Source organism: Cupriavidus sp. WKF15 (assembly GCF_029278605.1).
Classification (GTDB): domain Bacteria; phylum Pseudomonadota; class Gammaproteobacteria; order Burkholderiales; family Burkholderiaceae; genus Cupriavidus.
This window is the reverse complement of sequence record NZ_CP119572.1, coordinates 332,982-386,900: the sequence shown is the minus strand read 5'-3', so window position 1 is coordinate 386,900 and position 53,919 is coordinate 332,982. Positions and strand designations below refer to the sequence as shown.

At 66.7% G+C, this 53,919-nt stretch carries 59 protein-coding genes (2 of these 59 running past the window's edge); 19 read left to right on the top strand and 40 right to left on the bottom strand.

The features are described from left to right. Positions 1-826: the 3' portion of a signal recognition particle-docking protein FtsY gene (gene ftsY, locus CupriaWKF_RS01855; RefSeq protein ID WP_276099354.1), read on the top strand. It extends 293 nt beyond the left edge of the window; the window shows 826 of its 1,119 coding nt (coding positions 294-1,119); its start codon lies beyond the left edge, outside the window; it ends in the stop codon at positions 824-826. A gap of 67 nt (positions 827-893) precedes the next feature. Here ftsY and maiA read toward each other — a convergent pair whose 3' ends face one another. Both maiA and CupriaWKF_RS01845 read right to left on the bottom strand, forming a co-directional pair. After that, positions 894-1,541, bottom strand: a complete 648-nt coding sequence (gene maiA / locus CupriaWKF_RS01850; protein ID WP_276099353.1) for a maleylacetoacetate isomerase — start codon at positions 1,539-1,541, stop codon at positions 894-896. Positions 1,542-1,545: 4 nt separating this feature from the next. Next, positions 1,546-2,247 carry a fumarylacetoacetate hydrolase family protein gene (locus CupriaWKF_RS01845; protein ID WP_276099352.1) on the bottom strand — a complete coding sequence of 234 codons (702 nt, stop codon included), beginning with the start codon at positions 2,245-2,247 and terminating at the stop codon, positions 1,546-1,548. A 216-nt stretch (positions 2,248-2,463) separates the two neighbouring features. Between CupriaWKF_RS01845 and CupriaWKF_RS01840 the strand changes: the two genes are divergently transcribed. From CupriaWKF_RS01840 to ybiB, 5 genes are all read left to right on the top strand, one after another. Continuing rightward, entirely contained in the window at positions 2,464-3,117 is a 654-nt protein-coding gene (locus CupriaWKF_RS01840) for an ANTAR domain-containing protein (protein WP_276099351.1), read from the top strand. A gap of 357 nt (positions 3,118-3,474) precedes the next feature. Beyond that, the gene (locus tag CupriaWKF_RS01835; RefSeq protein WP_276099350.1) at positions 3,475-4,788 is read left to right on the top strand and encodes a CmpA/NrtA family ABC transporter substrate-binding protein; all 1,314 of its coding nucleotides are present in this window, start codon (positions 3,475-3,477) and stop codon (positions 4,786-4,788) included. 61 nt (positions 4,789-4,849) lie between these two features. Continuing rightward, on the top strand, positions 4,850-5,752 hold the full coding sequence (ntrB, locus tag CupriaWKF_RS01830; protein WP_276099349.1) for a nitrate ABC transporter permease: 903 nt from the start codon (positions 4,850-4,852) through the stop codon (positions 5,750-5,752). A 32-nt stretch (positions 5,753-5,784) separates the two neighbouring features. Continuing rightward, positions 5,785-6,588 (top strand): ABC transporter ATP-binding protein, encoded by an 804-nt coding sequence (locus CupriaWKF_RS01825; protein ID WP_276099348.1) that lies wholly within the window; start codon positions 5,785-5,787, stop codon positions 6,586-6,588. A gap of 90 nt (positions 6,589-6,678) precedes the next feature. Continuing rightward, on the top strand, positions 6,679-7,689 hold the full coding sequence (gene ybiB / locus CupriaWKF_RS01820; RefSeq protein ID WP_276099347.1) for a DNA-binding protein YbiB: 1,011 nt from the start codon (positions 6,679-6,681) through the stop codon (positions 7,687-7,689). Between the two features lie 7 nt (positions 7,690-7,696). On the opposite strand, the gene CupriaWKF_RS01815 is transcribed toward ybiB, so the two are convergent. After that, positions 7,697-8,572 (bottom strand): pirin family protein, encoded by an 876-nt coding sequence (locus tag CupriaWKF_RS01815; RefSeq protein WP_276099346.1) that lies wholly within the window; start codon positions 8,570-8,572, stop codon positions 7,697-7,699. Positions 8,573-8,952: 380 nt separating this feature from the next. On the opposite strand from CupriaWKF_RS01815, the gene rpoH reads away from it, so the two are divergent. Beyond that, the gene (gene rpoH / locus CupriaWKF_RS01810) at positions 8,953-9,849 is read left to right on the top strand and encodes an RNA polymerase sigma factor RpoH (protein ID WP_276099345.1); all 897 of its coding nucleotides are present in this window, start codon (positions 8,953-8,955) and stop codon (positions 9,847-9,849) included. 158 nt (positions 9,850-10,007) lie between these two features. On the opposite strand, the gene CupriaWKF_RS01805 is transcribed toward rpoH, so the two are convergent. From CupriaWKF_RS01805 to CupriaWKF_RS01785, 5 genes are all read right to left on the bottom strand, one after another. Next, the gene (locus tag CupriaWKF_RS01805) at positions 10,008-10,628 is read right to left on the bottom strand and encodes an SCO family protein (protein ID WP_276099344.1); all 621 of its coding nucleotides are present in this window, start codon (positions 10,626-10,628) and stop codon (positions 10,008-10,010) included. A 133-nt stretch (positions 10,629-10,761) separates the two neighbouring features. Continuing rightward, positions 10,762-11,697: a heme o synthase gene (gene cyoE / locus CupriaWKF_RS01800; protein WP_276099343.1), complete on the bottom strand. Its 936-nt coding sequence runs from the start codon at positions 11,695-11,697 to the stop codon at positions 10,762-10,764. Continuing rightward, complete coding sequence (locus CupriaWKF_RS01795) at positions 11,694-12,797, bottom strand: COX15/CtaA family protein (protein ID WP_276099342.1); 1,104 nt, start codon at positions 12,795-12,797, stop codon at positions 11,694-11,696. Before CupriaWKF_RS01795 ends, cyoE begins: the two co-directional genes overlap by 4 nt. Before the next feature lie 12 nt (positions 12,798-12,809). Next, positions 12,810-13,466 (bottom strand): cytochrome C oxidase subunit I, encoded by a 657-nt coding sequence (locus CupriaWKF_RS01790; RefSeq protein WP_276099341.1) that lies wholly within the window; start codon positions 13,464-13,466, stop codon positions 12,810-12,812. Positions 13,467-13,539: 73 nt separating this feature from the next. Further along, positions 13,540-14,295, bottom strand: a complete 756-nt coding sequence (locus tag CupriaWKF_RS01785) for an SURF1 family protein (RefSeq protein WP_276099340.1) — start codon at positions 14,293-14,295, stop codon at positions 13,540-13,542. Between the two features lie 99 nt (positions 14,296-14,394). Between CupriaWKF_RS01785 and CupriaWKF_RS01780 the strand changes: the two genes are divergently transcribed. Then, positions 14,395-14,604, top strand: a complete 210-nt coding sequence (locus CupriaWKF_RS01780) for a twin transmembrane helix small protein (protein WP_276099339.1) — start codon at positions 14,395-14,397, stop codon at positions 14,602-14,604. A gap of 127 nt (positions 14,605-14,731) precedes the next feature. Here the strand turns inward: CupriaWKF_RS01780 and CupriaWKF_RS01775 are convergent, their stop codons facing one another. The 8 genes from CupriaWKF_RS01775 to CupriaWKF_RS01740 form a co-directional block, all read right to left on the bottom strand. Further along, on the bottom strand, positions 14,732-15,592 hold the full coding sequence (locus tag CupriaWKF_RS01775) for a cytochrome c oxidase subunit 3 (RefSeq protein WP_276099338.1): 861 nt from the start codon (positions 15,590-15,592) through the stop codon (positions 14,732-14,734). A 109-nt stretch (positions 15,593-15,701) separates the two neighbouring features. Then, positions 15,702-15,926: a DUF2970 domain-containing protein gene (locus tag CupriaWKF_RS01770; RefSeq protein WP_276099337.1), complete on the bottom strand. Its 225-nt coding sequence runs from the start codon at positions 15,924-15,926 to the stop codon at positions 15,702-15,704. A gap of 16 nt (positions 15,927-15,942) precedes the next feature. Beyond that, positions 15,943-16,569, bottom strand: coding sequence for a cytochrome c oxidase assembly protein (locus CupriaWKF_RS01765; protein WP_276099336.1), 627 nt, complete (start codon positions 16,567-16,569; stop codon positions 15,943-15,945). Positions 16,570-16,586: 17 nt separating this feature from the next. Next, positions 16,587-16,754, bottom strand: coding sequence for a cytochrome oxidase small assembly protein (locus CupriaWKF_RS01760; protein WP_276099335.1), 168 nt, complete (start codon positions 16,752-16,754; stop codon positions 16,587-16,589). Positions 16,755-16,816: 62 nt separating this feature from the next. Then, positions 16,817-18,424 carry a cytochrome c oxidase subunit I gene (gene ctaD, locus CupriaWKF_RS01755; protein WP_276099334.1) on the bottom strand — a complete coding sequence of 536 codons (1,608 nt, stop codon included), beginning with the start codon at positions 18,422-18,424 and terminating at the stop codon, positions 16,817-16,819. Positions 18,425-18,462: 38 nt separating this feature from the next. Further along, positions 18,463-19,728 (bottom strand): cytochrome c oxidase subunit II, encoded by a 1,266-nt coding sequence (gene coxB, locus CupriaWKF_RS01750; RefSeq protein WP_276099333.1) that lies wholly within the window; start codon positions 19,726-19,728, stop codon positions 18,463-18,465. Positions 19,729-19,786: 58 nt separating this feature from the next. Further along, positions 19,787-20,296 (bottom strand): DUF2244 domain-containing protein, encoded by a 510-nt coding sequence (locus tag CupriaWKF_RS01745; RefSeq protein WP_276100631.1) that lies wholly within the window; start codon positions 20,294-20,296, stop codon positions 19,787-19,789. Positions 20,297-20,588: 292 nt separating this feature from the next. Beyond that, on the bottom strand, positions 20,589-21,536 hold the full coding sequence (locus CupriaWKF_RS01740; RefSeq protein WP_276099332.1) for a methyltransferase domain-containing protein: 948 nt from the start codon (positions 21,534-21,536) through the stop codon (positions 20,589-20,591). Here CupriaWKF_RS01740 and CupriaWKF_RS01735 point away from each other — a divergent pair. Beyond that, the gene (locus CupriaWKF_RS01735) at positions 21,525-22,352 is read left to right on the top strand and encodes a ComF family protein (protein ID WP_276099331.1); all 828 of its coding nucleotides are present in this window, start codon (positions 21,525-21,527) and stop codon (positions 22,350-22,352) included. The two genes, CupriaWKF_RS01740 and CupriaWKF_RS01735, sit on opposite strands and share 12 nt — an antisense overlap. A 90-nt stretch (positions 22,353-22,442) precedes the next feature. Continuing rightward, on the top strand, positions 22,443-22,913 hold the full coding sequence (gene trmL, locus CupriaWKF_RS01730; RefSeq protein ID WP_276099330.1) for a tRNA (uridine(34)/cytosine(34)/5-carboxymethylaminomethyluridine(34)-2'-O)-methyltransferase TrmL: 471 nt from the start codon (positions 22,443-22,445) through the stop codon (positions 22,911-22,913). A gap of 9 nt (positions 22,914-22,922) precedes the next feature. On the opposite strand, the gene CupriaWKF_RS01725 is transcribed toward trmL, so the two are convergent. The 5 genes from CupriaWKF_RS01725 to CupriaWKF_RS01705 all read right to left on the bottom strand — a co-directional run bounded on the left by CupriaWKF_RS01725 (position 22,923) and on the right by CupriaWKF_RS01705 (position 26,490). Beyond that, the gene (locus CupriaWKF_RS01725; protein WP_276099329.1) at positions 22,923-23,897 is read right to left on the bottom strand and encodes a tripartite tricarboxylate transporter substrate binding protein; all 975 of its coding nucleotides are present in this window, start codon (positions 23,895-23,897) and stop codon (positions 22,923-22,925) included. A gap of 42 nt (positions 23,898-23,939) precedes the next feature. Beyond that, positions 23,940-24,956 (bottom strand): NAD(P)H-dependent glycerol-3-phosphate dehydrogenase, encoded by a 1,017-nt coding sequence (locus CupriaWKF_RS01720; protein WP_276099328.1) that lies wholly within the window; start codon positions 24,954-24,956, stop codon positions 23,940-23,942. A 110-nt stretch (positions 24,957-25,066) separates the two neighbouring features. After that, positions 25,067-25,585 carry a protein-export chaperone SecB gene (secB, locus tag CupriaWKF_RS01715; protein ID WP_224081298.1) on the bottom strand — a complete coding sequence of 173 codons (519 nt, stop codon included), beginning with the start codon at positions 25,583-25,585 and terminating at the stop codon, positions 25,067-25,069. Between the two features lie 141 nt (positions 25,586-25,726). After that, the gene (gene grxC / locus CupriaWKF_RS01710) at positions 25,727-25,984 is read right to left on the bottom strand and encodes a glutaredoxin 3 (RefSeq protein ID WP_276099327.1); all 258 of its coding nucleotides are present in this window, start codon (positions 25,982-25,984) and stop codon (positions 25,727-25,729) included. A 92-nt stretch (positions 25,985-26,076) separates the two neighbouring features. Further along, complete coding sequence (locus CupriaWKF_RS01705) at positions 26,077-26,490, bottom strand: rhodanese-like domain-containing protein (RefSeq protein ID WP_276099326.1); 414 nt, start codon at positions 26,488-26,490, stop codon at positions 26,077-26,079. Positions 26,491-26,667: 177 nt separating this feature from the next. Here CupriaWKF_RS01705 and gpmA point away from each other — a divergent pair, with 177 nt between their 5' ends. The 3 genes from gpmA (at position 26,668) to moeB (ending at position 29,996) form a co-directional block, all read left to right on the top strand. After that, positions 26,668-27,414 carry a 2,3-diphosphoglycerate-dependent phosphoglycerate mutase gene (gene gpmA, locus CupriaWKF_RS01700; RefSeq protein WP_276099325.1) on the top strand — a complete coding sequence of 249 codons (747 nt, stop codon included), beginning with the start codon at positions 26,668-26,670 and terminating at the stop codon, positions 27,412-27,414. A 172-nt stretch (positions 27,415-27,586) separates the two neighbouring features. Next, entirely contained in the window at positions 27,587-29,185 is a 1,599-nt protein-coding gene (locus tag CupriaWKF_RS01695) for a S41 family peptidase (RefSeq protein WP_276099324.1), read from the top strand. A gap of 61 nt (positions 29,186-29,246) precedes the next feature. After that, positions 29,247-29,996: a molybdopterin-synthase adenylyltransferase MoeB gene (moeB, locus tag CupriaWKF_RS01690; RefSeq protein WP_276099323.1), complete on the top strand. Its 750-nt coding sequence runs from the start codon at positions 29,247-29,249 to the stop codon at positions 29,994-29,996. Here the strand turns inward: moeB and mnmH are convergent. From mnmH to CupriaWKF_RS01635, 11 genes are all read right to left on the bottom strand, one after another. Continuing rightward, complete coding sequence (mnmH, locus tag CupriaWKF_RS01685; protein WP_276099322.1) at positions 29,993-31,093, bottom strand: tRNA 2-selenouridine(34) synthase MnmH; 1,101 nt, start codon at positions 31,091-31,093, stop codon at positions 29,993-29,995. The genes moeB and mnmH overlap by 4 nt on opposite strands. Before the next feature lie 236 nt (positions 31,094-31,329). Beyond that, on the bottom strand, positions 31,330-31,809 hold the full coding sequence (bfr, locus tag CupriaWKF_RS01680) for a bacterioferritin (RefSeq protein ID WP_010814835.1): 480 nt from the start codon (positions 31,807-31,809) through the stop codon (positions 31,330-31,332). A 125-nt stretch (positions 31,810-31,934) separates the two neighbouring features. Beyond that, positions 31,935-32,327, bottom strand: coding sequence for a bacterioferritin-associated ferredoxin (locus CupriaWKF_RS01675; RefSeq protein WP_276099321.1), 393 nt, complete (start codon positions 32,325-32,327; stop codon positions 31,935-31,937). Between the two features lie 124 nt (positions 32,328-32,451). Continuing rightward, on the bottom strand, positions 32,452-34,212 hold the full coding sequence (gene ptsP, locus CupriaWKF_RS01670) for a phosphoenolpyruvate--protein phosphotransferase (RefSeq protein WP_276099320.1): 1,761 nt from the start codon (positions 34,210-34,212) through the stop codon (positions 32,452-32,454). A 49-nt stretch (positions 34,213-34,261) separates the two neighbouring features. Continuing rightward, positions 34,262-34,531: an HPr family phosphocarrier protein gene (locus tag CupriaWKF_RS01665; RefSeq protein ID WP_211958745.1), complete on the bottom strand. Its 270-nt coding sequence runs from the start codon at positions 34,529-34,531 to the stop codon at positions 34,262-34,264. After that, positions 34,500-34,955 carry a PTS sugar transporter subunit IIA gene (locus tag CupriaWKF_RS01660; RefSeq protein ID WP_276099319.1) on the bottom strand — a complete coding sequence of 152 codons (456 nt, stop codon included), beginning with the start codon at positions 34,953-34,955 and terminating at the stop codon, positions 34,500-34,502. The genes CupriaWKF_RS01665 and CupriaWKF_RS01660 overlap by 32 nt, the downstream gene beginning before the upstream one ends. 126 nt (positions 34,956-35,081) lie before the next feature. Next, positions 35,082-36,035: a glutathione synthase gene (gene gshB, locus CupriaWKF_RS01655; RefSeq protein ID WP_276099318.1), complete on the bottom strand. Its 954-nt coding sequence runs from the start codon at positions 36,033-36,035 to the stop codon at positions 35,082-35,084. Positions 36,036-36,044: 9 nt separating this feature from the next. Continuing rightward, a complete protein-coding gene (gene gshA / locus CupriaWKF_RS01650; RefSeq protein ID WP_276099317.1) occupies positions 36,045-37,340 on the bottom strand; it encodes a glutamate--cysteine ligase in 1,296 nt (431 codons plus the stop codon). Between the two features lie 484 nt (positions 37,341-37,824). After that, positions 37,825-39,375, bottom strand: a complete 1,551-nt coding sequence (gene amt, locus CupriaWKF_RS01645) for an ammonium transporter (protein WP_276099316.1) — start codon at positions 39,373-39,375, stop codon at positions 37,825-37,827. A 26-nt stretch (positions 39,376-39,401) separates the two neighbouring features. After that, on the bottom strand, positions 39,402-39,740 hold the full coding sequence (locus CupriaWKF_RS01640) for a P-II family nitrogen regulator (protein ID WP_276099315.1): 339 nt from the start codon (positions 39,738-39,740) through the stop codon (positions 39,402-39,404). A 50-nt stretch (positions 39,741-39,790) separates the two neighbouring features. Further along, positions 39,791-40,594 (bottom strand): TorF family putative porin, encoded by an 804-nt coding sequence (locus CupriaWKF_RS01635; RefSeq protein ID WP_276099314.1) that lies wholly within the window; start codon positions 40,592-40,594, stop codon positions 39,791-39,793. A gap of 379 nt (positions 40,595-40,973) precedes the next feature. Between CupriaWKF_RS01635 and CupriaWKF_RS01630 the strand changes: the two genes are divergently transcribed. Further along, positions 40,974-41,252: an accessory factor UbiK family protein gene (locus tag CupriaWKF_RS01630; protein ID WP_276099313.1), complete on the top strand. Its 279-nt coding sequence runs from the start codon at positions 40,974-40,976 to the stop codon at positions 41,250-41,252. A 103-nt stretch (positions 41,253-41,355) separates the two neighbouring features. Beyond that, positions 41,356-42,897, top strand: coding sequence for a YifB family Mg chelatase-like AAA ATPase (locus CupriaWKF_RS01625; RefSeq protein ID WP_276099312.1), 1,542 nt, complete (start codon positions 41,356-41,358; stop codon positions 42,895-42,897). Positions 42,898-42,937: 40 nt separating this feature from the next. On the opposite strand, the gene zwf is transcribed toward CupriaWKF_RS01625, so the two are convergent. The 4 genes from zwf to CupriaWKF_RS01605 form a co-directional block, all read right to left on the bottom strand. Further along, positions 42,938-44,425, bottom strand: coding sequence for a glucose-6-phosphate dehydrogenase (gene zwf / locus CupriaWKF_RS01620; RefSeq protein WP_276099311.1), 1,488 nt, complete (start codon positions 44,423-44,425; stop codon positions 42,938-42,940). 83 nt (positions 44,426-44,508) lie between these two features. Further along, the gene (locus CupriaWKF_RS01615) at positions 44,509-45,528 is read right to left on the bottom strand and encodes an SIS domain-containing protein (protein ID WP_276100628.1); all 1,020 of its coding nucleotides are present in this window, start codon (positions 45,526-45,528) and stop codon (positions 44,509-44,511) included. Beyond that, positions 45,521-46,624 carry an N-acetylglucosamine-6-phosphate deacetylase gene (gene nagA / locus CupriaWKF_RS01610; protein ID WP_276099310.1) on the bottom strand — a complete coding sequence of 368 codons (1,104 nt, stop codon included), beginning with the start codon at positions 46,622-46,624 and terminating at the stop codon, positions 45,521-45,523. Before nagA ends, CupriaWKF_RS01615 begins: the two co-directional genes overlap by 8 nt. A 30-nt stretch (positions 46,625-46,654) precedes the next feature. After that, positions 46,655-47,722, bottom strand: a complete 1,068-nt coding sequence (locus CupriaWKF_RS01605) for a porin (protein ID WP_276099309.1) — start codon at positions 47,720-47,722, stop codon at positions 46,655-46,657. Between CupriaWKF_RS01605 and CupriaWKF_RS01600 the strand changes: the two genes are divergently transcribed. Next, on the top strand, positions 47,712-48,431 hold the full coding sequence (locus tag CupriaWKF_RS01600) for a GntR family transcriptional regulator (protein ID WP_276099308.1): 720 nt from the start codon (positions 47,712-47,714) through the stop codon (positions 48,429-48,431). The two genes, CupriaWKF_RS01605 and CupriaWKF_RS01600, sit on opposite strands and share 11 nt — an antisense overlap. On the opposite strand, the gene CupriaWKF_RS01595 is transcribed toward CupriaWKF_RS01600, so the two are convergent. The 3 genes from CupriaWKF_RS01595 to CupriaWKF_RS01585 all read right to left on the bottom strand — a co-directional run bounded on the left by CupriaWKF_RS01595 (position 48,413) and on the right by CupriaWKF_RS01585 (position 49,947). Further along, the gene (locus tag CupriaWKF_RS01595) at positions 48,413-48,592 is read right to left on the bottom strand and encodes a hypothetical protein (protein WP_276099307.1); all 180 of its coding nucleotides are present in this window, start codon (positions 48,590-48,592) and stop codon (positions 48,413-48,415) included. The two genes, CupriaWKF_RS01600 and CupriaWKF_RS01595, sit on opposite strands and share 19 nt — an antisense overlap. A gap of 70 nt (positions 48,593-48,662) precedes the next feature. After that, positions 48,663-49,304: a LysE family transporter gene (locus CupriaWKF_RS01590; RefSeq protein WP_276100626.1), complete on the bottom strand. Its 642-nt coding sequence runs from the start codon at positions 49,302-49,304 to the stop codon at positions 48,663-48,665. A gap of 46 nt (positions 49,305-49,350) precedes the next feature. Continuing rightward, complete coding sequence (locus tag CupriaWKF_RS01585; RefSeq protein ID WP_276099306.1) at positions 49,351-49,947, bottom strand: hypothetical protein; 597 nt, start codon at positions 49,945-49,947, stop codon at positions 49,351-49,353. A 199-nt stretch (positions 49,948-50,146) separates the two neighbouring features. On the opposite strand from CupriaWKF_RS01585, the gene CupriaWKF_RS01580 reads away from it, so the two are divergent. From CupriaWKF_RS01580 to CupriaWKF_RS01570, 3 genes are all read left to right on the top strand, one after another. Next, entirely contained in the window at positions 50,147-50,572 is a 426-nt protein-coding gene (locus tag CupriaWKF_RS01580; RefSeq protein WP_276099305.1) for a thioredoxin family protein, read from the top strand. A 117-nt stretch (positions 50,573-50,689) separates the two neighbouring features. Then, positions 50,690-51,226 carry a TlpA disulfide reductase family protein gene (locus CupriaWKF_RS01575; RefSeq protein WP_276099304.1) on the top strand — a complete coding sequence of 179 codons (537 nt, stop codon included), beginning with the start codon at positions 50,690-50,692 and terminating at the stop codon, positions 51,224-51,226. 163 nt (positions 51,227-51,389) lie between these two features. After that, complete coding sequence (locus CupriaWKF_RS01570) at positions 51,390-53,507, top strand: ATP-dependent helicase (RefSeq protein WP_276099303.1); 2,118 nt, start codon at positions 51,390-51,392, stop codon at positions 53,505-53,507. A 4-nt stretch (positions 53,508-53,511) separates the two neighbouring features. Here the strand turns inward: CupriaWKF_RS01570 and CupriaWKF_RS01565 are convergent, their stop codons facing one another. Further along, on the bottom strand, positions 53,512-53,919 hold the final stretch of the coding sequence (locus tag CupriaWKF_RS01565; protein WP_276099302.1) for a class I SAM-dependent rRNA methyltransferase. The gene runs 789 nt beyond the window's last position; the window shows 408 of its 1,197 coding nt (coding positions 790-1,197); its start codon lies beyond the right edge, outside the window; its stop codon occupies positions 53,512-53,514.

Genomic DNA, 53,919 nt, shown 5'->3' with positions numbered 1-53,919 from the left:
CGGCATGAAGGTCGACGAAGCCCTGTTCGAGGAGCTGGAAACCGCCCTGTTGATGGCCGACGCCGGCGTGGAAGCGACCGAATACCTGCTCGGCGAACTGCGCAAGCGCGTACGCAACGAGCGCATCGAAACGGCCGAGGGCGTCAAGGCCGCGCTGCGCGACCTGCTGATCCAGCTGCTGCGCCCGCTGGAAAAGACCATGGCGCTGGGCCGCGAGCAGCCGCTGGTGATGATGATCGCGGGCGTCAATGGCGCCGGCAAGACCACAAGCATCGGCAAGCTGTGCAAGCACTTCCAGCACTACGGCCAGTCCGTGCTGCTGGCCGCCGGCGATACCTTCCGCGCCGCCGCGCGCGAGCAGCTCACCATCTGGGGCGAGCGCAACAACGTGACCGTGGTGGCGCAGGAAAGCGGCGACCCGGCCGCGGTGATCTTCGACGCGGTCAATGCGGCGCGCGCGCGCGGGATCGACATCGTGATGGCCGACACCGCCGGACGCCTGCCCACGCAGCTGCACCTGATGGAAGAACTCAAGAAGGTCAAGCGCGTGATCAGCAAGGCCATGCCCACGGCCCCGCACGAGGTCCTGCTGGTGATCGATGCCAACACCGGCCAGAACGCGCTGGCGCAGACGCGCGCGTTCGACGACGCGCTCGGGCTGACCGGCCTGATCGTGACCAAGCTCGACGGTACGGCCAAGGGCGGCATCCTGGCGGCGATTGCACGCCAGCGCCCGGTCCCGGTCTACTTCATCGGTGTCGGCGAGAAGGTGGAAGACCTGCAGCCGTTCAAGGCCGAAGAATTCGCCGACGCGCTGCTCGGCTGATTGCGTCGCCCCCAATAACAGAACGCCCCGGCAAGACCGGGGCGTTTTTCATGGCGGAGCCGGCGCATCACTCCGCGTCCGGCTGCTCCTTCGGCTGCGCCTTCTGGAACGCCGGCAGTTCCATGCACGCTTGCTGGATCCGCGCGATGGTCGGGTAGCGGCTCACGTCGATATTGAAGCGCTGCGCATTGAAGACCTGCGGCACCAGGCAGAGGTCGGCGAGCGTCGGCGTGTCGCCGAAGCAGAAGCGGCCGGCCTTGCCCTGGCGTTCCAGGTTGGCCTCGACCGAGGCAAAGCCCAGTTCGATCCAGTGCCGGTACCACGCGTCCTTGGCCTCGTCGGCGACGCCCAGCGTGCGCTTGATGTACTTCAGCACGCGCAGGTTGTTCAGCGGATGGATCTCGCAGGCAACCTCCAGCGCCAGGCCGCGCACGTAGGCGCGATCCAGGGCATTGCCGGGCAGCAGCTTCGGCTCGGGATGGACCTCGTCCAGGTACTCGATCATGGCTACGGACTGCTGCAGCACCTGGCCGTCGTCCAGCACCAGCGCAGGCACCAGCCCGTCCGGGTTCACCGCGCGGAACTCGGGCAGCAGTTGCTGGCCGCCGTCCTTGAGCAGGTGCACCGGCACGTAGTCATACGGCAGGCCCTTGAGCTCCAGCGCAATGCGCACGCGGTAGGACGCCGAGCTGCGGAAGTAACTGTAGAGCTTCATCGGCTCAGACCACCTTGATGGTCAGGTCGCCCACGCCGCCGACGTGGCACTGCATGACATCGCCCTTGACCACCGGGCCCACGCCCTCGGGCGTGCCGCTGAAGATGACGTCGCCGGGCTGCAGCTCGAACAGCTTCGACAGGTACGACACCATTTCCGGCACCGACCAGATCAGGTCGGCCAGGTCGCCGCGCTGCTTTTCCACGCCGTTGACGGACAGCGTGACTTCGCCCTTTTCGGGATGGCCGACGGCCGATACCGGCACGATCGGGCCGATCGGCGCCGAGTGGTCGAATGCCTTGCCGGTCTCCCAGGGGCGGCCGGTCTTCTTCGATTCGTTCTGCAGGTCGCGGCGCGTCATATCCAGGCCCACGGCGTAGCCGAACACATGGCTGGCGGCCTGTTCCACCGGGATGTCCTTGCCGCCCTTGCCGATCGCCACGACCATTTCCACTTCATAGTGGACGTTGCTGGTGCCCGGCGGGTACGGGAAGGTGCCCTCGGTGCCATCCGCTACGTAGCTGACTGCGTCCGACGGCTTGCAGAAGAAGAACGGCGGCTCGCGGTCCGGGTCCGAGCCCATTTCGCGGGCGTGGGCGGCATAGTTGCGGCCCACGCAGTACACGCGGCGCACGGGGAAGCTTGCGTTGCTGCCGCGCACGGGCACGCCAACGGGTGCCGGCGGGGCAAAAACGAATTCGGTCATGCATCTCTCCAGACTTGTTCTGATATTCCTGCGCGCGGATGAGCGGCGTCGCCAGCAGACACCCCCGGGCGCAGCAGGGCAACAGCATACACCTGCCCGCCGGCCTGCGTACGGCGGCATACAGTGAATGCGGGTAAGCCCGCAATGTGCCAGCGGTCGTGCCGGAACGCATACCCGGCGCGAATCTTGCATCACGCGAGGCAACCCACGATAGCCATGACTCGCCGCCATCCGCCCCCCTCGCCAAGCCAGTCCAGCCAGCCCCCGCGGGGCTCCGCAGCGGGCACCCGCACGCTGCGCATCCTGCTGGTGCGCGATCCGCATGATGCCGACCCGCTCAACGTCGAGACCATCCGCGGCGGGCTGATCAGCACCGGCTTCACCGACATCCAGACCGTGGATGCCGACCTGCGCCTGCCCGACGTCATCGCGGCGAGCCAGCCGGACCTGATCATCATCGCTTCCGAGTCCGCCGCGCGCGACACCGTGGAGCACGTGTGCGTGTCCACGCAGCACGCGCCGCGCCCGATCGTGCTGTTCACCGACAACGACGACGCGCAGCGCATCAAGGCCGCGCTGTCGGCCGGCATCACGGCCTATATCGTCGATGGCCTGCGCGCCGAACGTGTCAAGACCGTGCTGGACGTTGCCTACGCCCGCTTCGAGCTCGACCAGCAGTTGCGCGCCGAGCTCGACGCCACGCGCCTCAAGCTCGTCGAGCGCAAGGTGGTCGAACGCGCCAAGGGGCTGCTGATGCAGGCGCGCGGCATCAGCGAGGACGAAGCCTACAAGCGCCTGCGCAGCATGGCCATGGAACGTGGACTGAAGCTCGTGGACGCAGCCCAGCGCGTGATCGACGTGATGGGCTGAGCATCCGCGCGCGGTGCGGCCGCGGCACGCGGCTGGTGCAATGCACAAAACTGGCGCCGGTCCTCAACCATGGCGCTCCCGCCCGGCCCGGCTTGCGTGGCCGGCGGGGCATGACTCGTCCCAAACCCCACTTTTATTCGCGGATTCGGCCGCTGGGCGGACTTTCCAGGCCTCGCAAGCGCCTGGCATAGCGATTGCGTTATTCGCACATCGGCCAACGAGGGCCGATCACAATTCAGGCGGGCACGGCCAACGCGGGCCGCGCTACGCCCCGGACAACGGCGTCCTGAGCTGCACCCCGTCTTCTGGCGAACGCGGGCTGCGGATCGGGACGCCTTTTCTTCTTGGAGCCCAGCAATGCCCTCTCGCCTCAGGAACGCCAAGCCTCTGCCCGCTGCGGTCGATGCCAACCTCGCCACCGCCGATACGGCCCCAGCCAGCAGCGGACGCCGCCGCGCACTGGCCACCATTGCCGGGGCCAGCGTGATGACGCTGGTCGATCCGCTGGTGCGCTCCGGCGCCTGGGCGGCAGGCTCGGACGCGCCCGAGAAGCCGGAGGTACGGATCGGCTTCATTCCGCTGACCGATTGCGCTTCGGTGGTAATGGCTGCCACGCTGGGGCTGGACAAGAAGTACGGCATCAAGATCACGCCGACCAAGGAGGCTTCCTGGGCCGGCGTACGCGACAAGCTGGTCAATGGCGAACTCGACGCTGCCCACGTGCTGTACGGTCTGATCTATGGCGTGCAGCTCGGCATCGGCGGCCCGAAGAAGGACATGGCGGTCCTGATGAACCTGAACCACAACGGGCAGGCCATCACGCTGTCGTCCAAGCTGGCCGAGAAAGGTGCGAAGGACGGCGCCAGCCTGAAGGCGCTGATGAGCAAGGAAAAGCGCGACTACACCTTCGCCCAGACCTTCCCGACCGGCACGCATGCCATGTGGCTCTACTACTGGCTGGCCGCCAACGGCATCAATCCGATGCAGGACGCCAAGGCGATCACCGTGCCGCCGCCGCAGATGGTGGCCAATATGCGCGTGGGCAATATGGACGGCTTCTGCGTGGGCGAGCCGTGGGGTGCGCGCGCCATCGCCGACAAGATCGGCTTCACGGTGGAAACCACGCAGGCGATCTGGAAGGACCACCCCGAGAAGACGCTCGGCACCACCGCAGAATTCGTGCAGAAGTACCCGAACACGGCGCGCGCGATGGTGGCGGCGATCCTTGACGCCTCCAAGTTCATCGACGCATCGGCTTCGAACCGCCGCAAGACCGCCGAGACCATTGCCGCCAAGTCCTATGTCAACACCGACATGGACATCATCCTGGACCGCATGCTCGGCCGCTACAGCAACGGCCTGGGGAAGACCTGGGATGACCCCGACTCGATGAAGTTCTACCAGGACGGCTCGGCCAACTTCCCGTTCCTGTCGGATGGCATGTGGTTCCTGACGCAGCACAAGCGCTGGGGGCTGCTCAAGACGCACCCCGACTACCTCGCGGTGGCGAAACAGGTCAACCGCATCGACGTCTACAAGCAGGCCGCCGCCGCGGCGCAGGTGCCGTTGCCCAAGAGCGACTTCCGCACCGCGAAACTGATCGACGGCGTGGTGTGGGATGCCGCCAAGGATCCGAAAGCCTACGCCGATGGCTTCAAGATCAAGGCCTGACGCGCAGGCCACCGCCATCGATTCGGATTGTCCCGATTGCCCCTTAACCAAGGAGCCAGACGTGAATGCCATCGCCAGATCCGCGCCGGAAGGCGCCACCGGCTTGCAGGCCGACCCTGATGTCAGCGAACGCGCGCGGCGCCGCGCGCGGGAAATCGAAGCCCAGGCACGCCGCGCCGAACGCCGCGAGGCGCTGCGCGCCTTCGTGCTCAAAGGTGTGCCGCCGCTGATGGGCTTCGCACTGTTCGTGCTGTCCTGGCACGGTATCGCCACGCTGATCCCGGCGCTGCCGACGCCGGGCGCCACGTGGCATGCCGCCGTGCCGCTGTTCACCGACCCCTTCTACCGCAACGGCCCCAATGACCAGGGCATCGGCTGGAACGTGCTGGCATCGCTCGCGCGCGTGGCTGCAGGCTTCGGGCTGGCGGCGCTGGTTGGTATTCCGGCCGGCTTCATCCTCGGGCGCTTCGCCTTCCTGAACGCGATGGCATCGCCCGTGATCAGCCTGCTGCGGCCGGTGTCGCCGCTGGCGTGGCTGCCGATCGGGCTGCTGCTGTTCAAGGCCGCCAACCCGGCCGCGATCTGGGCCATCTTCATCTGCTCGATCTGGCCAATGGTGATCAACACCGCCGTGGGCGTCACGCGCGTGCCGCAGGACTACCTGAACGTGGCGCGCGTGCTGGACCTGTCCGAATGGAAGGTGTTCACGCGCGTGCTGTTCCCGGCCGTGCTGCCGTACATGCTGACCGGCGTACGGCTGTCGATCGGCACGGCGTGGCTGGTCATCGTCGCCGCGGAGATGCTGACCGGCGGTACCGGCATCGGCTTCTGGCTGTGGGACGAGTGGAACAACCTGAAGGTCGAGCACATCGTCATCGCCATCTTCGTGATCGGCGTGATCGGCCTGCTGCTGGAGCACGCGCTGCTTGCGCTGGCTCGTCGCTTCAGCTACGGCAACCATTGACTGCACCGCGCGCAAACCCAACGGAAATCGCCATGGAAAAGTTCGTCAGCATCGAAAACGTCGGGCAGACCTTCAGGACGCGCAAGGGGCCGTTCGTGGCGCTGCGCGACATCAACCTGCAGATCGCGCAGGGGGAGTTCATCACGCTGATCGGCCATTCAGGCTGCGGCAAGTCCACGCTGCTGAACCTGGTCGCGGGCCTGGCCACGCCGACCACCGGTGCGCTGATCTGCGCAGGGAGAGAAATCGCCGGCCCCGGGCCGGAGCGCGCGGTGGTGTTCCAGAACCACTCGCTGCTGCCGTGGATGACCTGCTTCGACAATGTCCATCTGGGCGTGGAGCGCGTGTTCGGCGCGAGCGAAAGCAAGGCGCAGCTCAAGGCGCGTACGCACGACACGCTGGCGCTGGTGGGCCTGACCCACGCGGAGGGCAAGTTCCCGCACGAGATCTCGGGCGGCATGAAGCAGCGCGTGGGCATTGCGCGCGCGCTGGCCATGGCGCCCAAGGTGCTGCTGATGGACGAGCCGTTCGGCGCGCTCGACGCGCTCACGCGCGCGCACCTGCAGGATGCCTTGCTGAAGATCGTGGAGCAGACCCGCAGCACCGTGGTCATGGTCACGCACGACGTGGACGAGGCCGTGCTGCTGGCCGATCGCATCGTGATGATGACCAATGGCCCGGCGGCCACGATCGGCGAGATCCTCAGCGCCGGCCTGCCGCGTCCGCGCGACCGCGTGGCGCTGGCCGAGGACAAGGACTACCACGCCTGCCGCACGGCGGTGCTGGATTTCCTCTACCGCAAGCAGCGCAACCCGGCCCTGCAGGAAGCGGCCTGACCAACCACGGACGCGCCTGCCTCCATGGGCGTGGCGGCGGCGCTCCGCTATCATGAAGCGATACCTCCAATCACCCCACGCCGCTCGCCCATGACCACATCCAACGCCACACCTGCCGCGGGCCCGTTTTCAGCGGCCCGCTATATCAAGGAAATCGGCCGCGGCGTGAATGGCGCCCGCGCGCTGCCGCGTGAAGACGCACAAGCCCTGTTCGACGCCATGCTGGCCGGCCGCGTATCGGACCTGGAACTGGGCGCCGTGTTGATGGCCTACCGCATCAAGGGCGAAGCCCCGCACGAACTGGCCGGCATGCTCGAGGCCGCGCACGCGCATTGCCTGCCGCTGGCCGCGCCGGGCGACCGCCAGGTCGTGGTCATCCCGAGCTACAACGGCGCGCGCAAGCAGCCCAACCTGGTGCCGTTGCTGGCCCTGCTGCTGGCGCGCGAGGAGATCCCGGTGCTGGTGCATGGCTCCCGCGATTTCCAGGGCCGCGTAACCAGCCTGGCCCTGTTCGAGGCGCTCGGCGTATCGCTGTGCGCCTCCACCGACGAAGCCGCCACGCGCTTGCGCGATGGTGATGGCATCAACGGGCCGCTGGCGGTAGTGCCCGTGGATGTGCTGTCGCCGGGGCTGGCGCAGTTGCTGGATCGCCGCAATGTCATCGGCCTGCGCAATTCGTCCCACACGGTGGCCAAGATGCTGCAACCGGTTGGTGAGCATTCACCGGCGCAGGCGCTGCGCCTGTACAGCTATACGCACCCAGAGTACCGCGAAACGCTGACCGACTATTTCTCGCATGAGCCCGCCAATGTACTGCTGGCGCGCGGCACCGAAGGCGAGGTGGTGGCCGACGCGCGCCGCAGCAGCCGCATTGACTGGCTGCATGACGGACACCAGCAAACCCTTGTCAACCCGACCAGCGGCTCGATTGCCGATGTGCCCGACCTGCCGCAGGGCAGCGACGTGGCCAACACGGCGGCCTGGACGCGCAAGGTGATGGACGGTGCGGTGCCGGTACCTGCCCCGATCGCCACGCAAGTGCGGGCGATCCAGGAATGCCTGCGCCAGGGAACGCGCGTGGCGTGGGCCAGCCCGCTCTGAGCGGCGCCTATGGCTTGCGGGGCGGCAGCGGAATGCGCTCGGTCTCGCCGGGAACATGGGGGAAGGCGTCGTCCTCCCAACGCTGCGAAGCGGACTCGATCGCTTCCTTGCTGCTGGCCACGAAGTTCCAGAAGATGAACCGGTGGCCGTCGGTGGGGTCGCCGCCGAGCAGCATCACGCGCGACGGCGCTGTGGCGGTCAGCATGACCGTCTGGCCTGGCGCCAGCACGACCATGTGCTCCGCCGGCAGCACCTCGCCGTCGAGCGCCACACTGCCGTCGACCGGGTAGATGCCCCGCTCGGCATGCTCGGGCGGGATCTCCACGCTGGCACCGGCATCCAGTTCGATCGCCACATACAGCGTGCGGCTGAATACCTTGACCGGGGAAGTGTGGCCAAAGGCATCTCCGGCAATGACCGTCATGCGCACGCCCGGCTGCTCGATCTTCGGTAGCGTGGCGCCTGGATGGTGGAAGAACGACGGCGCCACGGTTTCGTGATCCTTGGGCAGCGCCACCCAGGTCTGGATGCCATGCAAGCGCGCGCCGGCTTCACGCACGGACTCGGGCGAACGCTCCGAATGGACAATGCCGTGGCCCGCGGTCATCCAGTTGACGTCGCCGGGGCGGATGACCTGCTCGCTGCCAAGGCTGTCGCGGTGCATGATCTCCCCATCGAACAGGTAGGTCACCGTGGCGAGGCCGATATGTGGATGTGGGCGCACATCGGCGCCATGGCCTGGAGGCAGCGTCACCGGGCCCATATGGTCGAAGAAGATGAACGGGCCGACGGTCTGGGTCGCTCCGGCAGGCAGCAGGCGACGCACGGTGAAATCGCCCAGGTCCCGCACATGGGGCTTGAGCAAGTGTTCGATGGCAGACATAGGTCCTCCGGATCGTGGGGCAGGCTCTTGATGGCAGTAGCGCGCTCGCGCCAGCACTGTCAGTGTAGCGGGTCGCGCAACACAGTATTCCGGCGGGCGGTGCGAACCCCGGGGCGCGACAGGCCTCTAATCGAGGATATCCGGCCTGCCGATATGCAGCTTAAGTAGCCTGATGCAAACAATGCTATCCAAAGATAGATGACAATCATCAGGAACTATCAAGGCCTCAAGGACTCCAATTAGCACTCACCCGGCTTGAGTGCTAAGATGTGTTGCAATGCTGTGCCCTCCTACCCGGAGCGGCGCGCCGGCAACCGAAACGCCGGATGCGAAAGGAGCTACTGATAGTGAACGCAGTCTTGTCTGCCGACCGAACCCTGATGAACAGCCGTCTGCCGACGGCGCCCAAGCAGGCCGGAAGCTTTGCATTGACCTTCCCGGCCACCGTGGGCAACCTGGAAAGCTATATCCAGGCGGTCCACCGGGTCCCGCTGCTCACCGCCGAGGATGAGCAACGCCTTGCGCGCGAATTGCGCGACCATGATTCCGTTGATGCCGCACGCCAGCTGGTGATGTCCCACCTGCGCCTGGTGGTGTCGATCGCACGCCAGTACCTTGGGTATGGCTTGCCGCACGCCGACCTGATCCAGGAAGGCAATATCGGCCTGATGAAGGCCGTGAAGCGCTTCAACCCGGACCAGGGCGTGCGCCTGGTGTCATACGCCATGCACTGGATCAAGGCCGAGATCCACGAATATGTGCTGAAGAACTGGCGCATGGTCAAGGTGGCGACCACCAAGGCCCAGCGCAAGCTGTTCTTCAACCTGCGCAGCCACAAGCAGGGCGCGCATACCTTCACGCCGGAGCAGGTCGAAGCCGTTGCGCGCGAGCTCAACGTCAAGCCTGAAGAGGTGATGGAGATGGAAACCCGCCTGTCGGGCGGTGATCTCGCGCTGGAAGGCCAGGTCGACGACGGCGAGGAAGAGTTCGCCCCGATCGCCTACCTGGCGGACAACCACAACGAGCCGACGCGCGTGCTGGAGGCCAAGCGCCACGACCGCATGCAGGTCGAGGGCCTGGAAGACGCGCTGGCGCGCCTGGACGAGCGCAGCCGCCGCATCATCGAAGCGCGCTGGCTGAACGTCGAGGACGACGGCTCGGGCGGCGCCACACTGCATGAGCTGGCGGATGAATTCGGCGTGTCGGCCGAGCGGATTCGCCAGATCGAGGCAGCGGCGATGAAGAAGATGAAGGGGGCGTTGCAGGCGTTTGCCTGAGCGCCCGGCGGTCGGTTAACCGGATGTGCTATGTGAAAGGTCGGTCCTCTGGACTGGCCTTTTTTTTTGCCGGGGTGGGGATGAAGGGGTGGGGTTGGGGTTGTCGAGCCAGTCACAGCCACAAACCCACCCCTGTCTTCCCTCTATCCCTGACCCACTCAGGACAACAGCTGCTTGATATCGTGAGCGATCGGCTCCGGCCCCTGCCCGTGACGGATAAACAGGCGCAACCGCCCTTCCGTGTCGAACACATAACTGCCTGCCGAGTGATCCATCGTGTAATTGTTCGGCGAAGAACCCGGCACCTTCGCGTAGTACACCTTGAAATCCTTCGCCAACTTCTGCAGCGCGGCATCATCGGCCGGGCGCATGCCCAGGAAGCGCGGATCGAATGCCGGCACGTACTGCGCCAGCAGCGCCTGCGTGTCGCGCTCCGGGTCCACCGTGACGAACAGCACCTGCACCTTGTCGGCGTCCGGGCCGAGCTGTTCCATCACCGCCTTCAGCTCGGCCATGGTGGTCGGGCAGACATCGGGGCAATGCGTGTAGCCGAAGAACATCACCACGACCTTGCCCTTGAAGTCCGCGATCGTGCGGACCTTGCCGTTGTGGTCGGTCAGCGAGAAATCCTTGCCGAAGTCCGCCCCGCCGCTGATATCGACATTACGGAACGAGGCCTTCTGCTGGCCGCAGGCGGCAAGGGTCAGCGCCAGGAAGGCCAGCGCGGCAAAGCGGCGGAACGAGGCAAGAAGCCCCTGGGATTGGCTTGGCTTGGTCATGCGAGATTGGAGGTCAGGGGCGCCGGCAAGGCTGCGGTGCCGCGATGGCGAGGACAGCACACAGTATCGCCCATCCGTGCTCCGCGGCAGCACGGCCGCGACAAGATGTCGCAGGCCGCGGACATGGTACCGCTCAGAGCTGCGGCACGAACTTGAAGTAGTGATCGACCAGCAGCGCTGCGAACAGGATGGACAGATACAGGATCGAGAAGCGGAAAGTGCGCTGCGCCAGTTCGTCGGAATAGTTGCGGTACAGCGTCCACGAGTACTTCAGGAACCACGCACCCAGCACCAGCGCGCTGGCCAGGTAGATGTAGCCGCTCATGCCGTAGACGAAAGGCAGCAGCGTCGCGGCGATCATGACCAGCGTGTACAGCAGGATGTTGAGCAGCGTGTACTTTTCGCCGTGCGTGATCGGCAGCATCGGCAGCCCGGACTTGGCGTAGTCGGCGCGGCGGTACAGCGCCAGCGCCCAGAAATGCGGCGGGGTCCAGGTGAAGATGATCAGCACCAGGAACCAGGCCTCGGCCGGCACGTCGTTGGCCACCGCCGCCCAGCCAAGCGCCGGGGGCATGGCGCCGGACAAGCCGCCGATCACGATGTTCTGCGGCGTGGCCGGCTTGAGCAGGATGGTGTAGACGACGGCATAGCCGAGGAAGGTGGCGAAGGTCAGCCACATCGTCAGGTCGTTGGCGAACACGTGCAGCAGCCACATGCCGGCGCCACCGAGGACGGCCGAGAAGATCAGCGTCTGCGTGGTGGTGATCTCGCCAGTGGCGGACGGGCGCCAGGCCGTGCGGCGCATCAGCGCGTCGATCTTCTGCTCGACCAGGCAATTGATGGCGAACGCGGCACCGGCCAGCAGCCAGATGCCAGCGGCGCCGCCGATCAGCACGCGCCAGGGCACCATGCCCGGCGTAGCCAGGAACATGCCGATGATGGCGCAGAACACCGCGAGCTGCGTCACGCGCGGCTTGGTCAGGGCGGCATATTGGCGGACCAGGTGACGCACCCGGCCCACGGGATGGGATTGTGTTGCGGTTACCACGGGAGGGAGTTTGTCTTTCATGTGGCGCGAGCGGCAGTCGGCACGCTGGAGGCAGCGCCGGCGGGTCGGGTCGCGAGCCCTATATTGTAGTTGAGTCGCACCAACAGCAGCAGGAGCACCGCCGCGCCACCGTTATGGAGCACGGCGGCCGCCAGCGGCCAGTCGAGCACGATGTTCGAGAGGCCGGTGGCAAGCTGCAGCGCCAGCGCGGCCAGCAGCCAGCGCGACGCGCCGCCGAGCCCTTCCAGCCTGCGCGCGCGCAGGCCGAACCACGCCAGGTAGGCCAGCACGATCACGGCGAAGCAGCGGTGCACCCAGTGGATCGCCACCAATGCCGCGTGCGGGATGTAGTCGCCGTCAGCCGTCATGCCGAGCTGGCGCCATAGCGTGAAGCCGTGCGTGAAATCCATCTCTGGCACCAGCTGGCCATTGCACAGCGGGAAATCGGTGCACGCCATCACCGCGTAGTTGGTGCTGACCCATCCGCCCAGGAAGATCTGGATCACCAGCAGCAGCAGTGCCGCGCGCGCCGGCCAGCGCAGTGCCCCGGCCTGCGGCGCCACGGGATGCGGCGGGTCATTGCACGACCCAAGCCAGATCAGCGCCGCCAGCAGGCTCATGCCGAGCAGCAGGTGCGTGACGACGATGACGGGCTGCAGCTTCATGGTCACCGTGAAGGCGCCGAACGCGCCCTGCACGCACACCAGCAGCAGCACGCCAGTGGCGAACCACGGCGACTGCTTCAGCTCCCTGCGCTTGACCCACGCCAGCACCATCAGCGTGATGATCAGCACGCCTACCGCCATGGCGAAATAGCGGTGGATCATCTCGATCCACGCCTTGGCCAGCGTGACCGGGCCGCTCGGCAGCGCGGTCTCGGCGGCGCGGATCGGCTCCACGGCCGCGTGCGGGTTGGAATGGCCGTAGCAGCCCGGCCAGTCCGGGCAGCCGAGGCCGGAATCGGTCAGCCGCGTAAAGCTGCCGAACATGATCAGGTCCAGCGTCAGGAACGCGGTGATCCAGACCAGCTTGCGGTACTTGTTGCGGTCGCCGCGGACCAGGACGTACGAGATCGGGAACAGCGCGATCAGGACGCCGATGATGGCGAGTTGAAGCAGCATGCGTGTCGCCCCTCAGCCGATGCGGGAGACCCGGAGCAGCTTCTTGAGGTCGCCGCTCATCTTCTTGGGATCGGGGTCTTTCGGGAAGCGCATCATCAGGTTGCCGAGCGGATCGACCAGGAAGATGGTGTCTTCGATGCGGCCGCCCTCGGCCGCGGGCAGCCATTGCCGTGCCACGTCAGGCGGCATGCGCAGGAAGCGCACGCCGGCATAGGGCTCGTTGTAGGCCGCCGACAGGCGTTCATCGACGGCGCCTTGATCCGTGATCAGCCAGACCGGCACGATGCGTTCCCGGTCCTGGCCCTGGCCCGCACGGATCTGGCGGATGGTGAACAGCTTCTTTGCGCAGGCCTCGTCGCAGGCCGACGGATCGGTCGTCACCAGCAGCCACTTGCCGCGAAAGCTCTCGAGCGGCACGGCTTCGGCACGCTCATTGGCGACGCGCACGGCCGGCATCGGACGCTGCGGATCGATCAGTGCGCCGTAGTTGGTGGCGCCGCCGGCCGGCTTGAACACGTAGAAGGTCAGGTAGGACGCGATCACCGGCGATGCGCACACCAGCAACAGCAGCAGCATCTGGAGGCGGCCGCGGCGCGTGCGCGCGTCGATGCGCGAGTCCGGCGGAGATGCCGTGCCGGCCGGGGCCGGGGCGGAGTCTTGGTGTGGCATGCGTACGTCTGTCGTTCGTTTGTCGTGGCGCCCGCGCAATCGCGCGCGCCTGTTGTCCGTGGCCAGATGGCCGTCAGGGTTGTCCCGCCGCCGCCAGCCGGCGCGCGCGGCGCCAGCCCAGCACGATCACCAGCACCAGCGTCAGCGCGGCCAGGCCGAACCACTGGAAGGCATAGCCGTAGTGCCGGTCGGCCCCGAGATCGGCCGGCGCCCAGTCGCGCGCGAGGCCGTCGCCGGTGTCGGTGCGCTGCTCGATCACGAGCGGCTGCAACGCCACGCCGGTCTCGGCTGCATAGGCGGCCAGGTCCACGTTCTGGCGGATCCTGCGGCCGGCTTCGGCACTGGCGGGCTGGCCGAGGCTATAGACCTTGGGCACGGCGGCAAGTGCCGTGCCTTCGATGGTGACCTCGCCGGCCGGCGTCGCGAATGGCGCGATGCGCGTGCGGTCCTGGGCATCGCGCGGCAGCCAGCCACGCAAGACCAGCACGCTGCGGGCGGCGCCACCGTCACCTTGGATCGCCAGGGGCGTTAGCACCAGGAAGCCGGCGCGGCTGTCGGTGCCATTGCCGTGGGGCCGATTATCCAACAAGACGGTCCGGTTCGCGTCGAAACGGCCCGTGACGCGCACGGTGCGCTCGGCCACGTCGCCCCGGGCGGGCGCCGTGGTCAGCGTCACCGGTGGTTGCGCGGCCAGCGCCTGCAAACGTTCGGCGCGCGCGAGCTTCTCGTGCGCGCGGTTGAGCTGCCAGTTGCCGAGCGCGCAGGTCACCGCGATCACCACCGCGGCCGCGACAGTCGGCACCGGGCTCAGGGCTCGCCACGGCTTCATCGGCCCGCTCCCGGCGCGTACGGCAACATGCCGGCGGTGCGATAATGACACTTTCCGCCAACGAGCCCGCGGCACGTATCGCGGCCAGCCTGCCCCGCCATGCGCTTTGTCATCATCGTCGCCTTTCTCCTGATCATCGGCAGTCTGGCCTCGGCCCTGTTCTTCATGATGCGCGACCGCGGCAGGACGCCGAACATGATGCGCTCGCTGATGTTCCGCGTGGGCTTCTCGGTGGCGCTGTTCCTGTTCATCCTGTTCTCAAACTGGATGGGCTGGATCCACAGCACGGGCATCCGCATGAATCCGTAGCCGACTGGTTTCCCGAAACCGCAAAAAACAAGCGCCGCAGGCTGGTTCCCCTCCTGCGGCGCTTCTGTTTTGTGGTTCCGCGGCGAAAGGCGCTGCAGGCCTTCCGCCGGGTACGACAAACTGCTGCTTACAGCCAGTACACCACGACGTAGAGGAACAGCCACACCACGTCAACGAAGTGCCAGTACCAGGCGGCGCCTTCGAACGCGAAGTGATGCTCGGGCGTGAAGTGGCCCTTGAGCACGCGGATCAGCACCACGGTCAGCATGATCGCGCCCATGGTCACGTGGAAGCCGTGGAAGCCGGTCAGCAGGAAGAACGTCGAACCATAGACGCCCGAGGTGAGTTTCAGGTTCAGTTCCGAGTAGGCGTGCATGTACTCGTACGCCTGGAAGCACATGAAGATCGCGCCCAGCAGGATGGTCAGCACCATGCCCTGGATCACCTGGCTGCGCTTGCCGGCCAGCAGCGCGTGGTGCGCCCAGGTCAGCGTCAGGCCCGACATCAGCAGCAGCGCGGTGTTGATGGTCGGGATCGGCCATGGGCCCATGGTCTGGAAGGTCTCGACCACGCCGGCCGGGCCGGTGTTGGGCCATACGGCGGCGAAGTCGGGCCACAGGATCTTGTTGTCCAGGTCGCCCAGCCACGGCATGGCGATGGCGCGGGCGTAGAACAGCGCGCCGAAGAAGGCGGCGAAGAACATCACTTCGGAGAAGATGAACCAGCCCATCGACCAGCGGAACGACAGGTCGATGTTCTTGCCGTACATGCCCCCTTCGGATTCACCGATGGCATCGCTGAACCAGCTCTTGAGCACGAACAGGAACCACAGCAGGCCGAAGCCGCACAGGTACGGCGCCCAGGGCTGTCCGTTCACCCAGCCGGCAGCGCCGGCGCCGGTCAGCAGCAGGCCGAAGCTTGCCGTGATCGGGTGGCGCGACGGTCCCGGTACGAAGTAGTACGGAGCGTTTGCGCGATTCGCACTCATTCTTTTATCTCCAGCTCAGAGTCTTGGTTCAATCGTTATCGGCGCGTCCGGCTTGCCTTGCCTCCCTGGCTGCCGGCGCGCACTGCTTTCTTGTCTACCCTACTTCCTGCTATGCCGCGGCCGAACCGACCACGGCACGTACGATCGTGATAAGGATCGCGATGAAAACCGCCACCGCAATCAGCCCGGCAATGATCACATGCACCGGGTTCAGCCTGGCCATGTCGCTCTCGTGCTCCGCGCCCTTGCGCAGGCCGATGAACGACCACAGTACCGCGCGCATGGTCTGCGCAAACGACATCTTGCGCTTGACCGCGTCCTTCAACTCGTCCACGGCATTTCCTCCTGCTTCAGCCACCACTGCGCGCCGCGGGCGGGCTTTCCAGCTCGCCCTGCGGTGCCTGCGCCACCGGCGTACCCACTTCAAAAAAGGTGTACGACAGCGTGATGTTCTTCACATCCTTCGGCAGCTTCGGATCGATCACGAATACCACCGGCATCTCGCGTGCTTCCTTGGCCTTGAGCGTCTGCTGCTTGAAGCAGAAGCACTCGAGCTTCTTGAAGTACTCGGTTGCCTGCTTGGGCGCGTAGCTCGGGATCGCCTGCGCCGAGATGTCGCGCGACTGCCCGTTGGCCACCTCGTAGACGATCGTCACCATCTCGCCCGGATGCACTTCCATGCTGTTCTTCACCGGACGGAAGGCGAAGGGACCGCGCGCGTTCGAATCAAACTCCACCGTGATGGTGCGGCTCGTGTCGACCTGCGTATTCTTGAGCGAGCCGCCGTACAGCTCGCGCGTGGTCACCACGTTCAGCCCGGTGAGGTCGCAGATCTTCTTGTACAGCGGCACCAGCGCGTAACCGAAGCCGAACATCACGCCGACGATCACCACGAGCCGCAGCATCATGCCGCGGTTGAACCGCTTGTCGGCTTCCCGGCCTTGATCCCGCTCCTGCCCTTGCTGATCGACGCTCATCCCGCTACCCCGCAGCTTCAGCCAAGGAACACCATCTTGGCGAAGAACCCCAAAAAGAAAACCACCACGATCGACAACAGGATCAGTCCGAGGCGCCGGTTGGCTGCCTTCTGTTCTGCCTTCTGTTCTGCCTTTTGTTCTGCCTTCCGTTCTGCCAGCGATGGGTTTTTCTGTGGAGCCTGCATCTTGTCTTACCTGCCGGCACGGAAGGCGGCTGGCGCCCTCCGTGCCTTGTTGCGTTCAGTGCTTAGCGAACTTGCGGCGGCACTTCAAAGGTGTGGAACGGCGCCGGCGACGGCACGGTCCACTCCAGACCCTCGGCACCATCCCAGGGCTTGTCCGCGGCCTTCTCGCCGCCACGGTAGGACGGCAGCACCACGAAGAAGAAGAAGTACACCTGCATCAGGCCGAAGCCCAGTGCCCCGATCGACGCGATTGCGTTGAAGTCCGCGAACTGGGTCGGGTAGTCGGCATAGCGGCGCGGCATGCCGGCCAGACCCAGGAAGTGCATCGGGAAGAAGGTGACGTTGAAGAAGATGATCGAGCCCCAGAAGTGAATCTGGCCGCGGGTCTCGTTGTACATGAAACCGCTCCACTTCGGACCCCAGTAGTAGAAGCCGGCGAACAGCGCGAACAGCGAGCCGGCCACCAGCACATAGTGGAAGTGCGCCACGATGAAGTAGGTGTCCTGCAACTGGATGTCGATCGGCGCCACGGCCGGCATCAGGCCGGTGAAGCCGCCGATGGTGAACACGAAGATGAAGCCGATCGAGAACAGCATCGGGGTCTCGAAGGTCATCGAGCCCTTCCACATGGTGGCGATCCAGTTGAAGATCTTCACGGCCGTCGGCACCGCGATCAGCATGGTCGCGTACATGAAGAACAGTTGGCCCGTCACCGGCATGCCGGTGGTGAACATGTGGTGCGCCCACACGATGAACGACAGGATCGCGATCGAAGCCGTCGCGTACACCATCGAGCTGTAGCCGAACAGGCGCTTGCGGGCAAAGGCCGGCACCACGTGCGAGATGATCCCGAATGCCGGCAGGATCATGATGTACACCTCGGGGTGGCCGAAGAACCAGAAGATATGCTGGTACATCACCGGGTCGCCGCCGCCCGCGGCCGAGAAGAAGCTCGTGCCGAAGTGGCGGTCGGTCAGCACCATGGTGATCGCGCCGGCCAGCACGGGCATCACGGCGATCAGCAGGTAGGCGGTGATCAGCCACGTCCAGCAGAACATCGGCATCTTCATCAGCGTCATGCCCGGGGCACGCATGTTGAGGATGGTCACGATGATGTTGATCGAGCCCATGATCGACGACGCGCCCATGATGTGCATGGCGAAGATGGCCATGTCCATGCCCGGACCCATCTGCACCGACAGCGGCGCATACAGCGTCCAGCCGGCAGCGGTGGCGCCGCCCGGGGCGAGGAACGAGCCGGCCAGCAGCAGCGCCGCGGGCGGCAACAGCCAGAAGCTGAAGTTGTTCATGCGCGCGAACGCCATGTCCGACGCACCGACCTGCAGCGGGATCATCCAGTTGGCGAAGCCCACGAAGGCCGGCATGATCGCGCCGAACACCATGACCAGGCCGTGCATGGTGGTGAACTGGTTGAACAGTTCAGGGCGGAAGAACTGCAGGCCCGGCTCGAACAGCTCCAGGCGGATCAGCAGCGCCAGCACGCCGCCGCTCAGCAGCATGATGAACGAGAACAGCAGGTACAGCGTGCCGATGTCCTTGTGGTTGGTGGCAAACAGCCAGCGGCGCCAGCCATGCGGGTGATCATGCGCGTGGTCGTCGTGCGCGTGATCGTGCGGATGGCCGATTGCGTCGGGGGTAGCAGTACTCATCGCAAATGCTCCTCTAATCCTGTCCTGTCTTCAGCCGGTCAGCCCGCGGTGCGGTTGCCCGCGATGCTGGCCTGCTTGCTGCCCTGTTCCTTGGCGGGCTGCGCTTGCGCCTTCGGTGCCTCGCCGCCAGCAGCGCCGCCGCCTTCGGGGAACTTGCCGGCGCGGGCATTCACGAAGTCGCTGGGCTGGATCACTTCGCCGGTCTTGTTGCTCCAGCTGTTGCGCACATAGGTCATCGCCGCCGCCAGTTCCGTATCGGACAGCTGCTTCCACGACGGCATGGCGTTCTTGCCTTCCAGCATGATGTGCATCTGGCCGGCCTTCGGGCCGTTCACGATCTTGGAACCGTCCAGCGCCGGGAACGCGCCGCCGCCCTTGCCGTTGGGCTGGTGGCAGACCGCGCAGTTGGCGCTGTAGACCTTCTCGCCGCGGACCTTCATTTCGTCCAGCGTCCAGGTCTTGTTCGGATCATCGGCCTTGGCGGCCATTTCCTTCTTCTTGCCGTCGACCCACTTGGTGTAGTCGGCGTCGGACACGACGCGCACGACGATCGGCATGAAGGCGTGCTCCTTGCCGCAGAGTTCGGCGCACTGGCCACGGTACACGCCGATCTTCTCGGCCTTGAACCAGGTGTCGCGCACGAAGCCGGGGATCGCATCCTGCTTGACGCCGAAGGCCGGGATCATCCAGGCGTGGATCACGTCATTGGCCGTGGTGACGATGCGCACCTTCTTGTTGACGGGCACCACCAGCTCGTTGTCCACCTCCATCAGGTAGGTGTTGGACTTCGGCGCTTCGTTGTTGATCTGCTCGCGCGGGGTGGTCAGGGTCGACACGAAGGAGATGCCTTCGCCCTCGCCCTTCAGGTAGTCGTAGCCCCACTTCCACTGGTAGCCGGTGGCCTTGATGGTGACGTCGGAATTGGTGGTGTCCTTCATGGCCACGACGGTCTTCGTCGCCGGCAGGGCCATGGCGATCACGATCAGGAACGGGACGATGGTCCAGACCACTTCGACCGTGATGCTTTCGTGGAAGGAGGCGGGCTTGGCACCCTTGGCCTTGCGGTGCGTGAACACGGAATAGAACATCACGCTGAACACGGCAACGAAGATCACCGTGCAGATGATCAGCATCATCCAGTTCAGCCAGTGAATCTGCTCGGCGATCTTGGTGACGGGCTCAGTCAGGTTCAGCTGACGCACGGCGGGACCGCCGGGCATGTCACTGACCGCCAGGGCCGCCTGGCTGGCAAGCAGGGATGCGCTCGCCAGACAAACTGCGGATGCCTTCTTCCACATTTTCATTTGTTATCTACCCAATTTACAGATTCAAATCTGTCCCCGCCTCCGCCCCCGCCACCTCTCAGAGGCGGCGCAGGGCCGCTGCGAGCTCCTGGGCGAACTTGCGCCGCCTGTGCTGGTCCAGATAGCACCCCACCTGCACAACGCGCCCGCCCGAACGCAGCGTCACCAGCGCGCTGGACGATTCCCCCAGTTCGACCCGCACCCAGTGCGGGTTGAATTCCTCGCGCGTCAACCGCTGCGCGCTGGCTGTCTCCACGACCAGCACGTCATCGTTGATGCTGACACGCTCATAGTCCGTCGCATGACGCGCATACACAAGCAGAGCAATCCCCAGTCCGAGCAGGTCCAGGCCGGCAAACGGCAGCACGAGCCAGGACCCTTGCACCGCGAAAAACAACGCGATGGCAAGCGAGACAGTGAAGATCGAGAGGTAAAACCAGCCGACCTGGCGTGGGGAAAGCGAGCAATTCCGCTTCATCAGCCAGTCGTGGGGCGCGGGAGGAGGTCCGTCGAGATTTCCGCCGGAGTCACCACTTGCCGTCTGGAATGCGATACCCAAGTCTTGCATCGCCAACCACTCTGCATTTGGATGCACACCCGGGACGATTGCGCCCGGATTGCACCATGCGAGTGCAACTCCAGGACGTTCTTGTGCCAGGGGACCACTGCGACAAACTGGCGCATTATAGGGCGCTTCGCATACACGGACAAGGCCGCACATTGACCAAAGCGCTTGCGCGCCGTAGGGATTTGTGCTTATCAACTTTCGATGAAATTGTCCGTAAAGCCAGCGCTGGCGCGGCTTTGCGGGCGATCGGCCCGGCTCGCCCCTACACGGAAGTCAATTCAGTCGTAACCGCTCAACGCCGCGGACGGGCACGGCCGATCTTGTCGAGCGGCACGACGGCGCGGCCCTGGTCATCGACCTGCTGCGCACCACGCGGGGGCAGTTTCCACGCGTGGCCGTAGACGATCTCGAAAGTCAGCGGGATCACGCCATCGGCATTGCGACGGCGTGCCAGGGCTTCGCAGACCGCCTCGTGCCAGCGGCGGCCGTGCAGGCCGGCCCGGCGCGCGTCCGGGTGCGCACGCAGCCCGCCGAAGGCCTGTACCTCGCTTAACAGCTTTTCTGGCGATTCGTAGGTCACGGTCAGCGTTTCCATGTCCATCACCGGCGTGGACCAGCCGCTGTGGACCAGCATGTCGCCAATGTCATGCATGTCGACAAAGCGCAACGTATGCATCGCATTGTCGACCTCGGCGAAGGCCGCGCGCACTTCGCGCAGCGTGTCGGGACCGAACAGCGAGAACATCACCAGGCCGTCGTCGCGCGTGACGCGGTGCCACTCCGGAAACACGCGGTGCGGCTCCGGATGCCAGTGCAGCGCCAGGTTGGACCACAGCAGGTCGAAGCTGCCGGGCGCAAAGGGCAGTGTGGCAAGATCGCCCTGGACCAGGTCGAACAATGGCCGCTTGCCGAGCAGGCGGCCAACCCATCCGGGCCGTCGCTGCAGATCGCGCTGGCCTGCTTCGGCGAGCATCGCGCCGGAAATATCGAGGCCGGCGATCTGCGCATCGGGAAAGCGCGCACGCAGGCCCGCCAGGCCCTGGCCATGCCCGCAGCCGATGTCGAGCGCGCGCTGCGGCGACAGGCGCACCACTTCCATGCGTTCCTGCATGCGGCGGCCGATCTCGCCGAGCAGGAAGTCGAGCTGGCCGAACGCGGCGCTGCGCCGGTCGAAGGCCAGCCGGGTCAGCCGCGTGGGTGGCAGGAAGGCATCAGGAGAGTCGGCGGCATGCAGAGACACGGGAAAACCAGGCAACAGGAGGAAGACGAGGAAGCCGCGGCAACACACGCCGCGCGGGGCAGCCGCGCGCCTTGGCGGGCGGCTGGACGGCAAGTATACGCGCGCACCGCGAAAGCCGCCGGACACATGCGCGGGCTGGCGCGAGCGCTGTTGCCGTGCGCCTGCGCGCTCTGCGGCGTCGTGCAGGACGAGGTGGTCTGTCGTGACTGCGTCACCGACCTGCTCTACCCGGTGTCGCGCTGCCCGGTCTGTGCAATGGGCCGTGCGCCCGGCCAGCCGTGTCCGGCCTGCGCCCAGCATCGCCCGGACTTTGACCAGGCGATCACGCTGGGCGACTACGCTTTTCCTCAGGATTCGCTGGTGTTGGCGCTCAAGTACGGCAAGGTGCTGCCGCTGGCCAGCTGGCTCGCGGCCGCGCTTGCGGACCGGATGCGGCGCGAGTGCCGCTCCGGCGTGCCACTGCCGGACCTGCTCGCGCCGATTCCGCTATCGCCGCAACGGCTGGCCGAGCGCGGCTTCAACCAGGCCTGGGAGATCGCACGTCCGCTCGCGCGCCGCCTGGGCGTGGCGAGCGACCCCGTGCTGCTTGAGCGCCCGCGCGACATCGCCACCCAGCACCTGCTGGACCTGGCGCATCGGCAGGTGAACGTGCGCGGCGCGTTCCGCGTGGCCAGTGCGCGTCCGCTCGCGGGCCTGCACATTGGCCTGGTCGACGATGTGATGACCACGGGCGCCACGCTGGACGAAGCGGCCCGCACGCTGAAGGCGCACGGCGCAGCGCGGGTCAGCGTGATCGTTGCGCTGCGCACGCCCTGAGCGGATGACAGCGCCGCAGTCGCGCGGTAAGCTGCGCACCGTTTTCGATGCCGGGGACCTGCCGCCCCGCCCTGCCAAGGAAATCCCCCCATGTTCCACGTCGTCCTGGTCGAACCGGAGATCCCGCCCAATACCGGCAATGTGATCCGCCTGTGCGCCAATACCGGTGCGCAACTGCACCTGGTGAAGCCTCTGGGGTTTCCGCTGGAAGATGCCCGCATGCGGCGCGCGGGACTCGACTATCACGAGTACGCCACCATGCGCGTGCACGACAGCTGGGACGCGCTGATGGCCAGCGAGCAGCCCGACCCGTCGCGCATGTTCGCGCTCACCACGCATGGCTCGACGCCGTTCGCGCAGGTCAGCTTCCAGCCCGGCGACTGGTTCGTGTTCGGCTCCGAGACCCGCGGGCTCGCGCCCGAGCGGCGCGAGTGGTTTCCGGCATCGCAGCGCATCCGCCTGCCGATGCGGCCCAATAACCGCAGCCTGAACCTGTCGAACACCGTGGCGGTGGTCGTATTCGAAGCCTGGCGCCAGAACGGCTTTGCCGGCGGCGCCTGAGCGCCACCGTTATTCGGGCTGCACGCCCGCGGCGCGGATCACCTTGTCCCAGCGCACCTTCTCGCTCGCCATGGTCTGGCGCAGCGATGCCGGCGCCGTACCGGCCGGCACGAAATACTGCGCACGCATCTTCTCGCGCACGTCGGCGCTGCCGATGATGGCGACCAGCTCGCGGTAGAGCCGGTCGATGATCGCAGGCGGCGTGCCTGCCGGCGCCAGCACTGCCTGCCACGATATTGCTTCGAAACCGGGATAGCCTGATTCAGCGACGGTCGGCACCGAAGGCAGCACCGCCGTGCGGCCGGTGGTCGTCACCGCCAGGATGCGCAGCTTGCCTGCATTGACGAGCGGCATTGCAATCGCGGGCACCATGAAGCCCGCCTGGATCTGCCCGCCGACCATAGCCGTGGTGACCTGCGGAAAGCCCGGATACGGCACGTGCTGCAGGTCGATGCCGGCCATGGCCTTGAGCTGCTCCATGGCCAGGTGTGCGGCGCTGCCATTGCCGACCGAGCCATAGTTGAGCGCGCCGGCCTTTGATTTCGCCAGCGCCACGAACTCGCGCACGTTATGCACGGGGAGCCTGGCATCGACGACCAGCACATTGGGCGATGTCGCCACCAGCGTGACCGGAGCAAGCTGGCGGAACGGGTCGTAGCCGAGGTTGCGCGACAGCGATGGCGCCGTCACCAGCGGTCCGTTGATCGTGAACAGCAGCGTGTAGCCGTCGGGCGCGGCCTTGGCCACCATGCCCGTGCCGATATTGCCGCCGGCACCGGGCCGGTTTTCCACCACCACCGGCTGGCCCAGCGTGGTTGCGAGCTTTTCCGTGAGGATGCGCGCGATCAGGTCCGGCGACGATCCTGCCGGGAACGGCACCACCATGCGCAGCGGCCGCGACGGCCAGTTGTCGGCCCAGGCCGGGGAGACTGCTGCGGCGCAGGCGCAGGCAAGCGCAATCAACGCGTGGCGGCGGGAAGTCATGCGGAATCCGGTTAGGGGAACGGTGGAATGCGGTGAATGCGGCTATTCGTCGCGCGCATCGCGCTGCAGGAGCTGTTCAACGGCATCGGCGGCGCCCAGGCCTTCGAACAACACGGCGCACACGGCGCGCGTGATCGGCATCTCGACCTTGTGGGCCGCCGCCAGCGCCGCCACGGCCTGCGCGCAACGCACGCCTTCGGCGACGTGCCCGAGGCCCGCCAGGACCTGCTCCAGGCTCTGCCCGGCCGCGAGTTGCTGGCCGACCTTGCGGTTGCGCGACAGGTCGCCGGTCGCGGTCAGGATCAGGTCGCCCACGCCGGCCAGGCCCATGAAGGTTTCCACGCGGCCGCCGAGCGCCAGGCCCAGACGCGTCATTTCGGCCAGGCCGCGCGTCACCAGTGCGGCGCGTGCGTTGAGCCCCAGACCCAGGCCATCGCTGGCGCCGGTGGCGATCGCCAGCACGTTCTTGACCGCGCCGCCGACCTCGACACCGGTCAGGTCGTCGCTGCCATAAATGCGCATGGCGTGGTGGTGGAAAGCGGTCTGCGCGAAGTCGGCCAGCGCCGGCACGCTGCCGGCCACCGTCAGCGCGCACGGCAAACCCAGCGCCACTTCGCGGGCAAAGCTCGGCCCGCTCAGGACGCCGTAGTCGAATCCGCCGGTACGGCCTGCGGCATCGAGCTCCTCGCGCACCATCTGGTGCGGCAGCGCGTGCGTGCCGGCCTCGAAGCCCTTGCACAGCCACAGCATGCGCACATGGCCATCGCCGCGCGTGGCAAGCCTGCGGGTCATCTCGCGCAGGCCCGATACCGGCGTGGCCACCACCACGAGGCCATCGGGATCGTCGGCGGCATGAGCGACCGCCTTCTCGAAATCGGCTTCCACGCGCAGGCGCTCGGACAGCCGTACGCCCGGCAGATAGGCCTCGTTGCTGCCGCTTGCCCCAATCGCGGCAAGCTGGGCGGGGTCGCGTCCCCACAGGATCACGTCATGGTTGACGGCTGCATGGCTGGCGAGTGCGGTGCCCCAGGCACCCGCACCGAGAAAGGTCAGTTTCATGGCGGCTCGAACGGTGGATCGGCGCAATCGATGGTAATCCGGTGCGCGGGCCCCGGAAAGGCAAAACGGGGCCGCAGCCCCGTTTCGTCAGGCAGTGCGGCGCTGCCAGATCAGTGGCGAGCCTGGCTGCCGTCGGGCATCACGATGCCGCTGTTGCCGCCGCCGGCGGCTTGCGCTTCTTCCATGGCAGCCTGCAGGCGCTGTTCGTACAGCGCCTGGAAGTTGATTTCCGACAGGTGGATGGCCTGGAAGCCGGCACGCGTGATCACGTCGGCGATATTGCCGCGCAGGTACGGATACAGGATGGTCGGGCAGGCAATGCCCAGCAGCGGGTCAAGCTGCTCGACCGGCACGTTGCGGATGTCGAAGATGCCGGCCTGGTGCGCTTCCACGAGGAAGGCGACCTTCTCCTGGACCTTGGTCGTCACGGTGCCCGTCACCACCACTTCGAAGATGCCTTCCTGCAACTGCGAAGCGGCCACGTTGACCTGCACTTCGACCGACGGCGCCTCCGATTCCAGGAAGATGGCCGGCGAGTTGGGCTGCTCGAGCGACATGTCCTTGAGGTACACGCGCTGGATGTTGAAGAACGGTTGATCTTCCTGCTGGGTGTTTTGCTGGTCGCTCATGAGAGGCTTCCGGGATGGGCGTTGGGCGTGGCGGCCTGTTGTGGCCTATTGCGGCACGAGCCGGCGCCCGGTTGGAAAACGCATATGGTACATGACCCGGGTGCCAATATCACCCGGGCCGGGGCCGTCAATTGCGCTGGCTCAGGCGGCCAGCAGTGGCGTCAGGCCGCCCTGGCGATCCAGCGCGGAGAGGTCGTCGAAACCGCCAACATGGGTGTCGTCGATATAGATCTGCGGCACGGTACGGCGGCCGGTACGCGACATCATTTCCTCGCGCTTGCCGGGCTCGCGGTCGATCAGGATTTTCTCGATCGACTCCACGCCCTTGGCCTTGAGCAGTCGCTCGGCCATCTGGCAGTAAGGGCACACCACCGTGCTGTACATGACGACGCGGGCCATGCTGAATCTCCTTCGATACTCAAATGCCGCCAGCCCCGCGGCAAGCGGGATCCGGCGCGATGTAGCGGAAAAGCCGGCCAGGCTGGCGCGGCTTACTTGACGACCGGGAGCCCGGCCTGCTGCCAGGCGGCGATGCCGCCTTCGAGCGCATAGGTCTCACTGTACCCGGCTTCCTTGAGCGCTGCCTGAGCCTTGCCGAGGCCCTGGCCGGTCTGGGATACCACGATGATGGGGACGGCCTTGTCCTTTGCAAGGCCGGCCGCGCGCGAGGCCAGATCGGCCAGCGGGGCGCTCTTGGCCTGCGGCAGGTGACCCTTGGCATACTCGGCGGCATCGCGAATGTCGACCACCACGGCGCCGCGCTTGTTGATCAGCTGGGTCGCGGCGGCCGTATTGACGGCTTTTCCGCCGGTGCCGCGGGCAATCGTGGGCCAGGCCAGCAGTCCGCCCGAGACCACGGCAAGGGCGATCAGGGCGAGGTTGTTATAGTCGGCGAAGAAATTCACGTTGGCATTCCGTTGGGTTGGGTCGGCGGCATTATAAAATACGCGGTTTGGCGTCCGGGCCTCCGCCGCCAGTCGATGACGGCCATTGTCGCCTCCTTTGTCGCCTTGCTGGCACATGGGGGCACTGAAGCGGCGGCGCCGGCGCACGCAGGTTACCTACTCTCTGGAAGCAGCAGCATGTACAAGCTTGTCCTCATCCGCCACGGCGAATCGACGTGGAACCTCGAAAACCGCTTCACCGGCTGGGTCGACGTCGACCTGACCGACACGGGTGCCGCCCAGGCGCGCCAGGCCGGCAAGCTGCTCAAGGAAGCCGGCTTCGCCTTCGACATGGCCTACACCTCGGTGCTCAAGCGCGCGATCCGCACGCTGTGGCACGTGCAGGACGAGATGGATCAGATGTGGATTCCGGTACGCAACGAGTGGCGCCTGAACGAGCGCCACTACGGCGCGCTGGCCGGCCTGAACAAGGCGGAAACCGCCGCCAAGTTCGGCGACGAGCAGGTGCTGGTGTGGCGCCGCAGCTACGATACCCCGCCGCCGGCACTTGAACCGACCGATCCGCGTGCCTCTTACGACGATCCGCGCTACGCCAACGTGCCGCGCGAACAAATCCCGCTCACCGAATGTCTGAAGGACACCGTGGCCCGCGTGCTGCCGCTGTGGAACGAATCCATTGCTCCCGACATCCAATCGGGCAAGCGCGTGGTCATTGCCGCTCATGGCAACAGCATTCGCGCTCTCGTGAAGTACCTGGATCAGATTTCGGATGACGATATCGTCGGCCTCAACATCCCCAACGGCACCCCGCTCGTCTATGAGCTGGACGCCAACCTGCGCCCCCTGCGCCACTACTACCTGGGCGACCAGGAAGCCATCGCCGCCTCGCTCGCGGCCGTGGCCAGCCAGGGCAAGGCCCGCTGAAAGCCGTCAGGGCGGCAAGCACCGGCCATGGTGCGGCCGCCCACCCTCCGCCGGTACGTGACAGGCCTTTTTCTCCACACCCACTTATACTGTCGGACAAACCGCCCCGCGCCCCCACGCGTGGCGGCCGCAGCCGGCATAATCCCTCTACGTACACGTTCAGGCAGCCCTCATGCGTAAGACGCTCAAGAACATCAGCCTCGTCTCGGTCGGACTTGTTGCCGGCGTGCTGGCCACGCTGCAGATTTCGGCAACCGCGCAGAATTCATCCGGTCCGTTGCCGCTCGACCAGTTGCGGCTGATGGCCGACATCTTCGGGCAAATCAAGCGCGAATATGTGGAGCCGGTCGATGACAAGAAGCTGCTGACCGAAGCCATCAAGGGCATGGTTGCCAGCCTCGACCCGCACTCGGCCTACCTGGACGAGAAGGACTTCAAGGAACTGCAGGAAGGCACGCGCGGCCGCTTCGCCGGCCTGGGCATCGAGATCTCGCAGGAAGAAGGCCTGGTCAAGGTCATCAACCCGATCGAGGACACGCCCGCGTTCCGCGCCGGCATCCAGCCCGGCGACCTGATCACCCGCATCGACGACAAGCCCGTGCGCGGCCTGCCGCTGGAGCAGGCGGTCAAGCGCATGCGCGGCGAGCCGGGCACCAAGGTCACGCTGACCATCTATCGCAAGAGCGAGGAGCGGACCTTCCCGATTTCCATCACCCGCGCCGAGATCCGCGTCCAGTCCGTGAAGACCAAGATGCTGGACAACAACACCATCGGCTGGGTGCGCCTGACCAGCTTCCAGGAACGCACGGTATCGGACCTGGGCCGCAGGCTGAACGAGATGGCTCAGAAGAACCCGGGCCTCAAGGGCATCATCCTGGACCTGCGCAACAACGGCGGCGGCGTGCTGCAAGGCGCGGTCGGCGTGGCGGCCGCGTTCCTGCCGGAAGACTCGACCGTGGTTTCCACCAATGGCCAGGTGCCCGACGCCAAGCGCGTGTACAAGGCGACGTTCAACAACTACCGCCTGTCGTCGCTCGAGGACGATCCGCTCAAGGAAGTGCCGGCGCTGTACAAGAAGGTCCCGATGGTCGTGCTGACCAACGCCTACTCGGCGTCGGCGTCCGAGATCGTGGCCGGCGCGCTGCAGGATCATCACCGCGCGCTGATCATGGGCAAGACCACGTTCGGCAAGGGCTCGGTGCAGACGGTGCGGCCGCTGACCAATGACACCGGCATCAAGCTGACCATCGCGTACTACTACACGCCGACGGGCAAGTCGATCCAGGCCAAGGGCATCCGCCCGGACATCCCGGTCGACCAGAATCCGGAAGGCGATCCGGACGACGCACTGATCACCCGCGAGATCGACACCGAGCGCCACCTGCACAACAAGCAGGAATCGGAAGAGCCGGAAATGAACGAGCGCGAACAGCGCCGCGTCGACGAACTGCGCCGCCTGGAAGAGGAAAACGCGAAGAAGACGCCGGAAGAGCGCGAAAAGGAACGCCGCAAGAAGCCGATCGAATTCGGCTCGGCCGACGACTTCATGCTGCAGCAGGCCATCGCCCAGCTCGACGGCCAGCCGGTCAAGCGTTCCAAGTCGAAGCTCGAAACCAACCCGCCCGCCGACAAGCCGGCCAAGGCCGCGCCGGCGAAGAAAGGCGCCAGCGCCCCGGCGGCCAAGCCCGCCGCGCCGGCCCCCGGCAAGCAGCCGCCAGCCAGCGCGCCGATCGGCGAGCCGCTGGGCACACCGACCGGCAAGGCGCCCTGAGCGGCACCTCGACCTGAAGCGGCCCTGCGGGGCCGCTTTTTACATTGGACGCCCCTACGCCATGAACGACGATCAACTGCTGCGCTACTCGCGCCATATCCTGCTCGATGAACTCGGCATTGAAGGCCAGGAACGCCTGCTCGGCGCCCGTGCGCTGGTGATCGGCGCCGGCGGCCTGGGCGCCGCGGCCCTACCCTACCTGGCGTCGGCGGGCGTCGGGCGGATCAGCGTGGTCGACAACGACCATGTGGACCTGACCAACCTCCAGCGCCAGATCATCCACACCACGGAAAACGTCGGCCGCCTGAAGGTGGAGTCGGCACGCGAAGGGATGCTGCGCATCAACCCCGGCGTGCAAGTGGAAGTCATCGCCGCCCGCGTCGGCGATGCGGAGCTGGACCAGCTCGTGGCGCAGGCCGACGTGGTGCTCGACTGCTGCGACAACTTTGCCACGCGCCAGGCCGTCAACCGCGCCTGCGTGCGGCACCGCGTGCCGCTGGTGTCCGGCGCGGCGCTGCGCTTTGACGGCCAGATCAGCGTCTTCGACCGGCGCCAGGACGACGCGCCGTGCTACGCGTGCCTGTTCCCGCCGTCAGAGCCGGCCCCCGAAGTGGCCTGCGCCACCATGGGCGTGTTCGCGCCGCTGGTGGGCATGGTCGGCACCGTGCAGGCGGCCGAAGCGCTCAAGCTGCTCAGCGGCGTGGGCCAGAGCCTGGCCGGCCGGCTGCTGATGGTCAATGCGATGTCGATGGAGTGGACCACGATGCAGCTCGCGCGCACGCCGGACTGCCCGGTCTGCTCGGGACACTAGCGCGCGGAGCGCTCGCGCAGCCACCCGGTCACCGCGGCACGGTCGCCGCGGAACACGATGCGCGATGCGCGGCTCTGCTGCTGGTAGGCATACATCGGGTCATAGTAGTCGCGCAGCAGCACTTCGATCCAGCCGCGGTGCAGGCCGGTATCGCCATGTTCCGACTGGCTCGCCAGCGCCTGTTCGAGCAGCGCCGCCAGCCGCGCGTAGCGCTCGCCACCTAGTCGCGGAGCGATTGCCGCCATCGCCTCGCGCAGACGCGCCGCATAGGCCTCGAACCCCGCGACCGGACCAAGCTGGTCGATATGCTCGGCAGCCAGACCCAGCACGTAATCGCGCAACGCGCGCTCGACGCGTTCCTCGAATGGCGCTTCCAGCCATACCAGCGGGCTGGCCTGCATGCGCTGCCACAGCGCCTTGGGGACGTCACGGCCGCCGATAAAGCGGCCCTCATCCTCGACCACCAATGCGCAGTAGCCGGCGTCGGCCCGCCGCAGCAGGTCGATGGCCAGCGCATTCTCGAAATCGATCTGAGGCGGCTGCGCGAGCGCGCGGCGGCCGAATGCGGAACCGCGGTGACGGGCCAGCCCTTCCAGGTCGACCGCAGCCGGTACGTCGGCAATCACGTCGGTCTTGCCGGTGCCGGTCATGCCGCCCAGCACGAAGATCTCCGGCGTGGCCGCTGCCTGTTCGGTCACGTCGATCAGGAAGCTGCGCATGGCCTTGTAGCCGCCCGTCACGCGCGGATAGTCGATGCCCGCCTCGTCGCGCAGCCACCGCTGCACGATCTGCGAGCGCAGCCCGCCACGAAAACAGTACAAGTAGCCATCCGGGTGCGCACGGGCAAAGGCGGCCCATGCGGCGATGCGCGCGGCCTTGAGCTCGCCCGACACGATATCGTGACCCAACTCGATCGCCGCCTCCTGCCCCTTCTGGGCATAGCAGAGGCCGACCTGGTGCCGCTCCTCGTCGTCCATCAGCGGCAGGTTGACCGTGCCCGGGAAGGCGCCGCGCGCGAACTCCAGTGGCGCGCGCACATCCATCATCGGTGCGCCGCTCAGGAACAGCCGCCGGAAGTCGCCAGTATCCTCACGCATCAGGCGACCTCACGAGCACGTTGGGGGAAATCTTGCAGCCACAGCCGGCCCCGTGGCTGTACTGCGTCAGGCGGATGGATTCGGCCATGGTTATGGCTCCTGTACGGCGGTCTGGATGAAGAAAGGAATTGGAATGAGAAGGGTTACTGCAGGCGGACAGGCAAATCGGCGGCGCCCGGATGCGCCACGCGGGGTGCCGGCCACCCGCGGCGGGCAGCCCGGCAGGAAGCGGCGGCTTATTGCTCGCCCGGCTCCATCTGCGACTGCAGGTAGTTCTGCAGGCCGACCTTGTCGATCAGGTCCAGCTGCGTCTCCAGGTATTCGATATGCTCCTCGGTGTCGGTGAGGATATCAACCAGGATCTCGCGGCTGACGTAATCGCCGACGGATTCGCAGTAGGCAATGCCTTCCTTGACGGTGGCGTGCGCAGTCTGCTCCAGCTTCAGGTCGCACTTGAGCATTTCCGGTGTGTCTTCACCGAGCAGCAGCTTGTGCAGGTCCTGCAGGTTGGGCAGGCCGTCGAGCATCAGGATGCGTTCGATCAGCCGGTCGGCGTGCTTCATTTCGCCGATCGATTCCTTGTACTCCACGTCGCCGAGCTTCTTGAGGCCCCAGTGGCGGTACATGCGGGCGTGCAGGAAATACTGGTTGATCGCGGTGAGCTCATTCTTGAGCTGGGCATTCAGATGCTGGATGACCTTCTTGTCACCTTTCATGGGTGGCTCCGGTTGCATCGGGCCCGCGCAAAAACACGAACGGCGCCAGAGGCGCCGCTTGCAGTCGAATGAAAATGCGAAGGCACGAAAACGCGCCGTGAACTGTGCTCAGTTCATGTGCGCGGTCAAGCCACCAGCGCCTGACGCCGGTCGTTCGCGACTGCCGGGTCCCGAGTGTCCATTATGGTACATGTGGTGGACACGGAACAGGTAGAAATCTCCACGACCTGGATGCCCGCGATCGTGGCCGCAGCCGCATTGCGCGCGGCTGCCACGCCATCCTGCAACACCTGGTGGGCGCACTCGCGGCACCGGCCGCAGCAGGTCCCGACGCCCAGTGTCTCGGCCAGTTCGTCGAGGGTCTCGACGCCAAGCTGAACGGCACCGTGGATTTCACGATCGGTGATCTGGTTGCAGATGCAGACGTACACAACTCCCTCCTTGGGGGCCGGCGGCACCGGCATGCCGCTCGAATGAACGTCAGAATACCAAAGATCGAAAATGATAACAATTCCCATTAAGCCACATTCGTGGAGGTGGGATTTGCGTCACCTGCTGAAGCAACAAAAGATGGCTTTGCCGCACAAGCATGCCGAAAAAGTGATGATTGTGCGGCAAATCGACAGAAAAACCCTCCAAATTCTAGGGCTTAGCGAGCAGCCGCAGCGCGGCTGCCTGCTCCTCGGGCTCATAGGCGTTGAGCACCTGGTCGACGATCGGCTCGAGCCGCGTGCAATCGGCGTGCAGAACTTCCTGCTTGACTCGCAGCAACTGGGCAGGATGCATCGAGAATTCACGCAGGCCCATGCCCAGCAGCAGGCGAGTCATGCCGGGGTCGCCCGCCATTTCGCCGCATACAGCCACCGGCACGCCAACATGGTTGGCTTCGCGAATGGTGCGGGCAATCAGTTGAAGCACGGCGGGGTGCAGGGGATCAAACAGATGCGCCACGGCGTTGTCGGCGCGGTCGATGGCGAGTGTGTATTGCGTCAGGTCATTGGTGCCGATCGACAGGAAGTCCATGCGCCGCAGGAACAGCGGCAGCAGCAGCACCGCAGCCGGGATTTCGATCATGGCGCCGACCTTCAGGCCAGGATCGTAGGGCACGCCACGCTCGTCAAGCTGGCGCTTGGCCTGCGCGATCAGTTCCATCGTCTGGTCGATCTCGCGCGCATGCGACAGCATCGGCACCAGCAAGCGCACCGGCCCAAAGGCCGACGCACGCAGCAACGCGCGCAGCTGCGTCAGGAACATGCCCGGCTCGGACAGCGACCAGCGGATCGCACGCAGCCCGAGTGCCGGGTTCAGCGCAGTCTCGAAGTCGTCGCCACGCCCGTCCAGCGGCTTGTCGGCGCCGATATCGATCGTGCGGATGGTCACCGGCAGGCCATGCATGGCCTCCACGGCCGCGCGGTAGGCGGTGAACTGCTCTTCCTCCCCGGGCAGCTCGCCGCGCCGGTTCATGAACAGGAATTCCGAGCGGAACAGGCCAACGCCCACGGCGCCGGCTGCCAGCGCGGCGCCAGCGTCCTCGGCCATCTCGATATTGGCCAGCAGGTCGATCTCCTGGCCGTCCAGCGTGACCGCCGGCGTGTGCCGCAGGCGCTGCAGGCGCTTCTTTTCCAGCGCGCGTTCGCTCTGGCGGTGGCGGTATTCCTCGAGAATGATCGCCGACGGATCGACGATCACCAGCCCGGCGTCGCCGTCGATGATGATCCAGTCGTCTTGCCGGATCAGCTCGCTGGCGCTCTGCACGCCGACCGCGGCCGGGATGTCCAGGCTGCGCGCGACAATCGCCGTGTGCGAGGTGCGGCCGCCAAGATCGGTCACAAAGCCGTGGAAGACGGTATGGCGGAATTGCAGCATGTCGGCCGGCGCGATGTCGTGGGCCACCACGATCACGCCCGGTGCCGGCTCGCCGTCGGCGGCCAGGGCCGGGACGGGCGCGGGCGCCAGCACCGGCGCGCCGGCCAGCACCTTGAGGATCCGCTCCACGACTTGCTGGATGTCGGCCTTGCGCTCGCGCAGGTACTCGTCCTCGATCTCGTCGAACTGGCGCATCAGCTCTTCGAGCCGCGTCGTCAGCGCCCACTCCGCGTTATAGCGGCGTCCGCGGATCAGCGCTTCCGGCTCGCGCGACAGGGCCTCGTCATCGAGGATCATCGCGTGCACGTCCAGGAAGGCCCCCATCTCCTCGGGTGCCTCGCGCGGCAGGTCGCGCTTTAGCGCCGCCAGCTCGGCCCGTACCGCGGCGCGGGCCGAGCGCAGGCGCTCCACCTCGTCGTCGAGCCGGTCTTCATCGACCAGGTAGTGCGAAACGTCCAGCGCCGCGGGCGCGAGCAGATGGGCGCGGCCGATAGCGACGCCGCGGGAGACCGGGATGCCGTGCAGGGCAAATGACATGTGCCGCTCCGTCAGGAACGTTCAGGAAAGCAATGTGGCGCGGCGGACCTCACTCGCCCTCGCCAAAGCGGTTGGCGATCAGCGCCAGCAGCGCGTCCATCGCCTCCTGCTCGTCCGGCCCGTCGGTCTCGATGGTTACCGTGGAGCCAATTCCCGCCGCAAGCATCATCACGCCCATGATGCTCTTGGCATCGACCTGGCGCCCGTTGCGGGACATCTTGACCTGGCTGGCGAAGCTGCCTGCCAGTTGCGTCAGCTTCGCGGAAGCGCGGGCGTGCAGCCCGAGCTTATTGATGATGGTGGTGTCCCTCTGCAGCATATCGGTCGGGATGGTTGGCTGTTTGATTTTGTACGGTTGTAGTGCCCACCTGCAGCACGCCCTGCGAACCACCGGCAAGTGCCTTGGCCACGAGCTGATCGAGCTTTTCCCCGCGATAGCAGATGGCGCGCACCAGCATCGGCAGGTTGACGCCAGCCAGCACCCTGACGCGGCCGGGTTCGGCCAGCTTGGCGGCGATATTTGCGGGCGTGGCGCCGAAGATGTCGGTCAGCACCAGCGCGCCGTTGTCTTCGCAGACGGCATTGAGCCGTTGCCTGGCTTCGGCAAGGACGGCGGCAGGATCCGCGTCGGGAAGGACGTCGATGGCCTCCAGCCGCTGCGGCTGGCCACAGTAAACGTGGGTGGCGCAATCGCGCAAGGCCGAAGCCAGGGGGGTATGCGCGATGATCAGAATTCCTGCCATGATGGTGAATCCGTTGGACTGGCCCGATTGTAGCAGGCGCACTCCCCGGTTTTTTCGGGCTCCTGGCCGCTTCCTGCCGGCTTTCGGACGCTTCTTCGCCGTTACGTCGTGGCAGGTTTCCGCCGATCAGGCGCCAGGCGCCCCCACGGCACGTTCGAGCGCGTCGATGAACATTGCGGCCACATGGAATCCGGTCTGCTGGGTGATCTCCTGGAAACAGGTCGGACTCGTCACATTGACTTCCGTGAGGTAGTTGCCGATCACATCGAGGCCCACCAGCAGCAAGCCCTGCTCCCACAGCCCCGGCGCCAGCGCTTCGGCAATCTCGCGGTCGCGCACGCTCAGTTCCTGTGCGCGGCCAGTACCGCCGGCTGCCAGGTTGCCGCGCACTTCGCCGGCCATCGGGACACGCGCCAGCGAGTACGGCACGGGCTTGCCGCCGATCAGCAGGATGCGCTTGTCGCCGTCCTTGATCGCCGGAATATAGCGCTGCACCATCAGCGTGCGGCGGCCGTCCTCGCCAAGCGTTTCGACAATGGCACCGAGGTTCATGCCGTCCTCGCCAACCCGGAACACGCCCATGCCGCCCATGCCGTCCAGCGGCTTGACGATGATGTCGCGGTGCTCGGCATGGAAGTCGCGGATGCGCGCGATATCGCGCGTCACCAGCGTCGGCGTGATGAATTTCGGGAACTGGCCGATGGCAAGCTTCTCGGAATGGTCGCGGATCGCGCGCGGCTTGTTGAACACGCGCGCGCCCTGGGACTCGGCCAGTTCCAGCAGCCAGGTGCTGGTGACGTACTCCATGTCGAACGGCGGGTCCTTGCGCATCAGCACCGCGTCGAAGTCCTTCAGCGACGTGAGCGCCGGCGTGCCCTCGCGGAACCAGTCATGGCTGTCGCCGGTGAGCTGCAGCGGCGTCGCCACCGTCTCGACCTGGTCGCCGAACAGCGACAGCTGCGACTGCAGGCACCAGAACAGCTGGTGGCCGCGCGCGGCGGCCTCGGTCATCATGGCGTAGGTGGAGTCCTTGTAGGTCTTGAAGGTCTCCAGCGGATCGGTGATGAAGAGGATGCGCATGTTGGCTCGTCAGAGAATCGGGTTCGGATCGGTCTTTTCAAGTTCGACCGAGGCCGCCAGCAGCGCCAGCCGCGCCACCACGCCGTACATGTAGAAGCGGTTCGGCACCGCCGCGCCCGGCTTGGCGTGGCTGTCCGGGATGCCGTTGGGGGCGAACGCCAGCGGCACGAAATGCATGCCCGGCGCATTCAGGTTCTCGTCGTTGCCGCGGCCGGTATGCACGCGGTAGAAGCCGCCGACCACGTAGCGGTCGATCATGTAAACCACCGGCTCGGCGACCGCCTCGTTGACCTTCTCGAAGGTATGCACGCCTTCCTGGATGATGACGTCGCTGACCTCAAGGCCTTCCTTCACGACGCTCATCTTGTTGCGTTCCTTGCGGTTCAGGCCCTTGACCTCGGACGGGTCGCGCACGGTCATGATGCCCATGCCATATGTGCCCGCATCGGCCTTGACCACCACGTACGGCGTTTCCTTGATGCCGTATTCGCGATACTTCTTGGCCACCTTCTTGAGCACGGCCTCCACCGAGTCAGCCAGTTCTTCCTCGCCGATGCGCTCGTGGAAATTCACGCCCGAACAGCGCGCGAAGTACGGGTTGACCATCCACTGGTCGATATCGATCAGCTTGGCGAACTTCTTCGCCACCTCGTCATAGGCGGCGAAGTGGCTGGTCTTGCGGCGCGTCGACCAGCCCGCATGCAGCGGCGGCAGCAGGTACTGTTCGTTGATGTTCTCGAGGATCGGCGGAATCCCGGCCGACAGGTCGTTGTTCAGCAGGATCGAACACGGATCGAAATCCTTCAGCCCGAGCCGTCGGCCCTTGGTGCCCAGGCGCGCCAGCGGCTCGACGACCAGGGTCTGCCCGTCAGGCAGTTCGATCGGCGTCGGCTCCGTGATCTCTTCCGACAGCGACCCGAGCCGCACATTGAGGCCCGCCTGGCGCATGATCAGCGACAGCCGCGCCACGTTCTGCAGGTAGAACATGTTGCGGGTATGACGCTCGGGGATCAGCAGGAGGTTCTTGGCATCCGGGCAGATCTTCTCGATCGCGGCCATGGCCGCCTGGACCGCCAGCGGCAGCATTTCCGGCGCCAGGTTGTTGAACCCGCCCGGGAACAGGTTGGTGTCGACCGGCGCCAGCTTGAAACCGGCATTGCGCAGGTCGACCGAGCAGTAGAACGGAGGCGTATGTTCCTGCCATTCCAGCCTGAACCAGCGCTCGATGGACGGCGTGGCGTCCAGGATTTTCTTCTCCAGTTCGAGCAGCGGACCGTTCAGCGCGGTGATGAGATGCGGGACCATATCCATCCTGTGATCTATTGATCGTCTTAATCGTTCGCCCAGATTGTAGAGGAACGGCCAATTGGCTGCTGGCACGTCCTTTATAAGGATATGCCCGGCGCAGCATAAGGGATGTGGATATGAGGGCGCCAGCGCAGATGTAAACCCTGGCGGCACCAGAAAAAAGAAGCGCGGCATTGCCGCGCTTTCAAATGGCCTGACAGATACGGGGAGCGTTTCTGCAGGTGGAGGAAACTGCCTCAATGGCAATGTATGTGCGCTACCCCTCAAATACAACTGAAGCTTTTTAAGATCGGATTTAAGCAGCCGGCGAAAACCCTGGAGGCGTTGTTGTCTTTTTCTCGCCGATGGCAGCGGTTGTGGCGACGGCTGGGCTATCGCCCTGCCCCAGACAAAAAAGCCAGACAAAAAAGCCCGGCACATGGCCGGGCAATACTCCTGAGAGTCGATTCCCAATCAGCTCTCCAGCACAACACCTTTGCGATCAGACCTCATAAGCGGTTTCACCGTGCGAGGTGATATCCAGGCCCTCGCGCTCTTCTTCTTCCGGCACCCGCAGGCCGATCAGCATGTCCACCAGCTTGTAGGCCACGAAGGCCACCACGCCGGACCACACGATGGTGGTCAGCACGCCCTGGAACTGGATCCAGACCTGGCCGGCGATCGAGTAGTCGTCCGCCACCTTGTTGGCCACGTAGTCGTAGATGCCGGTGCCGCCGAGGCTCGGCGCGGCGAATACGCCGGTCAGCAGCGCACCCAGGATGCCGCCAACGCCGTGCACGCCGAACACGTCGAGCGAGTCGTCCATGCCCAGCATGCGCTTCAGGCCGGTCACGCCCCACAGGCACAGCAGGCCAGCCAGCAGGCCGATTGCGATCGAACCCATCGGGCCGACGAAGCCGGCTGCCGGGGTGATGGCCACCAGGCCTGCCACAGCACCCGAGGCACCACCCAGCATCGAGGGCTTGCCCTTGCCGATCCACTCGCCGAAGGTCCACGCCAGCACCGCGGCGCAGGTGGCCAGCAGCGTGTTGACGAAGGCCAGCGCGGCCGAGCCGTTGGCTTCCAGCGCCGAGCCGGCGTTGAAGCCGAACCAGCCGAACCACAGCAGCGAGGCACCGACCATGGTGAAGGTCAGGCTGTGCGGACGGATCGCCTCGCGGCCGAAGCCGATGCGCTTACCGAACATGAAGGCACCCACCAGGCCAGCCACGGCGGCGTTGATGTGCACCACGGTGCCACCGGCGAAGTCGAGCGCGCCCTTCTGGAACAGCCAGCCGGACTTGGCCGTTGCGGCCGTACCCGCTGCGGCGTCGGTGAACGAGTCCGGACCCGGCCAGAACCAGACCATGTGGGAAATCGGGATGTAAGAGAAGGTGAACCACAGCGCCACGAACACCAGCACGGCCGAGAACTTGGCGCGCTCGGCAAAGGCACCGATGATCAGGCCACAGGTGATGCAGGCAAAGGCGCACTGGAAGGCGAAGTAGGCCAGTTCCGGCACGGCCACGCCCTTGCTGAAGGTGGCCGCCACGGCGTCGACCGTGAGCCCCTTCATGAACAGCCGGTCGGTGCCGCCGAAGAAGGCATTGCCCTCGGTGAAGGCGAAGCTGTAGCCATAGACGGCCCATAGCAGCGCAACCAGCGAGAAGATCACCAGGCACTGCATCAGCACCGACAGCATGTTCTTGGAGCGCACCAGGCCGCCGTAGAACAGTGCCAGGCCCGGCAGCGTCATCAGGATCACGAAGGCCGTGCTGACCAGCAGCCAGGCGGTGTCGCCCTTGTTGGGCACGGGCGCGGCCGGCGCGGCAGCCGCTTCGGCCGGGGCAGCCGCGGCAGCGGCGGCGGGAGCGGCAGCGGGAGCGGCGGCGGCTGCAGGCGCCGCCGCTGGCGCGGCGGCAGCGGCCGGCGCGGAAGCCTCGGCCGCGGGCTTGTCCTGCGCGACGGCATGAGTGGACAGGCCTACACCGGCCGTGCCGATGGCCAGCGCCATCGCGCCCGCCGTCAGGATTCGCTTGAACCAGGTTTTCATTTGTCTAGCCTCTTGTCGTTGTACTGTCACAGGGCATCGCTGCCGGTCTCGCCGGTGCGGATGCGGATGACCTGCTCGATCGGCGCCACGAAGATCTTGCCGTCGCCGATCTTCCCGGTGCGGGCCGACTTTTCGACGGCCTCGATGGCGCGGTCGACCACGTCGTCGGGCACTGCCACCTCGATCTTCACCTTGGGCAGGAAGTCAACGATGTACTCGGCGCCGCGGTACAGCTCGGTGTGGCCCTTCTGGCGGCCGAAGCCCTTGACTTCGGTCACGGTGATGCCCGACACGCCGACGTCAGACAGTGCTTCGCGCACCTCGTCCAGCTTGAAAGGCTTGATGACTGCGATGATCAGTTTCATCGATTTCTCCTGTGGGCACGCCGCCGCGGCGTGCCCTGACTGAAGCTCAATTAGAAAGTCTTGGAAAGGGACACCCACCCCGTGTTGTTGCCGACGTTGTGGTTATAGCTGTTGGTGTAGAACGAGTCCTTCGCGTTGGTGCCGATATAGGCCACTGCCACCGAGAAGCCCTTGCCCAGGTCCTTGGTCAGGCCAAGCTTCCAGTCCAGGTAAGAGGCCGCGCTGATGTGCTGGACGTTCTGGTAACCGACATGCGCATTCAGCGTCAGGTCCCACACATTCAGCGGGTAATTGAAGCTCAGGTCGATGTAGCTGCTGTACTGGCTGTTGGCAATGCCGAACAGGTTGGTGAGCGCCTGCGAGTACTTCAGGAATACCGGGCCGTAGCCGATGCCGGCGTAGAGCTCGGTGGTGTAGGGACGCGGCTGGCTGTAGCCGCCCGGATAGAAGTACTGCAGCACGCCGACGTCATAGTTGAACTCGAGGTCGCTGGCCTTGAAGGTGTTCTTGAAGCCGCCGTAGAAGTCCATCTCGATCGGTGCCGACACCGACTTGTCGGCGTCCGAGATCCAGCTGATGCTGGAGTTCCAGTTGCCGATGTAGAAGCCGCTCTCGTGCGCATAGTCGAAGCCGCCCTGGATGGCCGGACGGCGGTTGGACTGGCTGAGACCGCGATAGCGGTAGTCCGACACCAGCGCGACGTTCGCCGTGAACGTATGCGGCGACGCGGGCTCGGCGGCAGCGGCAGCCGGGGCTGGCGCTGCCGCTGGCGCGTCGGCGGCGCTTTGGGCGAATGCGGTGGCAGCGGAGCTACAGAGAACGACCGCGCTGACTGCAAGGGCCAACTTCTTCATGGATTCCTTCTCCTTTTCCTTTTTGGCTCGGATTTCGTTTATTAGGGTTTCGGTGATGCGGGCGAACTCACTACTGCAACAGCCGTGCCAGCTTTGCGGAATCTGGACATCAGGAATGCCCGCAGGGCGAAGGGTGATCAAAAACCGGCTTGAATCTGCCTTGCAGCAAAGCCGGATCGACATCAAAAGGTGTGAACGGCCGCGCGGAGGAGCTTTCATGCACGTGCCTGAAGGGCGATAATCGAAGCCTGAAGATGACCTGCCAGCACGTCAGCGGACCGATCGCCCGCAATCAGGGCGCCCAATTCCTGTGCGAAAGCGAGGTATGCGGCAGGTTGTTCCCAGGATTGGCACCACCAAGGTGCGCGAAGGAGAAACCATGAAACCGACCGATCTCTTCAACGACCTGCAGAACAAGGTCAGCGAGGCACTGCGCAACTCGCCTGCAAGGGACATCGAAAAGAACGTGCGCAGCATGATGACCCAGGGCTTCGCCCGGCTGGACCTGGTCACGCGCGAGGAATTCGATGTGCAGTCGCAGGTGCTGGCACGCACGCGCGCGCGCCTCGAAGAACTGGAAGAACGCGTGGCCGAGCTTGAGCGCCGCGCCGGCATTCCGCCCGGCCCCGGCGCGGTGGACAGCACCGGGGGCGCATGACGCCCCGGCCCCAGGCCCGCCCCTTTGCCGAAAGGCCGCCGTTTCACGGCGGCCTTTTTCGTTAACGCTTCCATCACAACCGTGTCACAACGGTTATCGAGACATGAGCCTTGCCGTCCTGCACAGCCGCGCGCTCACCGGCATCGAAGCGCCGCCGGTGCGTGTCGAAACCCACCTGGCCAATGGCCTGCCGGTCTTCACCATCGTCGGCCTGGCCGACACCGGCGTGCGCGAAAGCCGCGAGCGCGTGCGCGCCGCCATCCTCAACAGCGGCTTCGAGTTCCCCAACCGCCGGATCACCGTCAATCTCGCGCCGGCGGACCTGCCAAAGGAGTCTGGGCGCTTCGACCTGGCTATCGCCCTGGGCATCCTTGCCGCAAGCGGGCAGATCCCGTCGGCAGAGTTCGATCAATATGAATTCGCCGCCGAGCTGTCACTGTCGGGCGACCTGCGGCCGGTACGCGGCGCGCTGGCCATGGCCATGCGCCTGGCACGCGAAAACGCTGCGCGCCAGGCATCCGGCAGCCCGCCGCGCGCGTTCCTGGTAGCGGCTGGCAATGGCGCCGAGGCGGCACTGATCGAAGACCTGGCCGTCCATGGCGCCGCCACGCTGCGAGAGGTTTGCAGCCATTTCGCGCCGCCGCACGACAAGCGCCTTGCCCGCGCCGTGCCGGCCATGCTCGCCCGGGTGCCGGAACCCGGCCCGGACCTGCGCGACGTGCGCGGCCAGGCGCAGGCCCGGCGGGCCCTGGAGGTGGCTGCCGCCGGCCAGCACTCGGCCCTGCTCGTCGGTCCGCCCGGCACCGGCAAGTCCATGCTGGCCCAGCGCCTGCCCGGGCTGCTGCCGCCCATGTCCCTCGATGAGGCGCTGGAGTCGGCCGCGGTGCTGAGCCTGACGCCGGGGGGCTTCAAGCCGTCGCGATGGGGCATGCGGCCGTGCCGCTCGCCCCATCACACGGCGTCGGGGCCGGCCATGGTCGGCGGCGGCGGCAACCCGCGCCCCGGCGAGATCTCGCTCGCGCACCACGGCGTGCTGTTCCTCGACGAGCTGCCCGAGTTTGATCGCAAAGTGCTGGAAGTGCTGCGCGAGCCGCTGGAATCCGGCCGCATCACCATCGCCCGCGCCGCGGGCCATGCCGACTTCCCGGCCTGCTTCCAGTTCGTGGCCGCCATGAACCCGTGCCCCTGCGGCTACCTCGGCCATCCGGAGCGCGCTTGCCGCTGCACGCCTGACCAGATCCGGCGCTACCAGTCGAAGATCTCGGGGCCGCTGCTTGACCGGATCGACCTGCAGATCGAAGTCCCCGCGCAGGACCAGGGCGAGATGCTGGACGGCCCCGCCGGCGAGCCCAGCGAAGTGGTGCGCGCGCGGGTGCTGGCCGCGCGCCAGCGTCAGCTTGCGCGGCAAGGCAAACCCAACAGCGAACTCTCCGGCCGCGAGATCGACCAGCACTGCCCGCTGGAGCCGACCGCCCAGGCCTTGCTGCGCGGGGCCATGGCCCGGCTGGCGTGGTCGGCCCGCTCCTATTTCCGGGTGCTCAAGGTGGCCCGCACGATCGCCGACCTCGAGGGCGCCGAAGTCCTGACCAGCGCGCATGTCGGCGAGGCAATCCAGTACCGGCGCGCGTTGCGGACGCCAGGCTAGCCCCGGAGGCGCCTCGGAACCCCGGTCAGTCCGGTGCGCTTCATGCTTCCTCCGACCACTGCACGCCCTCGCGCGCCATGAACGCCGACGACGCCGCCGGGCCCCAGGTGCCGGCCGTGTAGGGCCGCGGACCTTCATCCTGCTGGCGCCACGCTTCCAGAATCGGATCGACCCAGGTCCATGCGGCCTGCAGTTCGTCGCGCCGCACGAATAGCGCCAGGCGCCCCCGGATCACGTCAAGCAGCAGGCGCTCGTAGGCCTCGGCGCGACGCGTGGTGAAAGCGGAATCGAGGTTCAGCGCAAGGCTCAGCGGCTTGAGCTTCATGCCCTCGCCGGGCTGCTTGACCATCAGCATCAGCTGCACGGATTCTTCGGGCTGCAGCCGGATCACCATGCGGTTCGGCCTCAGCGTGCTGCCGGTGCCGAAAATGGAGTGCGGCACCTCGGCGAAATGGACCACCACCTCGGTCACGCGCTCCTGCATGCGTTTTCCGGTGCGCAGGTAGAACGGCACCTTGTTCCAGCGCCACGTGCCGAGTTCCGCGCGCATCGCAACGAAGGTCTCGGTGCGGCTGTCGGCCGGGATGCCGTCTTCCTCCAGGTAGCCGCGCACCAGCTCGCCGGCGATCGCGCCCGCGGTGTAGCGGCCGCGCACGGTGTTGCGGCGCACGTCCTCGGGCGACATCGGCCGCAGCGAGCGCAGCACCTTGAGCTTTTCGTCGCGCACGGCATCCGAATCGAGCGACGCGGGCGGCTCCATCGCCAGGATGCTGACCAGTTGCAGCAGGTGGTTCTGCACCATGTCGCGCATGGCGCCAGCCTCGTCGTAGAAGCCGCCGCGCGTGCCCACGCCCACGGTCTCGGCCACGGTGATCTGCACGCTCGAGACAAACGGCGTGCGCCACAGCGGCTCGAAGATGGAATTGCCGAAGCGCAGCGCCATCAGGTTCTGCACTGTCTCCTTGCCGAGATAGTGGTCGATGCGGTAGGTGCGGGGCTCGCTGAAGTAGCGCGTCACCACGTCGCTGATCGCGATGGCGGACGCCAGGTCCACGCCCAGCGGCTTCTCCAGCACGAGCCGCGTGTCGGCCGCGATCAGGCCGTGGCTCGCGAGGTTGTCGCAGGTGGCCGCGAACAGCCCCGGCGGCATCGCCATGTAGTAGACGCGCAAGGCCTCGTCGCGCAATGCCGCCGCCAGGGCCGGGTAATCGCCTGGCTCGCCTGCGTCGAGCTGCACGTAGTCGAGGCGCTGGAGGAAGTTCTGCCACTTCGCCGGGTCGAGATAGCGCGCATCGACGAAGGGCTGCGCGCGCTCGTCGGCAAAGCGCATGAAGGCCTCGCGCTGCCACGCATGCCGGCCTGCGCCGAGGATGCGCGTGCGCTCGGGCAGGTTGCCGTCGCGGTGGATCATGTACAGCGATGGCAGCAGCTTGCGCGCCGACAGGTCGCCGGTGCCGCCGAAGATGACGAGGTCCAGTGGCCGGGCGTCTGCGCCGGCGGAAAACGGGGCGGATCGTGTGCTTGGCATGGCGTATCTCCTTGCGTGCCGATCGTCGGCGGGGGTGTGGCGGGGTGGGCTCGGGTCGCTGGCTGCCTGCCCGGTGAGCGGGCTCACCGGGTTTCAGTGACCTTGCTCAGGTACCGCGGCTGGTCCGGATGACGGCCACGCGCACGCGCCAGCGCTTCCGCGGCGAGGTAGAAACTCTGGATGGCGGCAATCGGGTCGAGCAGCGGATGCGCGGCCTCGGCCAGCGGCAGGTCCGCATCAGGCGTGCCGGCCGGCGCTGCCAGCAGCACGCGGGCGCCGCGCGCGCGCATCTCGGCCGCGAGCATCAGCAGCCCCTGCTGCTCCGGACCGCGCGGGGCAAACACCAGCAGCGGATAGCCCGCGCCGATCAGTTCCATCGGGCCGTGCCTCACTTCGGCGCCCGAAAACGCCTCGGCCTGGATGCCGGACGTTTCCTTGAGCTTGAGCGCGGCTTCCTGCGCCACCGCCAGGCCCGGGCCGCGGCCCAGTACCAGCATCTGTCGCGCGCCACGCAGCGCCGGCACCAGCGCGCTCCAGTCCAGCGTCGCGGCCATGCGCAGCGCGAGCGGCAGCGCTGCGCACGCGTCGGCCAGCGCCGCCGCGCCGGTGCGTGCGCGCTCCAGGTGCCCGACCAGCAGCGCCGACTGCGACAGCATGGCGATATAGCTCTTGGTCGCGGCCACGCTGTGCTCCGCCCCGGCGCGCAGCGGCAGCGCGTGCTCGCACGCGTGCGCCAGCGGCGACCCCGGCGCGTTGACCAGCGCCAGCGTTTGGGCGCCGCCGGCACGCAGTGCGCGCATGGTCTCTACCAGATCCGGACTGCGCCCCGATTGCGAGAACGCCACGGCCAGCTGCCCGGCCACGCGCAGCGCGCTTGCATGCAGCGTCACCGTAGACATCGGCAGCGAGGCCACGGGTACGCCGAGCCGCCGCGTGACCAGCGCGGCAAAGTAGCTCGCGGCATGGTCCGAACTGCCGCGCGCCACGGTCAGCACCGCCGGCCACGGCTGCGCGGCCAGCGCCTCGGCCAGCGCGGCCACTTCCGCGGCATGTTCGAGCTGCGCGGCCACCACGGCAGGCGCGCTCAATGCCTCTTCAAGCATTCTCGACACAACGTTCTCCTTCGACATGAACGGTCCGGATGTGCAGCGCGCGATCCAGCACGACCACGTCGGCCCAGCAGCCCGGCGCCAGTTGCCCGCGATCGGCCAGGCCCAGGTATTGCGCCGGATACAGCGACACGCGCCGCGAGGCATCGGCCAGGTCCAGTCCGATCGCGACAAAATTGCGCAGCGCCTGGTCCATCGTCAGCACGCTGCCGGACAGCGTGCCATTGGCCAGCCGCACACTGCCGCCGGCCTTGTAGACGGTCTGACTGCCCAGGTGATAGACGCCGTCCGGCATGCCGGCCGCGGCGGTGGCGTCGGTCACGGCATACAGGCGCGGGATCGCGCGCAGCGCGGCACGGATGGCACCGGGATGCACGTGCAGCAGGTCCGGAATCAGTTCGGCGTACTCAGCATGCGCCAGCGCCGCGCCGACCACGCCGGGCGCGCGGTGCTGCAGCGGCGTCATGGCATTGAACAGGTGCGTGAAGCCGGTGGCGCCCGCCGCCAGCGCGGCCACGGCATCCTCGTAGCTGCCCAGCGTATGGCCCAGCTGCACGCGCACGCCATGCGCGGCCAGCATGCGGATGATGTCCAGGTGGCCGGGCAGTTCGGGCGCCAGCGTCACGACCTTGAGGGGCGCGGCGCCGAGGTACTGCGACATCTGCTGCGGTGTGGCGATGGCCGGCGTATCGGGCTGCGCACCAAGCTTGCCCGGGTTGATGTACGGTCCTTCGAGATGCACGCCGAGCATGCGCGCACCGCTTGCGGGGCGCCGTGCACAGGCGCGTTCGAGCGCCTGCAGTGCGTTCAGCAGCACGTCATGCGGGGCCGTCATGGTGCTGCCGAGCAGACTGGTGGTGCCGAAGCGCGCATGCGCGCGCAGGATCACAGGCACCGCCGCCTCGCCATCCATGAAATCCTTGCCGCCGCAACCGTGGTTGAGAAGGTCGACAAAGCCGGGCACCACATAGGGCGCATCATTGTGCGCGGGCTCCGCCGGCACGCCCTCGATGCGCGCGATGCGACCGTCGGATCCCACGTGGAGTTCGCCGAGGACCCAGCCGGCCGGGGTCAGGATATTGCCCTTCATGGCAGAAATCTCCGCATTACAGGTCCGCCTTCAGAACAGGTGGATGATGCCGGCATAGGCACCCTGCTGGGTGACGCCAGGGCGCGGATTGGTGTCCGGCGACGCTTCGACCGAGAAGCTTGCATTTCGCGAGTTGAATACCGATGCGACCGTGCCGTACAGCGAGGTGCGGCGCGACAAGTCATACTTTGCGCCGAGTGTGACAAGCGTGCCATGGCCCGCATTCCGGTTCAGCGACGCGTAGTACAGGCCCGACATCAGCGTCAGCGCGGGCAGCAGGCGGTAGTTGGCCCCGATCCATCCCATCTGGCTGCGCGTGGCGGCATGCGGATTGGCCGCCGTGGCCACGGTATCGCCCGACGATGCCGTCAGGTTGTAGCCCGCGAACAGGCGCAGATCGCGCAGCGCGTAACTGCCGCCCACCGTGTACTGGCGCGAGCTGGCGTACAGGTCATCCATGCGGCCGCGCGCGTCGCGCAGTTCTTCGTAGAGTCCGGTGAGGGCCAGATTTCCTTGCGCGTACTTGATGGCCGCGCTCAGTTGCCTGCCGCCCCTGGCGTTGCCAGGATCGCCGTCATGGCCGGCCTGCGCGCGCAGGCTGAAGCCGGCCCACGTCGGCGAGTTCCACGTCACCGCGTTCGGACGAGAGCCCCAGTTGCGGCCATAGACCAGCGTGGCCACCGAACTTGCCTGCATCCCCATCGGGTCGAGCATGCCGCTTTCGTCGTCGGTCAGGCTCATGCCGCGGCCAAGCAACAGCGTGCCCCAGTCATTGCCGGCAAGGCCAACCTGCGCACGGCGATTGAACAGCGGATCGGAGGCGCCGGTGCCCGATGTGATCATGCCCTCCACGTTGACCAGCGCGCGTACGCCGCCGCCCAGGTCTTCGGTGCCGCGCATGCCCCAGAAGCTCACACCGTACTGGTTGCTGCCAAAGCGGAAGGTGTCGGCATCGCCGCCAGGCCGGGCGATACCGTTGACATAGTCGAGGCCCGCCACCGCGCGGCCGTACAGGGTGATGCCGGCGGGGCTGGCGGATTGCGCACAGGCGCCGCCGGCCGACGCTGCGAGCAGCGCCGTCAGTGCAATGCGTTTCACGATCGAAAACTCCAGGAAAGGAGCCGACGCGACGCCGATCTACCTGCAGGTGGCGCGCAGGCTGGGCACGGCCATCCACGACGGACAGTGGCGTGTCGGCGATGCGCTGCCTTCGGAGCGCACGCTGGTGGAATCGCTGGGGATTTCGCGGGTCACCGCGCGGCGCGCGCTACAGGTGCTGGCCGAGGAAGGCGCAATCACGCGCAGCCGCGGCGCGGGCACCTTTATCGCGCCGCGCCCGGAGCCGAAGGCGGCGCGGCTGGACAACTTCAGCGAACTGGCGCGCCGGCGCGGCATGACGCCCGCCAGCGAACTGGTCGCATTCGAGCGCCGCAAGGCCACCGCGCAGGAAGCCGGCGTGCTGGCGCTGCAGGCCGGCGAGGAGATCGTCAGGCTGACCCGGCTGCGCAAGGCCGATGGCCAGACCTTCTGGATGGACGTCACCACGCTGGCGCTCGCGGTGCTGCCCGACGCCAGCGCCATCGGCGAATCGCTGTATGCGTACCTGGAACGGATCGGCCGGCCGGTGCTGCGCATTACCGAGAAGCTGCGCGCGGTCGTGGCCGACGAGGCGCTCTCCGCGCACCTGGCGATCGCACCCGGCGAGCCGCTGCTGCATATCCGGCGGATCGGCTACAGCCATGGCGACCAGCCGGTGGAACTGACCGACGCCTATTGCCTGAACGACTTCTACGAATTGAAACAGTAACGCCGGGGGACAATCACCGGCGGCTCGACCGGCGGCGGGACCGGATCCTCCTCGGGCGGCAGCGGCAGGTCGGGCGGCACGCCCGGCGGCGATGGCTCCTCCACCGGGGGCACGGTATGGCGCGGCACCATGCGCGCGCGAGGTATCAGCAAGGCTGGCATACGGGTGTCTCCGTGGCGGGGTTTCCTCCTCATTGAAGCAAACCCCGCCGGGACGCGCCAGTGCCGGTGCTCAGGCGTGCTGGCGCCGCACGAAGAACAGCGCCGCGCCCACCGCCATCAGCACGCTGCCGAAGAAGCGGTTCTGCCACCGCACGGCACGCGCGTTACGGAACAGGCCCTGCATGCGCGACGCCAGCAGCGCATAGCCGTGCATGACGACCAGGTCGACGCCGCACATGGTCGCAGCCAGGATGGCGAGCTGCGGCGCCAGCGGCCGCGACGGGTCGATGAACTGCGGCAGCACGGCGACCATGAAGATGATGCCCTTCGGGTTGGTCACATTGGTCAGCAGCCCGGTCGCGAAACGCCGGCGGGGGCTCATGGGCGTCATGCGCACGGCGCCGCCGTTCGCTGCCGTCCCCTCCTCGACCCGCGCGCGCCATTGCTGCACGCCCAGGTAGATCAGGTACAGGGCCCCCACGGTCTTGACCGCGGCGAACGCATGCTCCGACGCCAGCAGCAGCGCCCCAAGTCCGCCACCGGCGACCAGCAGGATGATCACCAGCCCGGCCTGCAGGCCGAAGATCGTGGTCGATGTCCTGCGCACGCCATACGACAGCCCGTGGCTCATCGACAGCACCGCGCCCGAACCGGGCGACACCGCGATGACCCAGCATGCGGCGAAATAGGCCAGCCAGACTTCCCAACGCATCATATCTCTCCTTCAGATAAACCTTATGGGGCGCTTATGGAGCGCATCAGTACGGATGGAATCCGCCCAGGAACTGCTCCACCTGCTCGGCGTTGCGCTGGTCGCGCGCGCCGTCGCCCGATTCCAGCACCACGGCCTGGTAGGCGCGCGTGCCGACGGCGACAAGCCGCGCGGTCAGGCGGCGCGGCGAGTGGTCCTGTGGCGACACGCCGCTGACCTGCAGTTCGACGCCGTCGAGCGGCCGCGCCGGCTGGTCGGCCGACTGGATCGTCACCGCGCGCGTGTGCGCCGGTTCGCCGCCATGCACGCCGAGATTGGCAAGCAGGCCCGACTGCATCGCGGCCAGCGCTTCGCGCCGCAAACCGGCGTCGTCGGCCGGCAGCGTGACCACGCCGACCGCGAACAGCGTGTCGTCGACGCGCGCCGCTTCCATGGTCATCGGCAGCTTGTGCCCGGCAATGGTGACATCGCGCGCGGCGCTGGTGGGCTTGCCCGGATAGAGCGCGGCATAGCCGCCCTCGCCCGACTGGATCGTGCGCCAGTCATAGCGCGGCGAACACGCGCCAAGCCAGGCCACGGCGAGCATGGCCGGCAGCACCAGGCGAAGCCGGGAGAACCACTGACAGACCTGAAGAAGGGGCATCGGGGACGTGGCCGTACGGTGCGGCGCGTATTGTCGGGACCGGGGACGGCGGCGGGCAGGCGCCTGGCCGCCGGGCGGAAACCGGTATTATCCGGGAAGCCGCCGGCCCGTGCTTGCTGCGCTTCACACCATGCCCCCGCTCATTCCGCTCCGTCGCCCCTCCGTTCGTCTTGCGGCAGCCGCGCTGCTGGCATTGGCCATGCTCGCCAGTCCCGCGGGCGCCGGCACGCCACACCTGCCACCCGCGACCGACCTGGCCGCTCACGCCGCCGACGCGGCGTGCCGCGGAGAACCGTTAGTGGTCCTGGTTTCGCTGCCCGATTGCGGCTACTGCGACACCGTGCGCAAGAGCTATCTCGGCCCGCAGGCGGCGGCCGGCGAAATCGCGGTGCGCGAAGTCGACATGACCGCCGACACGCCGCTGCGCGACACCGACGGCACCATGACCACCGCGCGCGCGTGGGCGCGGGCGCACCAGGTGCGCGTGGCCCCGACAGTGCTGTTCCTCGATCGCGACGGGCGGCAGGCAGCCGCCCCGCTGCGCGGCCTGCAGCCCGATTTCTACGGCGCCTATCTGGAACAGGCGCTGGGCCAGGCGCGTGCCGCCATCGCCACCGCGCGCTGACCCGCGCGGACTGCGGCGGATTGACGCAGGCGACGGATTGCAGCAACGCGCGGCAGCCGGGTTTAGAATGCCCTGTTGCCAGTTGAACGGGCCCGGCCCAAGCCGGACCGCATTGCCATGACAAACGCCGCTCCCGCCACTTCCAAACCCCGCAAGCTGTGGCCCATTGCCATAGTCGTCGTCGTGCTCGCCGCGCTGGGCTGGTTCGGCTACCGCGCGCTGTCGCCGTCGAGCCAGGTACCCGCCGCCACGTTCACGCTGCTTTCGGGCGAGAAAGTCAGCACGGGCGACCTCAAGGGCAAGGTCTACCTGATCAACTTCTGGGCCACGAGCTGCGCCACCTGCGTCAAGGAAATGCCGGACATGGTCCGCACCTACGAGCAGTACAAGGGCAAGGGCCTGGAGTTCGTCGCCGTGGCCATGAACTACGATCCGCCGATGTACGTGATGAACTACGCCAAGACACGCGGGCTGCCGTTCAAGGTCGCGATGGACTCGGATGGCGCCGCGGCCAAGGCCTTCGGCAATGTGCAGCTGACGCCGACCACCTTCGTCGTCGACAAGGACGGCCGCATCCTGAAGCGCTATGTCGGCGAGCCCGAATGGGACGCGCTGCACAAGCTGCTTGACGGCGCGCTGGCCCAGGCCGCCTGACGAATTCCCGGCAACAGCTGCGAAAAGGTGCTCATCGAGCACCTTTTTTGTTGGGCTGATGCCGCGCGCGCTTCGACTGGCTTGCGCCCACGGCCTGTATGGATATACAGTTTGCGCCAGTCTTCCTGCCCGCCATCGACGGCGGCCACATCCCGAACCGCCCGTGTCACTGGATCTTGCCCCTCTCGCGGAATCGCCTTCCGCCCTTGCCGAACAAGCCTCGCCGGACGCCGACGTTCCCGCCTACCTGGCGCGGCTCAATCCGGAACAGCGGGCGGCGGTCGAGCACCACAGCGACGGGCCGCTGCTGATCATCGCGGGCGCAGGCTCGGGCAAGACCAACACGCTGGCGCATCGCGTCGCGCACCTGGTGCTCAACGGCGCCGACCCGCGCCGCATCCTGCTGCTGACCTTTTCGCGCCGCGCCGCGGCCGAGATGGGGCGGCGCGTAGAGCGCATCGTGGACCAGGCGCTCGGCACCAGTACCGGCGCCGGCCGCGCGGCGCTGCAGTGGTCGGGCACCTTCCACGCGATCGGCGCGCGCCTGCTGCGCGAATATGCGGAAACGCTGGGCCTGTCGCCGGCCTTCACCATCTGCGACCGCGGCGATGCCGCCGACCTGATGCACGTGGTGCGGCACGACCTGGGGCTGTCCGAGCAGGCCAGCCGCTTCCCGAAGAAGGAAACCTGCCTGTCGATCTATTCGCGCGTGGTCAACACCCAGGCCCCGCTCGAGGACGTGCTCAAGCTCTGGTTCCCGCGCTACACCATGTGGGTCGACGCGCTGCGGGCGCTGTTCGCCGGCTATGTCGAAGCCAAGCAGAAGCAGCAGGTGCTCGACTATGACGACCTGCTGCTCTACTGGTCGCAGGCGCTGACCGAGCCCGCGATCGCGCAGGATATGGGCGCGCGCTTCGACCATATCCTTGTCGACGAATACCAGGACACCAATGCGCTGCAGGCGTCGATCCTGCTGGCGCTGCGGCCCGACGGCCGCGGCCTCACGGTGGTCGGCGACGACGCGCAGTCGATCTATGCGTTCCGCGGCGCCACCGTGCGCAACATCCTCGATTTCCCCGCGCAGTTCGCGCCGCCGGCACAGCAGGTCACGCTGTCGCAGAACTACCGCTCGACGCAGCCGATCCTGCAGGCCGCCAACGCCGTGATCGGGCTGGCCGCCGAGCGCTACACCAAGGACCTGTGGTCCGAGCGCGCGTCCGCCGAGAAGCCCGGCGTGGTCGTCGTCAACGATGAAGCCGACCAGGCCCGCTACGTGGTCGAGCGCGTGCTGGAACGGCGCGAGGCGGGCCTCGCGCTGATGGCGCAGGCGGTGCTGTTCCGCGCCGCCGACCACAGCGCGCAGCTCGAGATCGAGCTGGCCCGGCGCAATATCCCGTTCGTGAAGTTCGGCGGCCTCAAGTTCCTCGAATCCACGCATGTGAAAGATGCGATGGCCGTGGTGCGCTGGCTGCAGAACCCGCTCGACCGCATCGCCGGCTTCCGCACGCTCCAGTTGCTGCCCGGGATCGGGCCCAAGACCGCCGCGCGCGTGCTCGATGCGCTCGCGGTCGCCACCGAGCCGCTGTTTGCGCTGGAATCGTTCGAGGCGCCGCCAGCGGCCGCGCCCGCCTGGGCCGACCTGCTGGCGCTGGCCCGCTCGCTGCTGGGGCCGGCGTCGCCGTGGCCGTCGGAGTTCGAGCAGGTCGTCGCCTGGTACCAGCCGCACCTGGAGCGCATCCACGACGATGCCGCCGCGCGCATGGCCGACCTGCAGCAGCTCGAACGCATTGCCGCGACCTATGCCTCGCGCGAGCGCTTCCTGACGGAACTGACACTGGACCCGCCCAGTGCGTCCAGCGACGAATCGGGCGTGCCGCTGCGCGACGAGGATTTCCTGATCCTGTCGACGATCCATTCGGCCAAGGGCCAGGAATGGAAGGCGGTGTATGTGCTCAATGCCGTGGACGGCTGCATGCCGTCCGACCTGGCCACGGGCACCACGGAAGAGATCGAAGAGGAAAGGCGGCTGCTGTATGTGGCGATGACGCGCGCCAAGGACCATCTGGACGTCGTGGTGCCGCAGCGCTTCTACGTGCACCAGCAGCCGGGGTTCGGCGATCGCCACGTGTACGCGTCGCGCACGCGCTTCCTGCCGAACCGGGTGATGCCGAACTTCTACAGCCGCTCTTGGCCGCCTCCGCCGATGCCGGGGGCGGTACCGTCGAAGGCAACGCTCGCACCGGTGGACCTGGCCAGCCGCATGCGCAATATGTGGCGCTGAGTCGTCAGGCCACCTTTTCCAGCAGCAACCCCTTCAGGTATTCCCCTTCCGGGAAGGCCGACAGCATCGGATGGTCCGTGCCCGCCGACAACCGGCGCAGGATGCGTGCATCGGCGCGGGCATCCGTCACCGCACCGGCCACGATCTTCTGGAACAGCTCCATGCTGATCGCGCCCGAGCACGAATACGTGAACAGCAGCCCGCCCGGACGCAACAGCTGCGTGCCGACGAGATTGATTTCCTTGTAGGCGCGCGCGGCGCGGTCGATGTGCTGGGCCGACGGCGCGAACTTGGGCGGATCGAGCACGATCAGGTCGAACTGGCGCCCTTCCGCACGGAACTCGCGCAGGGTCTTGAATACGTCGGCATCGAGCCACGTCGCACGGTTCTCGTCGAAGCCATTGAGCGCGAC

Excerpts from the sequence above, each read along its gene's own strand:
- maiA (WP_276099353.1), bottom strand. The coding sequence starts at position 1,541 with ATGAAGCTCTACAGTTACTTCCGCAGCTCGGCGTCCTACCGCGTGCGC.
- CupriaWKF_RS01845 (WP_276099352.1), bottom strand. The coding sequence starts at position 2,247 with ATGACCGAATTCGTTTTTGCCCCGCCGGCACCCGTTGGCGTGCCCGTG.
- CupriaWKF_RS01840 (WP_276099351.1), top strand. The coding sequence starts at position 2,464 with ATGACTCGCCGCCATCCGCCCCCCTCGCCAAGCCAGTCCAGCCAGCCC.
- CupriaWKF_RS01835 (WP_276099350.1), top strand. The coding sequence starts at position 3,475 with ATGCCCTCTCGCCTCAGGAACGCCAAGCCTCTGCCCGCTGCGGTCGAT.
- CupriaWKF_RS01825 (WP_276099348.1), top strand. The coding sequence starts at position 5,785 with ATGGAAAAGTTCGTCAGCATCGAAAACGTCGGGCAGACCTTCAGGACG.
- ybiB (WP_276099347.1), top strand. The coding sequence starts at position 6,679 with ATGACCACATCCAACGCCACACCTGCCGCGGGCCCGTTTTCAGCGGCC.
- CupriaWKF_RS01815 (WP_276099346.1), bottom strand. The coding sequence starts at position 8,572 with ATGTCTGCCATCGAACACTTGCTCAAGCCCCATGTGCGGGACCTGGGC.
- rpoH (WP_276099345.1), top strand. The coding sequence starts at position 8,953 with ATGAACAGCCGTCTGCCGACGGCGCCCAAGCAGGCCGGAAGCTTTGCA.
- CupriaWKF_RS01805 (WP_276099344.1), bottom strand. The coding sequence starts at position 10,628 with ATGACCAAGCCAAGCCAATCCCAGGGGCTTCTTGCCTCGTTCCGCCGC.
- cyoE (WP_276099343.1), bottom strand. The coding sequence starts at position 11,697 with ATGAAAGACAAACTCCCTCCCGTGGTAACCGCAACACAATCCCATCCC.
- CupriaWKF_RS01795 (WP_276099342.1), bottom strand. The coding sequence starts at position 12,797 with ATGCTGCTTCAACTCGCCATCATCGGCGTCCTGATCGCGCTGTTCCCG.
- CupriaWKF_RS01790 (WP_276099341.1), bottom strand. The coding sequence starts at position 13,466 with ATGCCACACCAAGACTCCGCCCCGGCCCCGGCCGGCACGGCATCTCCG.
- CupriaWKF_RS01785 (WP_276099340.1), bottom strand. The coding sequence starts at position 14,295 with ATGAAGCCGTGGCGAGCCCTGAGCCCGGTGCCGACTGTCGCGGCCGCG.
- CupriaWKF_RS01780 (WP_276099339.1), top strand. The coding sequence starts at position 14,395 with ATGCGCTTTGTCATCATCGTCGCCTTTCTCCTGATCATCGGCAGTCTG.
- CupriaWKF_RS01775 (WP_276099338.1), bottom strand. The coding sequence starts at position 15,592 with ATGAGTGCGAATCGCGCAAACGCTCCGTACTACTTCGTACCGGGACCG.
- CupriaWKF_RS01765 (WP_276099336.1), bottom strand. The coding sequence starts at position 16,569 with ATGAGCGTCGATCAGCAAGGGCAGGAGCGGGATCAAGGCCGGGAAGCC.
- CupriaWKF_RS01760 (WP_276099335.1), bottom strand. The coding sequence starts at position 16,754 with ATGCAGGCTCCACAGAAAAACCCATCGCTGGCAGAACGGAAGGCAGAA.
- ctaD (WP_276099334.1), bottom strand. The coding sequence starts at position 18,424 with ATGAGTACTGCTACCCCCGACGCAATCGGCCATCCGCACGATCACGCG.
- coxB (WP_276099333.1), bottom strand. The coding sequence starts at position 19,728 with ATGAAAATGTGGAAGAAGGCATCCGCAGTTTGTCTGGCGAGCGCATCC.
- CupriaWKF_RS01745 (WP_276100631.1), bottom strand. The coding sequence starts at position 20,296 with ATGCAAGACTTGGGTATCGCATTCCAGACGGCAAGTGGTGACTCCGGC.
- CupriaWKF_RS01735 (WP_276099331.1), top strand. The coding sequence starts at position 21,525 with ATGCAGAGACACGGGAAAACCAGGCAACAGGAGGAAGACGAGGAAGCC.
- trmL (WP_276099330.1), top strand. The coding sequence starts at position 22,443 with ATGTTCCACGTCGTCCTGGTCGAACCGGAGATCCCGCCCAATACCGGC.
- CupriaWKF_RS01725 (WP_276099329.1), bottom strand. The coding sequence starts at position 23,897 with ATGACTTCCCGCCGCCACGCGTTGATTGCGCTTGCCTGCGCCTGCGCC.
- CupriaWKF_RS01720 (WP_276099328.1), bottom strand. The coding sequence starts at position 24,956 with ATGAAACTGACCTTTCTCGGTGCGGGTGCCTGGGGCACCGCACTCGCC.
- secB (WP_224081298.1), bottom strand. The coding sequence starts at position 25,585 with ATGAGCGACCAGCAAAACACCCAGCAGGAAGATCAACCGTTCTTCAAC.
- grxC (WP_276099327.1), bottom strand. The coding sequence starts at position 25,984 with ATGGCCCGCGTCGTCATGTACAGCACGGTGGTGTGCCCTTACTGCCAG.
- gpmA (WP_276099325.1), top strand. The coding sequence starts at position 26,668 with ATGTACAAGCTTGTCCTCATCCGCCACGGCGAATCGACGTGGAACCTC.
- CupriaWKF_RS01695 (WP_276099324.1), top strand. The coding sequence starts at position 27,587 with ATGCGTAAGACGCTCAAGAACATCAGCCTCGTCTCGGTCGGACTTGTT.
- moeB (WP_276099323.1), top strand. The coding sequence starts at position 29,247 with ATGAACGACGATCAACTGCTGCGCTACTCGCGCCATATCCTGCTCGAT.
- mnmH (WP_276099322.1), bottom strand. The coding sequence starts at position 31,093 with ATGCGTGAGGATACTGGCGACTTCCGGCGGCTGTTCCTGAGCGGCGCA.
- bfr (WP_010814835.1), bottom strand. The coding sequence starts at position 31,809 with ATGAAAGGTGACAAGAAGGTCATCCAGCATCTGAATGCCCAGCTCAAG.
- CupriaWKF_RS01675 (WP_276099321.1), bottom strand. The coding sequence starts at position 32,327 with ATGGGAATTGTTATCATTTTCGATCTTTGGTATTCTGACGTTCATTCG.
- ptsP (WP_276099320.1), bottom strand. The coding sequence starts at position 34,212 with ATGTCATTTGCCCTGCACGGCATCCCGGTCTCCCGCGGCGTCGCTATC.
- CupriaWKF_RS01665 (WP_211958745.1), bottom strand. The coding sequence starts at position 34,531 with ATGCTGCAGAGGGACACCACCATCATCAATAAGCTCGGGCTGCACGCC.
- CupriaWKF_RS01660 (WP_276099319.1), bottom strand. The coding sequence starts at position 34,955 with ATGGCAGGAATTCTGATCATCGCGCATACCCCCCTGGCTTCGGCCTTG.
- gshB (WP_276099318.1), bottom strand. The coding sequence starts at position 36,035 with ATGCGCATCCTCTTCATCACCGATCCGCTGGAGACCTTCAAGACCTAC.
- gshA (WP_276099317.1), bottom strand. The coding sequence starts at position 37,340 with ATGGTCCCGCATCTCATCACCGCGCTGAACGGTCCGCTGCTCGAACTG.
- amt (WP_276099316.1), bottom strand. The coding sequence starts at position 39,375 with ATGAAAACCTGGTTCAAGCGAATCCTGACGGCGGGCGCGATGGCGCTG.
- CupriaWKF_RS01640 (WP_276099315.1), bottom strand. The coding sequence starts at position 39,740 with ATGAAACTGATCATCGCAGTCATCAAGCCTTTCAAGCTGGACGAGGTG.
- CupriaWKF_RS01635 (WP_276099314.1), bottom strand. The coding sequence starts at position 40,594 with ATGAAGAAGTTGGCCCTTGCAGTCAGCGCGGTCGTTCTCTGTAGCTCC.
- CupriaWKF_RS01630 (WP_276099313.1), top strand. The coding sequence starts at position 40,974 with ATGAAACCGACCGATCTCTTCAACGACCTGCAGAACAAGGTCAGCGAG.
- CupriaWKF_RS01625 (WP_276099312.1), top strand. The coding sequence starts at position 41,356 with ATGAGCCTTGCCGTCCTGCACAGCCGCGCGCTCACCGGCATCGAAGCG.
- zwf (WP_276099311.1), bottom strand. The coding sequence starts at position 44,425 with ATGCCAAGCACACGATCCGCCCCGTTTTCCGCCGGCGCAGACGCCCGG.
- CupriaWKF_RS01615 (WP_276100628.1), bottom strand. The coding sequence starts at position 45,528 with ATGCTTGAAGAGGCATTGAGCGCGCCTGCCGTGGTGGCCGCGCAGCTC.
- nagA (WP_276099310.1), bottom strand. The coding sequence starts at position 46,624 with ATGAAGGGCAATATCCTGACCCCGGCCGGCTGGGTCCTCGGCGAACTC.
- CupriaWKF_RS01600 (WP_276099308.1), top strand. The coding sequence starts at position 47,712 with ATGCGTTTCACGATCGAAAACTCCAGGAAAGGAGCCGACGCGACGCCG.
- CupriaWKF_RS01595 (WP_276099307.1), bottom strand. The coding sequence starts at position 48,592 with ATGCCAGCCTTGCTGATACCTCGCGCGCGCATGGTGCCGCGCCATACC.
- CupriaWKF_RS01590 (WP_276100626.1), bottom strand. The coding sequence starts at position 49,304 with ATGCGTTGGGAAGTCTGGCTGGCCTATTTCGCCGCATGCTGGGTCATC.
- CupriaWKF_RS01585 (WP_276099306.1), bottom strand. The coding sequence starts at position 49,947 with ATGCCCCTTCTTCAGGTCTGTCAGTGGTTCTCCCGGCTTCGCCTGGTG.
- CupriaWKF_RS01580 (WP_276099305.1), top strand. The coding sequence starts at position 50,147 with ATGCTCGCCAGTCCCGCGGGCGCCGGCACGCCACACCTGCCACCCGCG.
- CupriaWKF_RS01575 (WP_276099304.1), top strand. The coding sequence starts at position 50,690 with ATGACAAACGCCGCTCCCGCCACTTCCAAACCCCGCAAGCTGTGGCCC.